The 57,671-nt window shown below is 34.2% G+C and carries 50 protein-coding genes and 1 pseudogene (2 of these 51 running past the window's edge); 23 read left to right on the top strand and 28 right to left on the bottom strand.

Features of this window, described 5'->3' with window-relative positions; genetic code table 11:
• The 3 genes from feoB to LNQ81_RS06475 form a co-directional block, all read right to left on the bottom strand.
• On the bottom strand, window positions 1-1,608 hold the 5' portion of the coding sequence (gene feoB / locus LNQ81_RS06485) for a ferrous iron transport protein B (RefSeq protein ID WP_229945338.1). It extends 501 nt beyond the left edge of the window; the window shows 1,608 of its 2,109 coding nt (coding positions 1-1,608); it begins with the start codon at window positions 1,606-1,608; its stop codon lies off the left edge, out of view.
• Between the two features lie 26 nt (window positions 1,609-1,634).
• Window positions 1,635-1,865, bottom strand: coding sequence for a FeoA family protein (locus LNQ81_RS06480; protein WP_229945337.1), 231 nt, complete (start codon window positions 1,863-1,865; stop codon window positions 1,635-1,637).
• 459 nt (window positions 1,866-2,324) lie between these two features.
• Entirely contained in the window at window positions 2,325-3,035 is a 711-nt protein-coding gene (locus tag LNQ81_RS06475; protein ID WP_229945336.1) for an SCO family protein, read from the bottom strand.
• 161 nt (window positions 3,036-3,196) lie between these two features.
• On the opposite strand from LNQ81_RS06475, the gene LNQ81_RS06470 reads away from it, so the two are divergent.
• Window positions 3,197-5,263: a M13 family metallopeptidase gene (locus tag LNQ81_RS06470; protein ID WP_229945335.1), complete on the top strand. Its 2,067-nt coding sequence runs from the start codon at window positions 3,197-3,199 to the stop codon at window positions 5,261-5,263.
• 74 nt (window positions 5,264-5,337) lie between these two features.
• Here LNQ81_RS06470 and LNQ81_RS06465 read toward each other — a convergent pair whose 3' ends face one another.
• Both LNQ81_RS06465 and LNQ81_RS06460 read right to left on the bottom strand, forming a co-directional pair.
• Window positions 5,338-6,921, bottom strand: a complete 1,584-nt coding sequence (locus LNQ81_RS06465) for a S41 family peptidase (protein ID WP_229945334.1) — start codon at window positions 6,919-6,921, stop codon at window positions 5,338-5,340.
• 12 nt (window positions 6,922-6,933) lie between these two features.
• Window positions 6,934-7,362 (bottom strand): deoxycytidylate deaminase, encoded by a 429-nt coding sequence (locus tag LNQ81_RS06460; protein ID WP_229945333.1) that lies wholly within the window; start codon window positions 7,360-7,362, stop codon window positions 6,934-6,936.
• 260 nt (window positions 7,363-7,622) lie between these two features.
• Here LNQ81_RS06460 and LNQ81_RS06455 point away from each other — a divergent pair, with 260 nt between their 5' ends.
• A complete protein-coding gene (locus LNQ81_RS06455; RefSeq protein WP_229945332.1) occupies window positions 7,623-8,051 on the top strand; it encodes a tellurite resistance TerB family protein in 429 nt (142 codons plus the stop codon).
• A 53-nt stretch (window positions 8,052-8,104) separates the two neighbouring features.
• On the opposite strand, the gene fbp is transcribed toward LNQ81_RS06455, so the two are convergent.
• The gene (fbp, locus tag LNQ81_RS06450) at window positions 8,105-9,109 is read right to left on the bottom strand and encodes a class 1 fructose-bisphosphatase (protein WP_229945331.1); all 1,005 of its coding nucleotides are present in this window, start codon (window positions 9,107-9,109) and stop codon (window positions 8,105-8,107) included.
• 96 nt (window positions 9,110-9,205) lie between these two features.
• Here fbp and LNQ81_RS06445 point away from each other — a divergent pair, with 96 nt between their 5' ends.
• Both LNQ81_RS06445 and LNQ81_RS06440 read left to right on the top strand, forming a co-directional pair.
• A complete protein-coding gene (locus LNQ81_RS06445) occupies window positions 9,206-9,679 on the top strand; it encodes a GNAT family N-acetyltransferase (RefSeq protein WP_229945330.1) in 474 nt (157 codons plus the stop codon).
• Window positions 9,680-10,933 carry an aspartate kinase gene (locus LNQ81_RS06440; RefSeq protein ID WP_229945329.1) on the top strand — a complete coding sequence of 418 codons (1,254 nt, stop codon included), beginning with the start codon at window positions 9,680-9,682 and terminating at the stop codon, window positions 10,931-10,933.
• Window positions 10,934-10,983: 50 nt separating this feature from the next.
• On the opposite strand, the gene LNQ81_RS06435 is transcribed toward LNQ81_RS06440, so the two are convergent.
• Together LNQ81_RS06435 and LNQ81_RS06430 are read right to left on the bottom strand one after the other, a co-directional pair.
• Complete coding sequence (locus LNQ81_RS06435; RefSeq protein ID WP_229945328.1) at window positions 10,984-11,184, bottom strand: hypothetical protein; 201 nt, start codon at window positions 11,182-11,184, stop codon at window positions 10,984-10,986.
• Window positions 11,185-11,308: 124 nt separating this feature from the next.
• Window positions 11,309-11,506 carry a hypothetical protein gene (locus LNQ81_RS06430; RefSeq protein ID WP_229945327.1) on the bottom strand — a complete coding sequence of 66 codons (198 nt, stop codon included), beginning with the start codon at window positions 11,504-11,506 and terminating at the stop codon, window positions 11,309-11,311.
• Window positions 11,507-11,603: 97 nt separating this feature from the next.
• Between LNQ81_RS06430 and LNQ81_RS06425 the strand changes: the two genes are divergently transcribed.
• From LNQ81_RS06425 to LNQ81_RS06410, 4 genes are all read left to right on the top strand, one after another.
• Window positions 11,604-12,077 (top strand): GNAT family N-acetyltransferase, encoded by a 474-nt coding sequence (locus LNQ81_RS06425; RefSeq protein WP_229945326.1) that lies wholly within the window; start codon window positions 11,604-11,606, stop codon window positions 12,075-12,077.
• Window positions 12,078-12,188: 111 nt separating this feature from the next.
• Window positions 12,189-12,407, top strand: coding sequence for a hypothetical protein (locus tag LNQ81_RS06420; protein WP_229945325.1), 219 nt, complete (start codon window positions 12,189-12,191; stop codon window positions 12,405-12,407).
• A 266-nt stretch (window positions 12,408-12,673) separates the two neighbouring features.
• Complete coding sequence (locus LNQ81_RS06415; protein ID WP_229945324.1) at window positions 12,674-13,234, top strand: 2'-5' RNA ligase family protein; 561 nt, start codon at window positions 12,674-12,676, stop codon at window positions 13,232-13,234.
• A gap of 63 nt (window positions 13,235-13,297) precedes the next feature.
• On the top strand, window positions 13,298-13,645 hold the full coding sequence (locus LNQ81_RS06410; protein ID WP_229945323.1) for a tRNA-binding protein: 348 nt from the start codon (window positions 13,298-13,300) through the stop codon (window positions 13,643-13,645).
• Between the two features lie 168 nt (window positions 13,646-13,813).
• On the opposite strand, the gene LNQ81_RS06405 is transcribed toward LNQ81_RS06410, so the two are convergent.
• On the bottom strand, window positions 13,814-15,478 hold the full coding sequence (locus LNQ81_RS06405; protein ID WP_229945322.1) for a hypothetical protein: 1,665 nt from the start codon (window positions 15,476-15,478) through the stop codon (window positions 13,814-13,816).
• Window positions 15,479-15,517: 39 nt separating this feature from the next.
• Window positions 15,518-16,621, bottom strand: a complete 1,104-nt coding sequence (locus LNQ81_RS06400) for a DUF2891 domain-containing protein (RefSeq protein ID WP_229945321.1) — start codon at window positions 16,619-16,621, stop codon at window positions 15,518-15,520.
• 136 nt (window positions 16,622-16,757) lie between these two features.
• Between LNQ81_RS06400 and LNQ81_RS06395 the strand changes: the two genes are divergently transcribed.
• From LNQ81_RS06395 to LNQ81_RS06355, 9 genes and pseudogenes are all read left to right on the top strand, one after another.
• Entirely contained in the window at window positions 16,758-17,693 is a 936-nt protein-coding gene (locus tag LNQ81_RS06395) for a DUF5074 domain-containing protein (protein ID WP_229945320.1), read from the top strand.
• 85 nt (window positions 17,694-17,778) lie between these two features.
• Entirely contained in the window at window positions 17,779-18,882 is a 1,104-nt protein-coding gene (locus LNQ81_RS06390) for an IS4 family transposase (RefSeq protein WP_229944201.1), read from the top strand.
• A 15-nt stretch (window positions 18,883-18,897) separates the two neighbouring features.
• Window positions 18,898-19,383: pseudogene (locus LNQ81_RS06385) on the top strand (DUF5074 domain-containing protein); the annotation flags it as partial.
• Window positions 19,384-19,529: 146 nt separating this feature from the next.
• On the top strand, window positions 19,530-20,096 hold the full coding sequence (locus LNQ81_RS06380; protein ID WP_229945318.1) for a hypothetical protein: 567 nt from the start codon (window positions 19,530-19,532) through the stop codon (window positions 20,094-20,096).
• 3 nt (window positions 20,097-20,099) lie between these two features.
• Complete coding sequence (locus LNQ81_RS06375; protein WP_229945317.1) at window positions 20,100-20,567, top strand: cytochrome d ubiquinol oxidase subunit II; 468 nt, start codon at window positions 20,100-20,102, stop codon at window positions 20,565-20,567.
• A 43-nt stretch (window positions 20,568-20,610) separates the two neighbouring features.
• Window positions 20,611-20,859, top strand: coding sequence for a hypothetical protein (locus LNQ81_RS06370; protein WP_229945316.1), 249 nt, complete (start codon window positions 20,611-20,613; stop codon window positions 20,857-20,859).
• A 1,617-nt stretch (window positions 20,860-22,476) separates the two neighbouring features.
• Window positions 22,477-24,537 carry a methionine--tRNA ligase gene (metG, locus tag LNQ81_RS06365; protein WP_229945315.1) on the top strand — a complete coding sequence of 687 codons (2,061 nt, stop codon included), beginning with the start codon at window positions 22,477-22,479 and terminating at the stop codon, window positions 24,535-24,537.
• A 119-nt stretch (window positions 24,538-24,656) separates the two neighbouring features.
• Complete coding sequence (locus LNQ81_RS06360) at window positions 24,657-25,355, top strand: hypothetical protein (RefSeq protein ID WP_229945314.1); 699 nt, start codon at window positions 24,657-24,659, stop codon at window positions 25,353-25,355.
• 204 nt (window positions 25,356-25,559) lie between these two features.
• Window positions 25,560-27,005 (top strand): hypothetical protein, encoded by a 1,446-nt coding sequence (locus tag LNQ81_RS06355; RefSeq protein WP_229945313.1) that lies wholly within the window; start codon window positions 25,560-25,562, stop codon window positions 27,003-27,005.
• 67 nt (window positions 27,006-27,072) lie between these two features.
• Here the strand turns inward: LNQ81_RS06355 and LNQ81_RS06350 are convergent, their stop codons facing one another.
• The 10 genes from LNQ81_RS06350 to uvrC all read right to left on the bottom strand — a co-directional run bounded on the left by LNQ81_RS06350 (window position 27,073) and on the right by uvrC (window position 42,958).
• On the bottom strand, window positions 27,073-28,023 hold the full coding sequence (locus LNQ81_RS06350; RefSeq protein WP_229945312.1) for an aldo/keto reductase: 951 nt from the start codon (window positions 28,021-28,023) through the stop codon (window positions 27,073-27,075).
• 92 nt (window positions 28,024-28,115) lie between these two features.
• On the bottom strand, window positions 28,116-30,917 hold the full coding sequence (locus LNQ81_RS06345; protein WP_229945311.1) for a TonB-dependent receptor: 2,802 nt from the start codon (window positions 30,915-30,917) through the stop codon (window positions 28,116-28,118).
• 104 nt (window positions 30,918-31,021) lie between these two features.
• Window positions 31,022-32,647: a glucose-6-phosphate isomerase gene (gene pgi / locus LNQ81_RS06340; RefSeq protein ID WP_229945310.1), complete on the bottom strand. Its 1,626-nt coding sequence runs from the start codon at window positions 32,645-32,647 to the stop codon at window positions 31,022-31,024.
• A 14-nt stretch (window positions 32,648-32,661) separates the two neighbouring features.
• On the bottom strand, window positions 32,662-33,903 hold the full coding sequence (locus tag LNQ81_RS06335; protein ID WP_229945309.1) for a M23 family metallopeptidase: 1,242 nt from the start codon (window positions 33,901-33,903) through the stop codon (window positions 32,662-32,664).
• Between the two features lie 36 nt (window positions 33,904-33,939).
• Entirely contained in the window at window positions 33,940-34,860 is a 921-nt protein-coding gene (locus tag LNQ81_RS06330) for a tryptophan 2,3-dioxygenase family protein (RefSeq protein ID WP_229945308.1), read from the bottom strand.
• A gap of 15 nt (window positions 34,861-34,875) precedes the next feature.
• Window positions 34,876-35,655: a DUF3108 domain-containing protein gene (locus LNQ81_RS06325; protein ID WP_229945307.1), complete on the bottom strand. Its 780-nt coding sequence runs from the start codon at window positions 35,653-35,655 to the stop codon at window positions 34,876-34,878.
• A gap of 258 nt (window positions 35,656-35,913) precedes the next feature.
• On the bottom strand, window positions 35,914-37,074 hold the full coding sequence (gene hppD, locus LNQ81_RS06320) for a 4-hydroxyphenylpyruvate dioxygenase (RefSeq protein ID WP_229945306.1): 1,161 nt from the start codon (window positions 37,072-37,074) through the stop codon (window positions 35,914-35,916).
• 32 nt (window positions 37,075-37,106) lie between these two features.
• On the bottom strand, window positions 37,107-38,273 hold the full coding sequence (locus tag LNQ81_RS06315) for a homogentisate 1,2-dioxygenase (protein ID WP_229945305.1): 1,167 nt from the start codon (window positions 38,271-38,273) through the stop codon (window positions 37,107-37,109).
• Window positions 38,274-38,907: 634 nt separating this feature from the next.
• Window positions 38,908-41,145 (bottom strand): patatin-like phospholipase family protein, encoded by a 2,238-nt coding sequence (locus LNQ81_RS06310; protein WP_229945304.1) that lies wholly within the window; start codon window positions 41,143-41,145, stop codon window positions 38,908-38,910.
• Window positions 41,146-41,161: 16 nt separating this feature from the next.
• A complete protein-coding gene (uvrC, locus tag LNQ81_RS06305) occupies window positions 41,162-42,958 on the bottom strand; it encodes an excinuclease ABC subunit UvrC (protein WP_229945303.1) in 1,797 nt (598 codons plus the stop codon).
• 389 nt (window positions 42,959-43,347) lie between these two features.
• Here uvrC and LNQ81_RS06300 point away from each other — a divergent pair, with 389 nt between their 5' ends.
• A complete protein-coding gene (locus tag LNQ81_RS06300) occupies window positions 43,348-43,566 on the top strand; it encodes an addiction module component CHP02574 family protein (protein WP_229945302.1) in 219 nt (72 codons plus the stop codon).
• A gap of 315 nt (window positions 43,567-43,881) precedes the next feature.
• Here the strand turns inward: LNQ81_RS06300 and LNQ81_RS06295 are convergent, their stop codons facing one another.
• The 4 genes from LNQ81_RS06295 to LNQ81_RS06280 all read right to left on the bottom strand — a co-directional run bounded on the left by LNQ81_RS06295 (window position 43,882) and on the right by LNQ81_RS06280 (window position 45,388).
• On the bottom strand, window positions 43,882-44,112 hold the full coding sequence (locus LNQ81_RS06295) for a hypothetical protein (protein WP_229945301.1): 231 nt from the start codon (window positions 44,110-44,112) through the stop codon (window positions 43,882-43,884).
• Window positions 44,113-44,211: 99 nt separating this feature from the next.
• A complete protein-coding gene (locus LNQ81_RS06290; RefSeq protein WP_229945300.1) occupies window positions 44,212-44,541 on the bottom strand; it encodes a hypothetical protein in 330 nt (109 codons plus the stop codon).
• Window positions 44,542-44,552: 11 nt separating this feature from the next.
• Complete coding sequence (locus LNQ81_RS06285) at window positions 44,553-44,885, bottom strand: hypothetical protein (protein ID WP_229945299.1); 333 nt, start codon at window positions 44,883-44,885, stop codon at window positions 44,553-44,555.
• A gap of 32 nt (window positions 44,886-44,917) precedes the next feature.
• On the bottom strand, window positions 44,918-45,388 hold the full coding sequence (locus tag LNQ81_RS06280) for a hypothetical protein (protein ID WP_229945298.1): 471 nt from the start codon (window positions 45,386-45,388) through the stop codon (window positions 44,918-44,920).
• Window positions 45,389-45,973: 585 nt separating this feature from the next.
• Here LNQ81_RS06280 and LNQ81_RS06275 point away from each other — a divergent pair.
• The 3 genes from LNQ81_RS06275 (at window position 45,974) to LNQ81_RS06265 (ending at window position 50,787) form a co-directional block, all read left to right on the top strand.
• Complete coding sequence (locus LNQ81_RS06275; protein ID WP_229945297.1) at window positions 45,974-46,924, top strand: succinylglutamate desuccinylase/aspartoacylase family protein; 951 nt, start codon at window positions 45,974-45,976, stop codon at window positions 46,922-46,924.
• The gene (locus LNQ81_RS06270; RefSeq protein WP_229945296.1) at window positions 46,921-47,484 is read left to right on the top strand and encodes a 5-formyltetrahydrofolate cyclo-ligase; all 564 of its coding nucleotides are present in this window, start codon (window positions 46,921-46,923) and stop codon (window positions 47,482-47,484) included. The genes LNQ81_RS06275 and LNQ81_RS06270 overlap by 4 nt, the downstream gene beginning before the upstream one ends.
• A 159-nt stretch (window positions 47,485-47,643) precedes the next feature.
• On the top strand, window positions 47,644-50,787 hold the full coding sequence (locus LNQ81_RS06265; protein WP_229945295.1) for a S41 family peptidase: 3,144 nt from the start codon (window positions 47,644-47,646) through the stop codon (window positions 50,785-50,787).
• Between the two features lie 176 nt (window positions 50,788-50,963).
• Here LNQ81_RS06265 and LNQ81_RS06260 read toward each other — a convergent pair whose 3' ends face one another.
• The 4 genes from LNQ81_RS06260 to recO all read right to left on the bottom strand — a co-directional run bounded on the left by LNQ81_RS06260 (window position 50,964) and on the right by recO (window position 56,256).
• A complete protein-coding gene (locus LNQ81_RS06260; RefSeq protein WP_229945294.1) occupies window positions 50,964-51,560 on the bottom strand; it encodes a lipoprotein signal peptidase in 597 nt (198 codons plus the stop codon).
• A gap of 86 nt (window positions 51,561-51,646) precedes the next feature.
• A complete protein-coding gene (locus LNQ81_RS06255) occupies window positions 51,647-52,033 on the bottom strand; it encodes a TraR/DksA family transcriptional regulator (RefSeq protein WP_229945293.1) in 387 nt (128 codons plus the stop codon).
• Window positions 52,034-52,041: 8 nt separating this feature from the next.
• The gene (gene ileS / locus LNQ81_RS06250; RefSeq protein WP_229945292.1) at window positions 52,042-55,443 is read right to left on the bottom strand and encodes an isoleucine--tRNA ligase; all 3,402 of its coding nucleotides are present in this window, start codon (window positions 55,441-55,443) and stop codon (window positions 52,042-52,044) included.
• Between the two features lie 96 nt (window positions 55,444-55,539).
• The gene (gene recO / locus LNQ81_RS06245) at window positions 55,540-56,256 is read right to left on the bottom strand and encodes a DNA repair protein RecO (protein ID WP_229945291.1); all 717 of its coding nucleotides are present in this window, start codon (window positions 56,254-56,256) and stop codon (window positions 55,540-55,542) included.
• Between the two features lie 239 nt (window positions 56,257-56,495).
• Here recO and LNQ81_RS06240 point away from each other — a divergent pair, with 239 nt between their 5' ends.
• Both LNQ81_RS06240 and LNQ81_RS06235 read left to right on the top strand, forming a co-directional pair.
• Window positions 56,496-57,242, top strand: coding sequence for a PdaC/SigV domain-containing protein (locus tag LNQ81_RS06240; RefSeq protein ID WP_229945290.1), 747 nt, complete (start codon window positions 56,496-56,498; stop codon window positions 57,240-57,242).
• 20 nt (window positions 57,243-57,262) lie between these two features.
• A protein-coding gene (locus LNQ81_RS06235) for an oligosaccharide flippase family protein (RefSeq protein ID WP_229945289.1) crosses the window boundary here: on the top strand, window positions 57,263-57,671 show its 5' portion. The gene runs 1,049 nt beyond the window's last position; only the first 409 of its 1,458 coding nucleotides appear in the window; its start codon is at window positions 57,263-57,265; its stop codon lies beyond the right edge, outside the window.

Below are 57,671 nucleotides of genomic sequence, written 5' to 3'. Positions count from 1 at the left end.
AAAGCGTTCTCCTGGTCCGTGAGCTCCTAAGAACCAAATAATGATAGACAATACGAAGATAATCTTACCCGCACCTACTACGAATGCCTTTGTCTTCTCATACATATTCATCACTACGTTCTTGATGATCGGCGTACGGTAGTTAGGCATCTCTATAACAAAGTAAGACTTGCGCTCACTCTTAATATACTTGCTCAATGCCCAAGATGACAATAGAGCAGCTAAAAATCCTACAAAGTAGAATAACGTCAATGTTAACCCTTGAATACTTAAGAATCCAAAGATACGCGTATCAGGAATTACTAAAGCAATAATGATAATGTATACTGGTATACGAGCAGAACACGTCGTGAATGGAGTTACAAGTATGGTAATTAATCTCTCTTTAGGATTCTCGATGTTACGAGCAGACATAATCGCAGGAATAGCACACGCATTACCAGAGATAAGAGGCACAACTGACTTACCACTTAATCCAAAAGGACGCATAAGCTTATCCATTAAAAAGACTACTCTACTCATATATCCTGTCTCTTCTAAAATAGAGATAAACATAAATAAGATAGCGATCTGTGGTATGAAAGGCATTACCCCTCCTATACCAGGTACGATACCATCTGCTATAAGATCTGTCAGTTTACCTGGCTCCATTGTAGCGTGTACCCACGTACTCAGATTAGCAAACTGCTCATCTATCCAATCCATCGGGATACTAGACCACTCAAATATTGCTTGGAATACCAATGTCATAATACCAAAGAAGATAAGATATCCCCATACTTTATGCGTAAGGATTCTATCTACTTTACTACGTACATCTGTTGCCTTATTTACATCTCTAGAATATGTTTCCTTTAATGTATCGTTGATAAACTGGTAACGTTTGATTGTTTTTTTGTGTTGAAGCTTTTTGATTTCACTTTCTTCTAAGTGAATTCCCTTTGCTTCTATTTCTTTCTTCCCAATATTGCCAATCTTGATATCCTGAGAATAAATCATCCACAGTTTAAAAACAGAAAGGTTAGAGAATGTCAAGGCAAGTTTACTAAAAAACTCAGTATTTACATCTGTAGCATTAAGACAAGGTTCTATTGAATGGTCTTTATAATTAAGTACAGCTTCCTTTAACTCTTGTATTCCAAGTTTCTTTTTAGCACTGATAAGAACAACTTTTGTCTTCAGTTTTTGTTCTAGTTCAGCTATCTTAATGCTAATACCTTTTTCCTCCATATTATCAGCCATATTCACAGCTAATATAGTTGGTACGCCAAGCTCTTTCACTTGAGTAAACAGCAGTAAGTTACGTTTAAGATTTTCTATATCAGCTACAACAATAGCTACATCTGGAAAGTCTTCGTTCGTAGGATCGAACAATAAATCTAGTACAATGCGCTCATCCTCCGAGCTCGCATTAATACTATATGTACCAGGCAAGTCGATGATCGTGGCATTCACATTATCATCCAATTTTGCTACACCAGATTTCTTATCAACAGTAATACCAGGATAATTACCTATCTTATGGTTTAAACCCGTTAAGGCATTAAATACAGAGGTTTTCCCTACGTTAGGATTCCCTATTAGGGCAACTTTTATATCTTTTTTCATTAACTACTTATAATATCTTAATCTAATTAGCCAACTAAGTCTACTTGTATCTCTCTAGCTAATTCTTTGCGAATAGATAAATGTGTATCATTAATACACAAATATATTGGATCTCCTAAAGGAGCTACCTCAAGAAGCTCTACGGCGTTACCAGGTAAACATCCCATTTCCAATAATTTTAAAGGAACTTTTTGCATATCAAAGTCTACAATAACACCTTTCTCATTTCTTTTCAATAAGTCTAAAGTTGTACTCACCTTATTTAGATTTAATTTATATTGCAAATTTAGTCAATAAAAAAGATTTAAGAAGTATTATTTAGATTAAATCTCATAATAAAAACTACTAATAAGCTTACTTACACCTTTTTCTACCTCAGTAAAAGTGTTGTTTCATACAATAATTACAACAATAAACAGAAATCATACAAATAACAAGAGACAACTAATACTATAAAAGAAAATAAACTCTCTTGTTAGTAGAAATTCGCAAAGACCAATTGACTTTTATATGATTCTTGCGAAACGTTGCCCATTCATAGCCTATTCATAGAACAATACCTGCTGAGAAGACTTCTTTCAGCAAGAACACTGCTAGCGCACTTTTATCAAACCTCAACAATCCTACACAGGAAAAACATAGACTATAACAAACTATCACAAAAAAACCACTTAACTACATAGCTAAGTGGCAGATCTATTTTATAAAGTACAAGGTTACTTTTTCTTACTCTGTTCATGTTTATAAAGCCATTGAATATCTTCCCATAGCTGTTGCATATTCTTAGTTTCCTCATCTGGTGTATCAAGATTAGTACCATCATAGAAACCCCTAATACGTCCACTACCATCTACTAAAACAAAGTTTTCGGTATGTACCATATCATACATTTCTTCTGGAGATCCTGTCTTAACTGCTAAATATGAATTACGAGCGATGTGATAGATATCACGCTTATTACCAGTCACTAGGTTCCATACCTTATCATCCACCCCTTTGCGAATAGCGTATTCTTTAAGTACAGGTACACTATCAATATCAGGCGTTACAGAATGTGATAATAACTTCACACCAGGCGTTTGTTTAATCTTCTCTTGTAGCCATACCATATTATCACTCATAATAGGACAAATAGTAGTACAAGTAGTAAAGAAGAAGTCCGCCACATAAATATGTCCATCGTAATCTTTATTCGCAATGGTATCACCATTCTGATTAAAGAACTTAAAAGCCTCTATTCTGTGCTTTTGTTTATTAGCTTCATGCTGTATTAAACTATCTACCATCTCAGGGTTTACCATAGCTGGCGTGTATACAGGCAATGATTTTCTATACTTAAGCGCATTGTAAAACATAAACATGATCCCAGCACATAAAAGGAAAAAGAAAATAAAAAAGTATTTATATTTCTTGAAAAAGTGTAACATTTCTATAAGAGTTTCGACAAACTTACAAAATACGTTTTAACCTAAAGGTTAAAGACATGATAAATACAAGATATCTTATTTATATGACGTAATTCTGCGATAATTAAAGATATTTTCTATTTTTGTTATAATATCAATCGAGACAAAATCAATTTTATACTATGAACAAAAGAGTTTTATTAACTTCTGCCTTTGCTGTAGTATCATTAGTGGCTTGTAAAGACGCTAAGAATACTGAAGACAAAGAAGATCAAGTAGCACACGGAATCAACCTAGAATACATGGACAAAAATGTAAAGCCTGGTGACGATTTCTTCCGTTATGTAAACGGTACTTGGTATGACAAAACTGATATTCCAGACGATAGAACACGTTGGGGAAGTTTTGACGAATTAAGAAAAAATACAGACAAAGATGCTATTGACATCTTAAAAGAAGCTGTAGCAGACACGAAACTTGACCCTAAGTCTGATCAAGCAAAAGCTGTAGCTATCTACCAAACGTATTTAGATGATGCTAAGAGAAATGAGTTAGGTGTTAATCCACTTAAACCTTACTTAGATAAAATCAATGCAATCAAAACTCCTGAAGATGCAACTAAATTAATCAATGAATTAGTAGCAGAAGGTGGTCTTGGTATTTATTCAATCTACGTATATGCTGACGCTAAAAACTCTCAAGCAAATGCAGTATACTTAAGTACAGGTTCTTTAGGACTACCTGACCGTGACTATTATGTATTAGATGATAAAGATACTAAAGAAAAACGCGATCAATATGTAGCTCACGTGGCACGCATGTTAGAATTAGCTGGGGAATCTAAAGATGAGGCTACTACTGATTCTAAACGTGTATTATCTATCGAAACTAAGATGGCTACACCACGCCTTACTAGAGTAGAGCGTAGAGATAGTCGTCTTACTTACAATCCTATGACAATCGCTGAGTTACAAAAAACGACTCCTGCAGTAGACTGGAATGCATACATTGCAGCAACAGGTCTTAAGAATGTAGATAAAGTTATCGTATCTCAACCAAAATATATGAAAGCTCTTAATGAAATCCTTTCTGCTAAGAATATAGAGGAGTTAAAAGCATATATGAAATGGACTTTAGTAAACAGTAATGCTAGCTACTTATCAACTGATATGGAGAAAGCGAACTGGGAATTCTATTCTAAAACTTTAGAGGGAGCAAAAGAGCAAAGACCAGTTGACGAAAGAGCACTTGCTGTAGTAAATGGTACTGTAGGTGAAGCTTTAGGTCAATTATATGTTGCTAAAAAATTCCCTAAAGAAGCAAAAGAAAAAGCACAAGCAATGATTAAAAACGTACTTACTGCATTCGGTGAGCGTATCAAAGCATTGCCATGGATGGCTGAAGAAACTAAAAAAGGAGCTTTAGAGAAATTAGCTACTACTACGGTTAAAATAGGGTACCCAGACAAATGGGAGGATTACTCTAAGATGACTATCAAATCACCTAAAGACGGTGGTAACCATTTTGAAAACATGAAGAATGCAGATAAATGGGGTATCGCTAAGAACATGGCTGACTTCGGTAAACCAGTAGATAAATCACGTTGGGGTATGGCTCCACAAACAGTTAATGCGTACTTCAACCCTATTTATAACGAAATCGTATTCCCTGCTGCTATCTTACAACCTCCATTCTATGACTATAAAGCTGATGAAGCTATCAACTATGGTGGTATCGGAGCTGTAATCGGACATGAGATTTCTCACAGTTTTGATGATTCAGGTGCACGTTATGATAAAAATGGTAACCTGAACAATTGGTGGACTGACGCAGACTTAACTAGTTTTACTAAACTAGGTGATGCTTTAGCTGCTCAATACAGTGCTTTAGAGCCATTACCAGGAGTATTCGTAGATGGTAAATTCACTTTAGGAGAGAACATCGGAGATTTAGGTGGTGTTAATGCTGCTTATGACGGATTAAAAATCTTCTTGAAAGAAAATAAAGATCCAGGTCTTATTGACGGATTCACACCAGAACAACGCTTCTTTATTTCATGGGGAACTATCTGGAGAACTAAAGCTCGTGATGAAGCTATCAAGAACCAAGTTAAAACAGATCCACATGCTCCAGGTCACTACAGAGCGTATGTACCTCTACAAAACGTAGATGCTTTCTATGAAGCATTTGGTATCAAAGAAGGTGATAAATTATATATCAAACCAGAAAACAGAGTTAAAATCTGGTAGTATATATCTTGTTATAAACTAAAAAGGGCTGTTTCTAAGTTTTGAAACAGCCCTTTCTTTTTTGATACTATGTTCTATTTTTTAGTCACTTTCTCATCTATCTTTTTAATCATAGGATCAAATGTAAGCATCCAGTGATAATAATCATCAGCAGTATACAATTGACTTAAAAACTCCCCTACTAAAAAGCGTTTGACTATTTGTTTTCGTTTATCTAATTTGAAGAAAAGCTTATTGCCTTCTAAGTGCTTGACATACGATTTAAATACTTTATCATCAGACATCACATAGTCTATCACTTGATCCTTACTCATCTTATCAAATGTATCTCTTGCCTTATCTATCTCTTGGAATACGAAATAACTAACGATACCAGATTTCATCAGTAACACTATTGTATCATCACCGTGTTTATTGCCAATAGAAACAAACCTATCAGGTACTATACCTCCTCCTCCATATACTACACGTCCTTTGAGCGTTTTATATTGTAAACTATCTGCAATCTTAATACTATCTGCTGCATATAATTCTCCATGTGTATAACGAGTTCTAAAATCGTTATTATATTCTTCTACTCCCATTTTATATGACTTCTGTATAGATCGCCCAGATGGAGTATAATAACGCGCTGTAGTCAATCGAATAGCTGACCCGTCTCCTAACATCAGTTCTCGCTGTACAAGTCCCTTACCAAAGCTCCTACGCCCTACTATTGTTCCTCTATCATTATCTTGAATAGCACCCGCGATAATTTCACTAGCAGAAGCAGAGTTTTCATTAATCAGAACATATAAAGGCTTGTCCGTATATAGACCTGTCCCTTTTGACTTGGTAACCTTTTCCATTCCTCCTTTATTTATGGTTTTTACGATTACCTGATTTTTCTCTAACAAGTCATCTAGCATGCTAATCGCCTGATCCATGTATCCACCACCATTATCTCTTAAGTCTAAGATAAGACTTGATATATCCTGCTTAAGCAAATCTTTAAGTGCAGTGTTAAACTCCTCATACGTAGTACTGGCAAAGCGATTAATTTTAATATATCCTCTTCCCTCCTCTAGCTTTAGAGCAACATCAACACTCTTAATCGGAATAGGTTGCCTGTTTACAGTTACCTTTAATTTCTTATTTATTGCCTTGCGATATATTTCTAACTGTACATTCGTATTTATATCACCTCTAAGATATTTTGATATACTATCAGAGGTTATATTCTTGCCAAATAATTTCCTACCATCCGCTCTAATAATACGATCTCCAGGTTTTATACCAGCTTTAAATGATGGTCCATTTACGATATCTTTAATGACCGCTATACTATCATTATAGTAATAATAGTTTATCCCAATCCCAACAAAACTACCTTGCATAGACTCTGTAACAGATTGCAATTCGTTCTTAGCAATATAAATAGAGTGTGGATCTAACTGTTCTAAAATAGTAGTTACTGTACGATCAACGATAGAATCAGTATCGACATTATCAACATATTCTTGTTCAATAAAGTCAATCAAACGATTTAGCTTCAGTTTATTGTGATTCGTATAAAATCCTGTCTTACCACGGTAAGAAGCAGATACAATAAAGCCTCCTAATAATATACCTAAGGATAGCGCAATCGACACTGTAAGAGGCCAGAAAAACTTCTTCATTTTTAATACAATTTAATCTAGATCAGGTAAGTATAGTACTTCTACACCAGCTTTTTCTAAAAAATCTACACCTTCAGTATCTCTATAATCTTCACAATACACGACTCTAGTTATACCAGCCTGGTGTATTAATTTACTACAGTCTCTACAGGGAGACATCGTTATATACAATGTAGCACCTTTACAACTCTGAGTAGAGCTAGCTACCTTAAGAATAGCATTAGCTTCAGCGTGCAAAACATACCAATACGTAGACTCATTCTCATCTTCACAACAGTTTTCAAAGCCAGTAGGAGTTCCATTATAGCCATCAGATATAATCATTCTATCTTTTACAATGATTGCTCCGACTTTTTTTCTTTTGCAATAAGATAATTGTCCCCATTCTCTAGCTATTCGCAAATAAGCCTTATCGTATTTTGTTATTTTAGAAGTATTCATAACTATTCAGTCTTTAGCAAGTATGTTACATTAACCTAACAAAAATACACATTCCTTTTATTTAATCAATCAACCTTATGAACTAACTACTTTAGTATTTATTATCATATACTCTTCAAATACAACTATACAAAACTATGTACATCACACCATAAATTATCATTAGCATAAAAAAAACATAAATTAAATATCAAACCCATAATTTATCATTATATTAGGTACAATAAACCAAACATAATTATTAACCAAAAAAAACAAAGATGTCATACTCAGAATTATTTGATTTAGGATTTAGAGAGAGAAACAAGGGACACTTTGCTTCCATAGTACGTGTGGCGTTAGCAAATGGACATTTTAGTCCTGAAGAAAAAGCTTTCTTAGACGAGTTAGCTATTCGCCTTGAGATATCGGACGAAGACTACACTAAAATATTAAAGAACCCAGAGAGTTATCCTGTTAATCCTCCTTACCTAGAAACTAATCGTATCGAAAGGCTATACGACTTAGCGAGAATGGTATATGTTAATCATGTCTTAGGGCCGAAACAAAAGGAAATACTAAAGAAGTTTACCGTTGCATTAGGTTTCACAGGCGATATAGATCACCTAGTAGACAAAGCACTATCGCTCTTAGTATTAAATGTAGATGAAGATACATTCATTCAAGAAATACACGATAGAAAGAAATAAAAAAAGGAGCTAAATCATCACTGATTAGCTCCTTTTCTTATAATAATGAAACACTATTTATTCATAAACTCTTCCGCTTTTTCTACCATGTTTTTACTACCACAGAAGAAAGGAACGCGTTGGTGTAATTCAGTTGGCTCAATTTCCATGATACGACCATACCCATCAGAAGCTTTTCCTCCAGCTTGTTCAACGATATACGCAATAGGATTACATTCGTATAACAATCTTAGCTTACCTTTAGGAGCTTTAGTACTCGTAGGATAAATGTAAATACCACCTTTAAGGATGTTTCTGTGAATATCAGACACTAAACTTCCGATATAACGAGAAGTATAAGGTCTATCATTCTCCTCAGCTTGACAGTATTTTAAATATTCCTTTACACCTTGAGGGAAGTGTACATAGTTACCTTCATTGATAGAGTAAATATGACCATCCTCATTAATTTTCATATTTGGATGAGACAAGAAGAAAGTACCAATAGCAGGGTTTAATGTAAATCCATGTACTCCGTTACCTGTAGTATATACTAACATTGTTGAAGAGCCATATACAATATATCCAGCCGCTACTTGGTTATCTCCTTTTTGTAAGAAATCCTCTTTTGTTACGGGAGTTCCTACAGGAGTCACACGTCTATAGATAGAGAAGATAGTACCTACAGATACATTCACATCTATATTAGACGAACCGTCTAGTGGATCCATCAACACCACATACTTATTATCGTTGCTACCATCTCTTCCATGGATAGAGATGAAATCATCTTCTTCTTCAGAAGCGATACCACAAACGATTTCTCTATTGATAAGTGTTTTAATGAATACTTCGTTTGCAAAAACATCAAGTTTCTGCTGTTGCTCACCTTGTACATTTTGTTTTCCAAAAGCACCTACGATGTCAACTAAACCTGCTTGGTTAACTTGGTGACTTACCACTTTTGCAGCAAGTCTAAGAGAATTAATTAATCTAGATAACTCACCAGAAGAATACTTAAAGTCTTCTTGTTTCTCGATGATAAATTCTCCTAAAGTTTGAGATCTTTCTGTTGTCATTTTTAAAAATGATTCTTTAGTTGTGTATTTTACAGTGCAAATATCGTTAATTTTGTTGTGTAACCGAAGACATTAACCATTAAATCAATAACTATAATGAATATTAGACCAGCGACAACTAATGACATGCCAGATGTATTGGCTTTAATACAAGAATTAGCTGCATTCGAGAAAGAACCAGATGCTGTAGAAGTAACAGTAGAAGACCTTGTCAAAGATGGTTTTGGAGAACATCCATTATTCAATGTTCTTGTTGCCGAACTAGATAATCAAATTATTGGAATGGCATTATTCTATAACAGATTTTCCACATGGAAAGGTAGAACCATTCATCTAGAAGATCTAATCGTTACAGAATCTGCACGTGGTACAGGAGCAGGTTATGCACTATATAATGAAATAATGAACATCGCAAAAGCAACAGGTGTTCGCAGAGTAGAATGGGTAGTTCTAAACTGGAATGAACCCGCTATCAACTTTTACAAGAAATCAGGAGCTACAGTATTAGAAGATTGGTATACTGTACAAATGGATCAAAACGGAATAGAACAATTTAGTCAAACTAAGTAAATGAGAGTATTCAAATTTGGAGGAGCCTCAGTAAGAGACGCAGAAAATGTAAAGAACGTATGTGACGTTTTAAGAAAAGTAGGATATGAAGATAGTCTAATCATCGCTTCGGCTATGGGAAAGACGACCAATGCATTAGAAGTAGTTGTACATAACTACTTTCAGAATAGATTTGACCTAGCTGAATCTGTTGATGTAGTAAAAGACTACCATTATAACATCGTTAGAGACTTGTTCCCTAATGAAGATCACGCCATCTACACATCACTTCAAGAATTATTTGAAGAGATTACTTACTTCCTTTTAAATAACAAATCTCCAAATTACAACTTTGTTTATGACCAGATAGTGAGCTATGGTGAGATTATCTCTACTACTATCCTACACTACTACCTGATCGAATCAGGTATAGAGAATAATTGGCTTGACTCGCGCAATCTTATCAAAACAGATACTGTCTATCGCGATGCTAATGTCAATTGGGATATAACAATCGAACTTATAAAAGCGAATATCTGCACAAAGCAATTATTCGTCGTGCAAGGATTCATCGGTTCTGACTCTAACGGATTCTCGACGACGTTAGGAAGAGAAGGGTCTGACTACTCAGCAGCTATCTTTGCCTATGCACTAGATGCAGAGAGTGTGACGATATGGAAAGATGTACCAGGTGTACTTAACGCTGATCCTAGATACTTTGAAGAGACTACCTTACTTCAACACATATCGTATGCTGAAGCGATAGAACTAGCCTTCTATGGAGCTTCAGTAATACACCCTAAAACACTACAACCATTACGCCAAAAGGAGATACCTCTATATGTAAAGTCATTCCTTAATCCACTATTAGAAGGAACAAATGTATCTAAGGGAGCACCATTGACTCCGCATGTACCTTGTTTTATTGTGAAGAAGAACCAACTGTTAATATCTCTTTCATCTAAAGATTTCTCTTTTATAATGGAACAGAATATAAGTGACATCTTTAAGCTATTCGGAGAATATAATATCAAAGTTAATGTAATCCAAAACTCTGCTATCAGCTTCTCTGTCTGTGTAGAAGACAAGTTTAATCACTTCGAAGATGTAAGACTTATCTTAAGCGATAAGTTTAAAGTAAGCTATAATGAGAACGTATCCTTATATACCATCAGACACTTTGATGATGACTCAGCACAGAAGGTACTAGAAGGCAAAACACTTATGCTTAAGCAAGTAAACAGAGAAACAATGCAAATAGTCACTAAAGAATAGTAATATAAAAATGGCGTCCTTATCAAGACGCCATTTTACTTTAAATATTATTAAAACTTCTTCTCATTCATTGTCATCATAGACACTAATAAAATATCTACAATTACAGCGAGCAAAACTCCCCCATAAAAAACAGGGTCTTTTAGGTAACTCGCATAATCACCAATATGAATTGGATTCCCTACAAAGTAGAATTTATAGAAACTATAAAATACTATCGAACTAATAAACAAATACGCTATATACTTCATATTTCAAGTCTTTAAATATTATCTGTACTAAAAGTACATCAACATGTAAAAAACAACCCAATGTATTTCAAACAAATGCAAACAAAGTATTACAACATTCAAAGAGACATAAAACACATATACCTTATAGTGCTAAATAGAACACTCCTCTCATCAATGCTATCCCAAAAAAAGTACTCCCTAGAAATATCATAACGTACTTCTGTCTACCTACTTGTTCTTGTTTTATATCGCGTATTATCTTGTATAAATACGTTCCCCCTACTCCTATTATAAGACTAGATATCACCCACACCAAATAAAATTTACTCTCGTAATCCATAATCAATACTTTATTTACGTTTAATAAAGATACTAATTACTACTGACTACGAAATGTAAAAAACACTACTTTTATAGCACAACCAGAAAGAATACTTATGCTAGACATCCTAAAAACCAACTCTGATAATATAGATTTTCTCAACCTCATCATAGAGCTAGATAAATATCTGCGTGTATTAGATGGTGATGATCATGAATTCTTTGCTCAGTATAATAAAGTAGATCATATTAACCACGTTATTGTCATCTATTCGCAAGGTGTCGCTGTAGGCTGTGGTGCAATTAAAGAATATGATAAAGACACGATAGAGATAAAACGTATGTTTACTACCCCTGAAGCTAGAGGAAAAGGTATTGCATCTATTGTACTAACCGAATTAGAACAGTGGGCTAAAGATCTAGGCTATACCAGATGTATCTTAGAAATGGGTAAGCTACAGACCCAAGCAGAAATATTATACCGCAAGAACAACTATACTGTTATCCCTAACTATGGTCAGTATGAAGGTGTGGAAAGTAGTTTGTGTTTTGAGAAGGTATTAGATAATTACAAATATTCTACTTACTAACAAGCCTTTAATCATTATATAAAAGTACTGAAATAAAAGTTTTCACCTCTTTCATTCGTCTATCCATATTATTATCCGTAACTTAATTTTTAATTTAAAACAACCAGCATTATGAAATACGTAAAAGAATTCAGAGCATACGATTTTGACAGTAACATCCTTGTTATTGACTTTAAAGACCACCAAATAGAGAATCCTATTGTACAAGTATCAGAGATAATCGACGAATTCGTTTATCAGGTTAAACCTTGTAAAATCTTTATTTCAAAAGCACACAATATTGATATATCTACTGATGTACCATTTAGAGGAAGAGTTATTATCCGATAACTAGACTTACCACAATATAATATAAAGGGTTATCAACAGTGCGTTGATAACCCTTTTATTGTCACCTTAAATCAGATAAATCAACTCTATAAACTAACCTATTTATACCATTATTCACTTTAACCCAGAATCAGCATTAGCCATACTATAGTATGCTGAAATCACTAATTCAGACCTATTTTGTATAATTACTTTTCGCTTATCTATCTATCACTGATTTTGGGTTAAACCCAAAATCCTTACTTTTGCCTTTTAAATAAGAACGAATGATTAATAGATATTCTCTTTGTTTTCAACCTGATGATGCGACTATAGAAATAGTGAGACAGATGAAGTTACAGCTAGCAGGCCATATCGGATGGTATAACAGTAAGAACTCTCTAGCACATATGACTATATCTAAGTTTCAGACAGATAGTATGGGTGTAAATAAGATAGCTCAGTTAGTCAGACAGCAATGTAGTACCTTCACACCTACGCAAGTACTGTTTAATGATTACGGCCAATATCCCAACGGCGCATTCTTCTTGGCAGTGGATAAAGAAGATCAGGTCATGCTAAAAGAATATGCTAAGAAAGTAATGAGTAAAGTATCCTTACCCGATGTTTATAAAAGTAACGAACCCCACATGTCTATCGCTCGTAAACTAGAACCAATCAAGCTTCAGCAAGCGCTAGTGTTCTTCGAAAAACCTGCTATTTCGTTTATGTGTGATAAAGTTGCTCTGCGCCAATTTAATCCTGAACGCAGACAATACGACATCATAGACATATTCCCTTTTTTAGGAATGCCTTCTAATGAAGCGGAGCAGTTGTCGTTGTTTTAAAACCTTATAAAAAGAATAAATACATTTATTTCCCTATTTTTGGAATTAATCAGAAACAACAAGATGGAGAATAACAACAATACATTGACTTGGGATGAGTTCTCAAAAGTAGAGATGAGAGTAGGTACTATCATTGAAGCGGAGGTATTCGCTGAAGTGAGAAACCCTGCTTATAAATTAGTACTTGACTTCGGAGAAGAAATAGGTAAACGCAAATCATCTGCGCAAATCACCAAACTATATACACCCGAAGAATTAATCGGTAAGCAAGTAGTGGCTGTAGTAAATTTTCCTCCTAAACAGATAGCAACCCTGATGAGCGAATGCCTAGTAATGGGAGCTGTAGAAGGTAAAGAGGTAACGCTTATGACAATGGATAAACCGACCAAAAATGGTCTTAGAATAGGGTAATTAATGGTTTACAGTGGGCAGTTTACAGTTAACGGTATTTGCCTACGGCATGAGGGATATAACGGACGGTCTGTAAAGACGTCAATACATTGCGTCTAACACAATCCTTATTAATTAAAACAATTTGCGGTTTACAGTCTGTAGACTGTAAACCGATTACTGTTAACCTTATTTTCTTTTCCCTAATTTCTTAAGGAATTCATTCTCTGCTTGATTAAACGCATACATAGCTGAGTGTGTAGAGGTAAATGTATCTGTAAGCTTAGAGCGAAATGCACTATACAGCGACTTACCATCTGCTTTAAAGAAGTCAACTAATGCTGTATACTCTCCAGTATCAATATTATGTAAGATACGCGACTGATAGTTACCAGGCTTATCTTTACGACCTAGTTCACGATATTTCTGCCCTTCATACATATAGACATTAAAGAAATACTCACTCACATAATCAGCATCTATTCGTTGCGAAGCTAAACCATTACTGTCTATCAACTCAATAAACAATCTGTTAAATCGCTCTGCTACTGTCATATCAAAATCTGCATAAACAGTAAAGACAGATTCTTTAATCAGTGTTTTTCCCTCTCGCATTGCCTCAATTATATCATCATCATTAGGAAAATTCTCCCCCCAGATTAACTCTTCTGCAATTTCTTCTATAAAAACATCTCTTGTACGATGAGTACTAGGATAAACGTTCATCATAAAAAAAGGCAATCCGTCCTCTCCTGTAACCTGGTCAAGGCCATAAACAGAGTTGTCAGAAATAATACTTGTAATTTGAATCTTATTAATATAACATGGCATATCAGCTGCTACAATGCATCGCACATCAAGAGTTCCCTTAACATGAAGTTCACCATGATTATACTTTGCATAGACTACTTCTCCATATACATTACCTCCTATATAATGGACATTACCACAGAAGTAAGCATTCTTCACTATTAAATCCCCTAATACAACAAGCATAGGAGAGAAATCTAATTCTTGACAAAATAACGAATCTGAAACTTTCAGATTACCCATAAAGATATAACCTTGTATATCGATATCGTAATCTTCTATAAGACCTAATACCTCTAGTTCATCTATCTCGACGTCGTTATCTATCACTAAGAAAAAAGAACTCTCTTCTCCCAAATCATAAACTAAATTATCTAATGTAAAAAGCTCATTGTCTTTATCATTAACCCCTTTTAACCCTTTTAGTATCTCAAGACCTTTCCGAATACTAACTACTCTACAGAGTATTCCATTGTAGAATATTATATCTATAGGTGGTTCTTGATTGATTATATCAGGATGGAAGAATTGCGCTTGTTCCACCATAGCACTAATCTTATCGTCAAATTCGAAAAAATGATTGACTGATAATAATAGATCACATGTATAACCAAACCACTGTTTAGCAGTCTCTATACTTTGTTCATCTTTAGGTGTTAATAGAGATAGTTTGTCTGAATAAGTATTGTGTGCTTGATAAAAAATCAAAACATCACTAACCTCTAACCCTAATCTACGAATGAAATAATGATACATCTCTGCGTCCTTCTCTCCTTCTTCATTTATATAATCACGAGAGATAACTAATCTCGTGTTAAATTCATCTTCCTGAAAATAAATTGCCCACTCACCTCTCTTGAATTCATCATCATCGTTTATGCTATAAGCTTCGATAAAATCAGAAACGAGTTGTTCATCCCTAAGTATTAACCATTTATTATAATACAGACTTTGAACAATAGGCAAGCTGAATATTCTCCTAACAGCATCTAGTGATAAGTCTCTATCTTTATCTTCAATGCAAAACATTTCTCTTAATTTCATACTTTTCTACTGTTTAACTGCCCTATATACTTCTTAAAACTATTGGTGTAATAAAGTGTATAACGCAAAAGTTCCTAACCAATGACTTCCCATATAATCATCTCCTGTAATATTGCCAAACGAATTCTCAAAGTGCTTCACTGACAATTGATTCAGATTAGGTGCTAACTCAGGTATTGCCTTACTTATTTCTTTTAAGCATGTCGCTCTACTAAAGTTAAGACCATCTAGATGCACCAAATGCCCATCCGAACGATCAGATACCTTAGCAATCTCTAATGTAAAACTCTTGTCAAATATCTGAGGCAAGAATGACTTCGTCCACGTGCGGAATGTATCTTGATTCATCACCTTACTCATTAGGCGTGCTTCTTCTAAACATGGTGATAAGAAGTCATGTCCGCTTGGTTCAAAGGCGATATTACATCCTTTATCTTCTCCATATAAACGCTTAGCATTAGTCACTATTAATTCTTCAAATGGCGCATTTCCCATCTGACGTGCATAATCTAATGATAGTGATAATCCGAATGCCGTATTATCATGTGTACCTGTACGGATAGGGTATACTAGCTTTGGTAAATATTCTACATAACGCTCTTGCATGATTTTAGCCAATGGCTCTATCGTCTTTGCCCATCGTTGTGCATCAGCATCTTCCCATTTAGACAGTGTTCCGTGTAATTGGAACAACCAAGCCCATCCATAAGTACGTTCAAAAGTCTTGTTATTCGGATCGTGGAAGAACGCTAGTTCAACTGCTACATTCTCCTCTGTAATCAGATTATTCAGCCTAGCACGTATCTGCCCATCTGTATCTAACTCCGGAAACTTTTGTAATAAAGTAACAATAGACCAAAATCCGTGTACAGAAGAGTGCCAATCAAAACATCCGTAGAAAATAGGTCTAAGCTGTTTCGGTGTTTTTAGATCTTCATCTTTCCCTATTACTTGTCCTAATTTATTAGGATATTCAATCTCTATACAGTGTAGCGGAAGCTCTATAATCTTCTTCGCCTCAGCTATAGTAAGTGTTAATGATGTTGGTTCTTCCGTATTTATTGATTCATTCGAAGGCTGCTGTTTCTCTGTACATGAGAACATCAAAACACTTGCGAATAGAAGGCTTCCTATTTTTTTCATAATCCGTTTATCTCTTTATTCCTCTAAAATAGTAAAATACTCCTACTTAAAAAGTGTATTTATAAAAAAGAAAAGCAAAAGTTCTTTGTTCCTATAGCTGAAGGCTTATTTTTGTAAAAGCAAAAAACAAACTATAATGAAAAAAGGAATTTTAGCACGCTCACTTGTGCTTTCACTACTTGCTTTTACAGTAGCATGTAGCTCTGAAGATGATAACCGAAATGAAGACGGCTTTAGAATTACCCCACCTTCTGCAGCAACGCCATTAATCCAACCAACAGGCTTCTACATTGCCAATGAAGATTGGTTTGGACATGATAAAGGAAGCGTAAACTTCTTAGATTACGGACTAAATAGAAAATACAGAATATACACTGAGGCGAATAGCGGTAAGGAACTAGGTGTGACTACTACTATGGGGGTAGCTTATGGTGAGAACTATTATATAATCTCTAAACAAGGAAATAGATTTGTCGTAACAGACAAGAACTTTAAGGAAGTTAAATCTTTTGAAAATATTCAAGGAGACGGTAGAGCATTTGTAGGAGTGTCAGATTCTAAAGGATATATTTCTACAGGCTCTGGAATCACTGTATACCACATTAACACAAAAGCTATAGGAGGAAAAATAGATGGTATTAGCAAACAAACTGGTAATATGGTTTATGCCAATGGTAAAGTGTATGCTGTAATTCAAGGGGAAGGATTAGCTATTATTAGCACCGATACAGATATAGTAATAGACAAACTAACAGGTGGATATACTCAAGTCACTTTAGATCAAGAGGGTATAGTCTGGGCAGGTAAAGGAAATGAAATAGTACGTATCAATCCTAAAGACAAAAACGATACAAAGACTTATCCTATCGCTAATGCACCTATCAATGGAACTTGGGGTGCTTGGAATCCTGGATCATTATCATCAAGTGTGAAAGAGAATGCACTATATTGGACAAAAGGAGCTAACGTAGTAAAGTTTAATACACAGACAGGAGAACTTAACGAAGAGTTTTACACATTAGGAGAAGACGGATTTAATAAGAAACTACTTAGTACCCGACAAAAATGTTAAATATCTGATTTACAACAAAATAGGCGAGACATATATTTGTAAAAAAGGCTGATATTCAGTATCTTAAAGGAAAAATTCTCACGTAATGCCTTTAGAAACGAACAACAGCCTAGATTACAAAAGTACAGAACTTTTAACGATATTAAAAGGAGGTTTTAAGGATAAACTCAATTTAGCTAGGATCAGTTTTATTTCCTTATTTATCGTGGCTCTATGCAAAGTAAAGTCAGTCAATTTTACAAATATATCTATAGCATTTGACAACTCAGTTAAAGCAGAAAGTAACTGTAGGCGTATTCAACGTTTTGTTTATGATGCTAAGTTAACATCTGAACTTGTAGCTAAGTTCATCTTTGCTATTCTTCCTAAACAAGATAAATATACCCTTGTTATAGATCGTACAAACTGGAAGTTTGGAAATCAAAACATCAACATACTGATGCTTGGTGTTTGTTACAAAAATGTTGCTTTCCCTTTAATATTTAAGATGTTAGATAAAAAAGGAAACTCAAATACCAATGAGAGAAAAGAACTCATTAATGATTTTATAGAATGGTTTGGAAAAGATTGTATAGAGTGCTTATTAGCTGACAGAGAGTTTATTGGAGAACGTTGGATAGAATATTTGAATAACGAAAGAATTAGGTATTATATACGTATTCGAAACAATTTTAAAGTTTATCTACCTCATAAGCAAGAAGATAAATATGCATATCATCTGTTTTACAATTTAAAAGTTGGAGAGTTTAGAGCTTATGAAAAAATTGTGTATCTACATGGACAACTATGTTATCTGTCAGCCACAAAGATAATGACAGATGGCAAAACTGATTATTGTATAATTGTAAGTTTTAATAAACCCGAAAATGCTTCTGAAAAATATAAAGAAAGATGGCAAATAGAAACATTATTTAGAGCAATGAAGTCAAGTGGTTTTAATATTGAAGACACGCATTTAAAGTGTATTAAAAAACTTGAACAGCTCATTATGCTAGTAATGCTTGCACTTGTTTGGTGCTATAAAATTGGAGATTATATCGATACATACATTAAACCTATATCCTTCAAAAAACATAGTAATAGAAGTATTAGTGTAGTAAAATTAGGCCTTGATTACTTGGCTAGACTATTTCATTCTAAAGTTAATCAACTAAATATCAATGTATTTTGTTTTTTGTCGTGTACTTAGAAGAAACTAGCATTCTATGGCGCAGGACTTAGAGTAGATCCTGTAACTGATGACTTAGTATTATTAGTCAAAAGATCTGGATGGGGTGATAATGGAAGTTATAACTGGACTAGAATAATCTCTAACCAAGGAGTTCTAAAAGGTCAAGCATTTATGGAAGGTGGTAATAGCAATGATCAGAATGGACATTACTGGTTCCCTTCTGTTCCTTTCTTCCAAGATAATAATGCACCTGAAATCTTAGTAAACCAAATCGTACTTAAGCCAAATAAAGAATTTAGAGTTGCGCTTAAAGATATAGTGATAGATCAAGATAGCCCTTATGCATTAATCGAAAAGTCTGTAAAGAACTTAGAGAATATGTTCGGATACGCTACAATAGAAGGGGATGAATTAGTCATCAAAACCAATGAGAATACAGGAAAAACGTCTATGAGTATGACAGTAATCTCTAATGGTAAACGCCTACAGAAAGACATCGAAATTTGGGTTAGAAACTAATAATCCAACAAAAACAGATAAAATAAAGGTCGCTATATAGCGGCCTTTATTTTTACAGATAACCCATTTGAAAACAGCGAATAACGCAATTGAAAATAGTTAATAACGTAATCTCTTTTTTTGTACTTTTGACTAAAATTTACGCTATGAAAACAAGAACTTTACTAACTACATTATCACTATTCTTAGTGCTATTACTTAGCAGTTGTAACAACAAGGATATCTCAGCTTCTAAAGCGTATGATACGATAGAAGTTTACCTTTCTGATAAACCAGAATACGAGACAACAACAATAAACTTAGGAAAGAAGAAGCTTAGAAAGAAGAAAGACAGTCTGCAAATAGAGCAATATAAAGCACTAGAGAAGGACGGATACATTGAGTTCGCAGAAGAAACTTCTAAAAAGAAATGGTTATCTAAAGACTCTATTTGGAATGTGACTCTTAAACTTACGGAGAAAGCTCACCCTTTCGTGATTGACCAAAAGAATGATAAGGTAACAGTAAAAACGATACTATATACGTTAGGCGATAGTAGTAATCTACAACTAAACAACAGAAGTAAAAAATCTGCTACTGCATCAGTATTGCTTAACAAAGAGTATACTCCATTCATCTCTCTTGCAAAAGACAAAAACCCCAATACAAAGTTCATCACTAAGAAGTATAAACTTCGCTTTACTGAAGAAACAGGTTGGACGATTAACCAATAAACAATGGGAAAGAACATCACTATACTAGCACTAATACAAGTTATTCTAGCTATAATTTCTTCTCTATTGATAGCCAATATGTCTACATTAGGAAGAATAGGAATAACCTTAGTCAAAAGAGAATATCTTATTTTTAAGACACCTTGGAAGACTGCATTAGCGATATTCGCTGTACAAATGACCGTGATACTAGTACTTGCTTTATTTAAGAAATTTACTTCAAGTAAGACAAGTCATACTATATCATTTGTATTCTTAGTCATCGGATTAATCGGAGCATACTATACATATATTGACTTCACGACTACCTCACATAAGCACATGAAGTTTTATTTCCACTTAGGTTTCTATCTATTTTGGTTCAATTGGATCTTTAGTTGTATCTACTTCTTTTGCCTTAAAGGACACAAGAAGGCAACATCTATCTCATCTGACGACATCAATCAACCGATGCAACCTAATCTAGAATAAGCTCACTCCAAACAACAACAATAAAACTCACAATACATATAAAATGACTAAACACGTTATACTAATCGCTACTATAGCCCTACTAACTGTAGGATGTAAAGAAAACAAAGACACTACTCCAACAGAAACAACGCCTGTAGAATCAACATCTAAAAGCACATCAGAAGATCAAGGGCCTACTGCTATCCCTATGCACGGTACAGGTGAGAACAGCTCATCTTCTAGCAATGGGAGTTTCAAAATGGATGATGATATGAAAAAAAATATCCAACAACAAAAAGGACAAGAGTAGAAACTCAAAACATACAACATAAGCCATTAGTCAAACTATGATTAATGGCTTTTTTATATACAGTTTAAAAAGAAAACATCTTAGATGTTTTATGAGCGCGTAAAGTGTTACGCCCCTACCGTTATGTGCCAACAGTACGTCTATATCCTTACAATAGTCACAATACTTACACTGTCGAAACACTATACTCGCCGTCACGGCAATCCGTGACGTGTTTCTCCACACATTAATCCTCTATTTTTTATCCTTCCATCCTCTTTTGCTCTAAAAATTAGAATTCTGTAGCTCCAAATACATCCCTTTTTTTTGCTCTACCCTATCCACAGACGATATAGCATATTCAATACTACTTTTTTTAATGTTTTTTTAAAATGAAACTAATTATAAATATATAATATTCAGCATCTTAATAAAAAAACACATACAACGCCTAACCTCTAATACCACCTTTAACCCCAACAAATTCGGAATATGTTATCGAATTCTAGGACAGTTCTAGGACTATTCTAGGACTATTCTAGGAGAATAATAGGCTAATAGAATTTCTGCCTAATAATACTCCTGTTATACTTCTTCTACTCTTCTTAAACTGGATAACTTCATCCTCTCTACTTTCTCACAGTATAAGACGAAATCTGTCTAAAAACGAAAGGTTTTTTAGCGCTTTTAGTTTCTAATTAATTCGCATTCAGCCATCAAGGCAGAGTGACTAAGGGCTGAACAGCCTATAACTATTTTTCATTACTTATGTACTTGGTATGCTGATTTTTATATATTAGAAAACAGGAATGGTACGGGTGAATAGCCATTCGCCCCAGCAAAAAACCAAAATCACGAAAAAACAAAAAAACTTAAGTTATGGCAGAAATCAAACAGCCTAAAGACTCTAAACCTACCGTACAAAGTTACCAAACTAATGAAGGAGTATTTGAGGGAGTACGCTCAATCTTAGAGGTTCCTGATATCAGTGATAATTAATTACGAATTTCAAATTAGGAGTTAGGAATGTGTACCTACGACATTAGGTGATATGTATAAAGCATTGTTTGGCGTCATCTAGGTGTAGGGGCGTATAACTATACGCCCGCATAAAACATCAAATGATGTTTTCTTGTTACGATAATAGATTGTGGTTACTGTATCAAGTTACGCGTGAGATGCTTCATTCTTCAGCATGACAAGGATTATGGTTACAATATTCCCCCATGCTATGTCCTCCTGACAGAGTATATGAGAAGGATCCTGTTATATTAGGTAATATAGATGATAGTTAATGTGTCGAGTTACGCGTGAGATGCTTCATTCTTCAGCAGGACATGGATTGTGGTTATGTTATATGCTGATGAGACATGATATACGTTATACATTTCACACAAAACTTGTCATCCTGACGCAAGGAAGAATCACATTATAATAGGCAATATAGATGATAGTTACTGTGTCGAGTTACGTGTGAGATGTTTCATTCTTCAACAGTACATGGATTCAGGATAATTGATGTGCTGATTGGGTACTTCGACAGACTATATACTAGGTGAAAAATAAATAACAGTATTCCATTAGTATTGTTTATTTTTGCATATTACAAATTAGTTTGAGATTAACAGTAATTGATATATGATACAAGAACCTAAAAGATATACTATTACAGCAGCCTTACCGTACACGAATGGACCTATCCATATCGGGCACTTAGCTGGTGTATATGTACCTGCTGATATTTATGCAAGATTCTTGCGTTTGCAAGGAAAAGACGTAGCTTTTATATGTGGAAGTGATGAGCATGGAGTAGCTATTTCTATGAAAGCTAAAAAAGAGGGAATTAGTCCTCAACAAGTAATTGATAAATACAATGGTATTATCAAGCAGTCTTTTATGGATTTCGGTATTTCATTAGATAATTACTCACGTACTTCATCATCTATTCACCACCAGACAGCATCTGAGTTCTTTAAGAAGTTATATGCTGAAGGGAAGTTTATCGAAGAAGTAACAGAACAATTATATGATGCGAAAGCAGATCAGTTCTTAGCTGACCGTTTCGTGACTGGTACTTGTCCTAAATGTGGTAACGAAGAAGCGTATGGTGACCAATGTGAGAAATGTGGTACATCATTAAACGCTACGGATTTAATCAATCCTAAGTCAACTATCACAGGGACTAAACCTATATTAAAGTCTACTAAACACTGGTTCTTACCATTAGATCAATATGATACTTTCTTACGTGAGTGGATTTTAGAAGGTCATAAAAATGACTGGAAACCTAACGTATATGGTCAAGTAAAATCTTGGTTAGATGACGGACTTAAACCACGTGCTGTAACTCGTGACTTGGATTGGGGTATCCCAGTACCAGTAGAGGGTGCAGAAGGTAAAGTACTTTATGTTTGGTTTGACGCTCCTATCGGATACATCTCTTCTACTAAAGAATGGGCTGCAAGAGAAGGGAAAGATTGGGAACCATATTGGAAATCTGATGATACTAAATTAGTACACTTCATCGGTAAGGATAACATCGTGTTCCACTGTGTGATTTTCCCTGCGATGTTAAAAGCGGAAGGTAGTTATATCCTACCTGATAACGTACCTGCAAATGAGTTCTTAAACTTAGAAGGAAACAAACTTTCTACGTCTAAAAACTGGGCAGTATGGTTACATGAGTACTTAGAAGATTTCCCAGGTAAACAAGATGTATTGCGTTATGCCTTGACTTCTAATGCTCCAGAAACAAAAGACAATGATTTCACTTGGAAAGACTTCCAAGCTAGAAATAACAATGAGTTAGTAGCTATCTTCGGTAACTTTATCAACCGTGTGGTAGTATTAACTAACAAATACTATGAAGGAGTAATCCCTCAGCCAAATGAATTCTCAGAGGTTGATATCGCTACATTGACAGAATTAAGAGCATATCCAATTGTGATCGAAAATTCAGTAGATCGTTACAGATTTAGAGAGGCATTAGCAGAAATGATGAATGTAGCTCGTTTAGGGAACAAATACTTAGCAGACGAAGAGCCTTGGAAGCTAATCAAAGAGAATCCAGAAAGAGTAAAAACGCAGATGTATGTAGCGCTTCAAATCGCGGCTGCGTTAAGCACACTTGCTGAGCCATTCTTGCCTTTCACAGCTGATAAATTAAAGTCTATTCTTAAGATAGAGACTACTATTACTTGGGGTACTATCTCTCAAGATAAAGTATTACTACCTGCTGGACACACTATCGGACAAGCTGAATTATTATTCGCTAAGATAGAAGACGAGGAAGTACAAAAACAATTAGATAAATTAGAAGCTTCTAAAAAAGAGAACGCTGCTGCTGCAAGAGTAGTAGAGCCTCAAAAAGAGACTTCGACTTACGACGATTTTGCTAAACTTGACTTACGTGTTGGTACTATCGTAGAAGCTGAGAAAATGCCTAAGGCAAATAAGCTTTTAGTATTAAAAGTGGATACTGGTATGGATGTTCGTACAATCGTATCTGGTATCGCAGAACACTTTAAACCAGAAGATATCATCGGTAAAAGAGTAACTGTATTAGCTAACCTTGCTCCACGTGCCTTAAGAGGTGTTGAAAGTGAAGGAATGATCCTGATGACAGAAGACCAAAATGGTAAATTAGTATTCGTTAATCCTGACGAAGAAAATGTAAAAAACGGAGCTACGATTAACTAATCACAGCTTACAGCATAATAGAAAAGACCACTGATTCCATTCAGTGGTCTTTTTTTTTGATCATTAATTATTAAAAAGAGTATCTTTAAGTGTTAAAAAAATAATTATATCATTACGAAATGAATAAGAAAATAACACAATACTTTCCGACTTTAATACTAATAATAATTATAATTGTTGCTTTTTTCCCATATAAGCAATCCTCAGAGGATAGAGTCAACAAGTCTGATAATGCAGATTATACTTTGAGACAATTCACCACTGCTATGATTACTTATGACAAAGTACCTGCTATGATTATGGATATAGAACCAGGAAGCATTTACTACAGTAATCAGCCCTATACGATTAGACTGAGTTCTGAAGAAGGAACACTATATTATTATACTAATGACAACGACTATAACTTCTATCAAGTAGGCAAAATAATCAATGTTTATGTTGATTTAGACACTGGTGCTACTTATATTCTTGACATTGATACAGAACTAAGGTTAGTAATACAACTATGTGTGTTTTTTCTTGGAATATATATAGTTATAAAGCTTTTAACTAACTTTAAAACTACATCTATAACTATTCTCAACAAATTTTACATTGGAATATTTAAACCGTTGTTCTATACCTTCGCAATAATACTTCTTTTAGACTTAAACATAGAAGGATACAATGCAACTGATATACTTACACCCAATTCCCTACTAGTAAATATTATTCATTTCTTCTCATTAATAGCATTACTAATCTACCTATATGTTATGTATAAAGTTTACCTTTTTTATAAGAAACCTAAGCACGCTAATAGTCAACAAAATTAGTCAATTAAGGAAAGAATACAGCTCTGACTAAAAAGCTAGCTTAATGTATCACCTTCAATCTACTATCAAATCATTCCTTCAATTTAAAATAAAAGACGTTATCTATTTAGGGGCTACCCTTTTTATTACATCTCTTTTTGAATAAACACCATAACTAAACTAAAATTAAGGTCTAACTTTATGCCTACCTTAAAAACACAAAATATGAAATTTATAAATGTAGCATTACTACTCATCGTAAGTGGTGTATCCAACTTATTAGCACAAACACCTAGTGCAAAAATAAATACATTTATCACCAATATTGAAGATACGTATCAGTTTGAAGAAAAAGACAATAACTTCTTTTTCGTGATGACTAATTCTCATATAGAGGCACATAAGACAGATGCTTCATTTAATGTAGTAAGTACTATAGCAGAAGACTTCGATGCTAAAAAAAAGCTACTCGTGGGACATACTACAGATACTAACCTTAATCCAACGCTGTATTGGTTAGAGAGAAATGGAAAAGAGTTGACTTCAATGTCATATGATTTCAACTCAAAAACAAAGCCAATAATCAACAATATCGTGTTCGATCTTAAAGATGAAAATATCGTTACAAGTTTGGGCGTTGACGGTATGTTTTATGTCATCACAAGTTTAAAAAACACAAACTCTATTAGAATAATAGAGTACAACTCTCTATTAGAACAACTTAGTGACTCACAAATAGATTTAGACAGAAACAAATTCTATGATAATGAGGATAACTTAACTACACTACATCAAGCACTTCAAGGTCTTGAATCAACTAAAGGACCTCTTAATATTCTAAAAATAAGAGAAGAGCTTCCTAGTGCAATAACGACTGCCAGTGCTAAAAGAAAAGTATACATCCGCAATAAAGCAGTGTACATTACCTTAGATAATTCTGACAGAAGAACAGTTTTGCTGTTTATTGACTTGAAAAGTAAACAAGCAAGTAGTAGTATATTTAATCAAAATACTGAAAATAAAGACTACTTGAGTATTAAATCTAATTCGTTCTTACTAGAAGATAAAATTGCCCAAATATGCTATACGAAAGATTTTATAAATATTAATATCAACTATCTGAGTGGTGATCTAATACAAAAGTTTAGAATTGATAAAGCACAAGATATTAGTTTCTTAAATGGAGAGATTTATCAAGCTGTTGACAATAATCTTAATAGAGCTAAAACCATTACAAAAACAAGTCAGTTTCTCAACAGGAGTTACCGTTCTAGTATGAATGGTTTATCTTTATTTCCTAATGCTAATGGTTACACCGTGTGTTACGGTGGAGCAACAATCCTGAACAAAAACCAACCTGTATATGGTCAATATGGATTGATAGGAGCATTAGTCGGAACAGCTATTGAAATGGCCATAACGTCAATAGGTGGAGATAACCTAAACGCTTACGGAGGTACACAGACCATCCTGGCATATAGCGCATTAGACAAGGAGTTAAAACATAATCCGACGGCTGCAGTAGCAACAAATAAAGTCGATGAAATACGCAATTACATCGCTGATAACAAGATAAAAACTAACTATTCAATGATCTTTAGAAAAGGAGATCATTACTACTTAGGTCTACAACGTAAGAAAAGTACAACATTCGAGCTTATACAATTCTAAAAATTGAAAAAGGCAGACTTCATATTGAGTCTGCCTTTTTCAATTTTTAGAATAAAATTTCTATTTCCTAGTATACACTTGCCTTATCAAGTAGAGCCACTTCTTCTACAGACAACTTAATCTCCATAGAACGGACTAAGCTTTTTAATTGAGTGCTAGATGTAGCACTCACAATAGGTGTGCTAATAGTTGGTTTGTGTAATTGCCAAGTTATCGCTACTTCTGCTATTGTTGCATTATGCTGTTTTGCTATTGCATCACATTGATTAAGAATAGTGATACCACGTTCGTTTATATATCCCTTCACCATATCTTTACGAGAACTTCCCTCTATATCTTCTAAACTTCTATACTTACCACTTAAGAAACCACTAGCTAATGCAAAATAACTCATTACAGCAAGGTTTTCTTTCTCAACTAGGGGCAAGTACTCCTGTTCATACTTAACACGATCATATAGGTTATAAAGAGGTTGTATAGCGATATACTCAGCCCATCCCTTTTCTTTCGCAAGAGCATTACTACTGCTAATGCGATCTGCTTCTAAGTTAGATGCTCCTAAATAACGTACTTTACCAGCCTTTACTAAATCATTAAAAGACTCCATAGTTTCTTCTTGATTAGTCTCTAGGTCATCATGATGAGAAAAATAAACATCAATATAATCTGTATTCAATCGTCTCAAAGAAGCGTCTACACCTTGAACAATCTGTTCTTTAGATAAGCCACGACTAACTTCATTCATACTCCCTCCTACTTTAGTAGATAGCACAATATCATGACGTTTCTTATGCTCTTTAAACCACTTACCTATAATTGCCTCTGATTCACCTCCAACATTACCAGGAGCCCAATAAGAATAGTTGTTGGCAGTATCTATAAATGTCAGACCATTGTCATAAAGTTCGTCTAACATCTTAAAAGAATCTTTCTCATCTAATGTCCATCCAAATACATTACCGCCAAAAGACAGTTGTGGAACGTACAAGTCTGATTTACCAAATTTATTAATGCGCATAACTTATCTTTTTATTATAACCCTAAAATTACACAATAAAAAAAGGAGACCGTAGACGATCTCCTTTTTTGTGATATATTTTTGTATAACTGTTAGAAGTTATAACGTAAAGTAGCATTCCAAGTTCTTCCAACACCAAAATATACTTCATTTCTAGTGTCTAAACCTTTCCAAGTTGTACTAGTTTCTGTAGCATGAATATTAGTTCTTGATGCAGTAACATAAGTAGTATCAAATACGTTATTAACATTCACACGCATAGATACAGAATTTTTCTTACCTTTTCCAACTTCCATTTTGTAAGATAATCCAGCATCAAACAAGTTAAATGATGGTAATTTTACAGCTCCTGCATTTCCTTCTTTAGAAAAGTCTTGAGGGTTTATTAAACCATAATACTTATCATTAAAACGGTAGTTACCATCTATTTTTAATCCTGGTACAATTTCATAAGCAGCCCCTAAATTAATTATAAATTGAGGAGCATCTCCTACTTTAACACCATCTAAATATAATTTACTTGTCATAAATCCACTACTTGGATTATTAGGATCCACTAAGATAGGGTTGTTATCTTGTAAGTTTTGATAATCTGCAGTAACGTTACCTTTATATTTCCAATCTCCCCAAGATAAAGACCCAGTGATATCTAAGCGACTAACTGGATTAGCAATAAAATCAAATTCAAAACCTTGGTGTAACTGTTCAACTCCATATAAATTAGCATAAGCATCGACTATGTTATTCTTATCCTTATAAACATCATTAGCAGTAGTTCTGATAATTCTATCTTTCCACGATGTTCTATAAACATTCACATTAGCTTTAAATCCAGTTAAACGAAGACCATAACCTAATTCAAAACCTAAGATCTTTTCGTTTTGTAAATTAGGATTCATATCATTACTATTATTGATATAAACACCATTATTCATGAATGGTTGACGTGAGAAATATCCAGCATTACCAAAAACATTGTGGTTTTCATTAATGTTATAGTTAAGCCCCCCTTTAATACTACCACCAACTAAACTTTTATAACCAGATTTATACTTATCCTGTCCAGCTTCAGTACGTCTATCATATTTCATATAATCTACACGTTGAAACCATTGATTAGAGATAGATCCTTGTGCAAAAACTGTTAAGTTATCTTTAGAGTACTCTACTTGTCCAAAACCACCTAACCATTTTACATCACCATCATTATTATAACCAACCTTTTCTCTATCATTCCAATTAACCCATGGATTTAATGAAGATTTAGCATTATACGTTTCAGAAACGACATGTCTTCTACTTGCTTCAGTTTGAGCATTACCATAGTTAAAATCATTAGTATCAGCATAACCATTAGCTCCATAAAGATTAACTAAGTTTTGGAAATGGTAACCTTTATACAAACGAGCATCTAGACCTATATCAAATGTCCAATTCTCATTTACTTTAGCATTTAAGTTCATAACTGTACCATACCAATCATGAGAGTTAATACTTGCTCTTTGAGCAAAACCATTACTTCTATCAGTAATATATTGTCCTTGATAATCTCCTGTACCTTGAGGTTTTAAAGCTCCCCAACCTGCTACATTTTGTCCAGTGTTATAGCGTTCAATATCATCATATCTTACGTGTCCTTGAGCATCTCTAAGATTACTATCACGGTCACCAAATTTACCAATCTTACCAAGTGTTCCAGTACCTCCACCACGGCCCCAAGAACCATAAACTACTGTTGAGAACTTAAACATTTCGTTTATATTGAAATCCCAGTTTAAAGACATTACTGGTTTGTTGTAGAAATTAGATCTCCAGTTGTATCCCTCTCCTTGATATTGACCATAATCAACATTCCACTTTCTATTAATCTCACCATTATTGTACTTATACATATCATCAATAGTAGTCATTGTAGAACGTTGTCTGTGATCTTGACTAGCTCCAGTAAAAGTAAACTGTAAGTTGTGACGGCTATCTTTAGAACGGTATCCTAAACCTAAGAAATAGCTTACTGCTTCGAAATCAGTTCCTTCAACATAACCATTCCCTCTATTATAACTCATTAAAACAGAAGCAGAGAAACCATTCTCCAAAACTCCAGTATTATAAGATGCTAAGCCTTTAAAGTAATTGTCATTACCCACACTTGCCATAACAGAACCTCCTTCTCTTGCATCAGCTGTACGTGTTAATACATTGATTGTTCCTCCTACAGAAGAAATAGCAATTTTAGAAGATCCTAATCCACGTTGAACTTGCATAGCAGACGTAACATCTGATAAACCAGCCCAGTTAGACCAATAAACAGCTCCACCTTCCATATCATTAACAGGCATACCGTTAATTAATACAGCGATGTTTCTTTGATCAAAACCACGGATATTAATAGTTGAATCTCCAAATCCACCTCCTGCTTTTGAAGCATAAACAGATGGCGTTGTGTTTAAAATTTCAGGAAATTCTTGAGAACCAAGTTTTTCTTGAATTTCAGCTGCCTTGATTGTAGAAACGGCTACTGGAGTTTTACGATCTTTAGCTACGTCAGCCACACCCATAATAACGATGTCATCTAACATGCTCTCGTCTGCAGCAAGTACTACAGTACCAAGATCAGCTTTCTTGTCAGCGCCAACTGTGAAAGCTACAGTTTTAGTTTGATATCCGATAAAAGAGATAACTACTTCTCCTTTATCCCCAGAAACACTCAATTCGAACTTACCATCTGTATCAGATGATGTACCATTCTGAGTTCCTTTCAATATCACAGTTGCACCAGGTAATCCCGATTGGAATTCTCCATCTACAACAATACCAGTGATTTTGTTCTGTGAAAATGCGGATACTGAGGTAAATATCATTACCATCATTAGCATCCAGTTCTTCAAGTTTTTCATTTTGTAAGTGTAAGTGATAAAATTATTTTCGCGACAAATGTACAAAAACATATATTCGCAATGTTACCAAAACATTAAAATTAACGTTTAACCACTATTTAGACTTATTCTACTATTCTGTTTTTCACAAAATAACGCAACAAAAACTCAGTAGAACTATCATGTTCGCAAATATTTTTTGTTTTAATTTCGTTTTGTATATTCTTTGCCAAAATCTTTCCGTACTCTACACCGAACTGATCGAAGCTAAAAATATTCCAAATTACACCTTGTACAAATGTTTTATGTTCATATAATGCGATCAATTCCCCTAGAGATTTAGGTGTCAACTTCTGAATTAATAACGTATTAGAAGGTTTATTTCCACAAAACTCTCTAAAATTACTTAAAAAAGGACCTCCATCACTATCATATTGTTCTCCTACCTTTCCCTTTAATAAAGCCTCACTTTGCCCAAAAAAGTTAGACATTAAAATATCGTGATTAGTACTTTCTTTAAAATGAGGATTAACAAAACCAATAAAGTCTATTGGTATCACTTTGGTACCCTGATGAAATAACTGAAAAAAAGCATGTTGTGCTGAAACACCTACTTCTCCCCATATTAATGTACCTGTCTGATAATTAACAGGATCGCCATTTCTATCTTTATTCTTACCGTTACTTTCCATAATCATCTGTTGTAGATGAGCAGGAAGCTTACCAAGTAATTGACTATACGGAACAACAGCTTCAGTCTCATAGCAATAAAAGTTATTATACCAGACACTCAACAAAGCTAATACTACAGGTATATTATTACTAAAATCTGCCTCAATAAAATGACGATCCATTGAATATGCACCTTCTAAAAGCATTTCAAAATTATCATAACCAACTGCCAAAGCAATAGAAATACCTACAGCGCTCCATAAAGAAAAACGTCCTCCTACAAAATCCCACATTGGATAAATATTTTCACGCTTTAAGCCAAAACTCATAGCTTCTTCTATTGCAGCAGATACCCCAACATAATGATTACTCAAATCAACAGCACCTAAACTATCCTCTAACCAATACTTAACCTTCTTAGCATTTTCGATAGTTTCTTGAGTAGTAAAAGTTTTAGATACAATTAAAACTAAAGTAGTTTCAGGGTTTAACTTTTTCAATACAGATTGTAAATAATCATCATCAACATTTGAGATATAATGCATCCCTAAATCATTGCGATAATTTGCTAAAGCATGAACAACCATCTTAGGTCCTAAGTCCGAACCTCCGATGCCTATATTTATAACATCTGTAAATCTCTTACCCGAAAAAGACACATACTGTCCTTTTAAAACATTGGATGTAAAATCCTTAATACGTTCTCGAGTATTTACTATATCAGACATTACGAATTCACCTTCTACTTCTAAACTAGATGTAGAAGAAAGGTCTCTTAATGCTGTATGCAATACTGCTCTCTTTTCCGTAGCGTTGATGACTTCACCTTTAAACATTGCCTGAATAGCCTCCTTAAGCTTTAATTCATTAGCAAGTTCGAACAACAGATTCATCGTTTCATCTGTCACTTTATTCTTAGAATAATCTAATAAAAAATCATTCCATTGAATATGCATTTTTTCTGCTCTATCCGAATCTTCAGCAAAAAGATCTTGCATTTGCACAAACTCCATTTGTGCAAAATGTGCTCTAAGCTTTTTCCAAGCCAAAGTACCAGAAGGATTTATACTATCTAACATTGCATCTCCGTTCTTTATTCTCCTAGAAATTTTTCGTTTAACACTTTATCTAACTCAGCTTTTAGTGGATTAATATAGGCTTTAAAACCTGGTAAATCTCTCTTCTCCATTGGCACTGAATTTGGAAGATTCTGGCTTAATGGGTCAACCTGCACTCCATTTTTCCAAAATCTATAACAAACATGCGGCCCTGTTGCTAACCCAGTACTTCCAACTAAACCTATCGTCTGTCCTTGATCAACTCTTTGTCCCACTTTTACAAGTATTTTGGACATATGCAAATATTGCGTAGAATATGAACCACTGTGTTTTACTTTAACAAAGTTACCATTTCCTGCGGTATATCCAGCTCTTTCTACAACTCCAGATGCTGTTGTCATAATTGGTGTCCCAGATGGAGCAGCATAATCTGTTCCATTGTGAGATTTCCATCTTTTCTGAACAGGATGAAATCTATTTTTAGAATATTTAGAAGTAATTCTAAAGAATTTTAAAGGTGCTTTCAAAAACATTGCCTTCATAGGTCTTCCTTCTTCATCAAAGTATTCTACTGATTTACTCCCATCTCTTTTATATGGAAATGAATATAAATCCTTTCCTCTATATCTAAAATAAGCTGCTTCTATTTTTGAAATACCAAGATAAACTGTATCATTTATATATTTCTCTTCAATTGTGAAAGCAAATCTATCTTCAGGTTTTAACTTAAAGAAGTCAATAGACCAAGCAAAAATCTGAGACATTTTTGTTGCTAAAGATTGATCCACTCCCTCTTTTGCAAGACTAGCAGATAACGAACCTTCTATTTCTGAAGCAACAGTTCTTCTTTTAATAGTTACGGGATAAGTAATTGTATAAGCTCGAACAGAATCACGTAAATCAATTACTTGATATCCTGTTACATTTGGATGGTATATAAATGCAGCTAACTTCTCTTGATCTTTCCTATGTTTAACTAGAGCATAAGGTTGTCCTACTCTAATATTTCTAACATTAAAAGTATCTTTTACTTGTGTTACAATATTAAGTACTTCTGTAGAACCAATATTATTCTCTCCAAAAATCTTACCTAAATTATCTCCACTGCGAATGGTGTCTTCTACCAAAACATAATCCTTTAGTTGAAAACCATATAGTTCTCCAACTATTTCTTCGGCATGTTCAACTTTTGGTTGCTCTTCAATTGTAACCTCTTCTGTCTTTTTACATGAAAAAAGTGCAGAAGCGATTAATATACTATATATAAAATGCTTCAAAACTCTAAAATATCTTTTATTTACAACTTCCTCTCCTTATTTTCCCCAATTAGCTTTCTCTTCCTCACTCCATAAATCAGGGAAGAAAATGCGCTTCTGATACTGTGGCAACATATACTTCTTCCAATCACTTCCCCCTGTAGCTTCTTTAGTTTCCCCCTTATTACTTTCTAAATACTTCAGTGCCGCTTCATAATGCCCCATTACCCATGTAACATTCACCGTTTTATCAAAATGCCTCATCGTATTAATCAATTCAATATCTGATCTAGACTCTAAGGGTAACTTTACAAATTTCTGCCATAAATTTGTTTTTTCATAATCTTTCATGGCTTTAACAAATATTTCACAATACTTATCTTCAAACTCTCTAAGTAAATATGATTTCTCTCCTGTCACGTAATCCTTACCAGCTGCCTGCCAATACATATATTCTAACGCTTCCTTTTCAGAAATATTTTGTGGTAAATCGCCAACAAAACGCTTGTCAATCAAATTAATCCAATCTGTGCAACCAAATTCAATCAGTCTATATTGACTACTTTGAAATCCACTTGCAGGAGCTAAGGTATTTCTAAACTTAAGATACTGCTCTACATCCATACCCTCTTTCATAATAGTAAAAGAAGATGTTAACATGTCAAAATAACGACTTATCCTATTCAAGCGATCTTTAAAGAACTCAACTGTAAGCAGATTATCAGTACAAGAACTAACTTGATCTAATTCCCACAATATCATTTTAAAAAGCAATTCGTTTACTTGATGATACATGATAAATACCATTTCATCAGGCAATACTGTTCTTTGTGTTTGAAGACTAAGTAAGGCATCAGTCTGAATATAATCCCAATATGTAATAGGCTTTGCATACAGCATACCTTCTATTTGTGTTTCAGCCTTAATTCCTAATTCATTAAAGCGTTCTACCACATCAGAGAACTTTTGATTTATCATAATTTTGGTGGTCTGTTATTTTTCGAATTTCAACTTCGTTACTAAATTTTTATAGTCAGATAAATCTGCTTTTAAAGATCCTACTGCAAGACTAGCTTTGATGCGAACTGGTACTTTATTCACGTCAGAACTTACCCAAACAGTCAAGCTCTCTTTCTCCTTAAACACTCTTCCTGCCATCACATAAGGACGAAACTTTAAAGTTTTCAATTTACCAAAATTTGTCTTTAAAACTTCCTCTCCAAGAAATTTTAATTTAAATTTAAATATCTCACCATCAAAAAACATGTCAATCTCAATAGATTCGCCTATTTTAAGATCATTTAAGCCAGGGTATTTACGCAGATAATAGAACGCTGATACAATATCTTGTACATTGCGCGTGATACCATATTCTTTCTCTGTCTTTTTCTCATAGTCTTTCACTGTAGACTTCATTGTCTTATAGTTAAACCATCCTTCCTGATCTTTTGTATACCCCCCTTCATCTATTTTACGTATAAAACGATGTGGGACTACACTATTTTTTTCAAAATAACTTTCGTAATTATCATAGACTTTAAAAAACACTTTGGTAACGCCCGTTGTATAACCAATACCCTTGGCATGATATACAGGAATGCCGTTATGAACTGTATCAGTCAAGCGCAATGTCGCAATACCAGCATTTACTGGACCATAACTAATTCTAAACTTAAGGAATTCTCCTTTGTCAAAGGCTTTCACAGAAGATTGTGAATATACAAAACTAGTGCACAAAACAAACACTAGATATATTAGAAGATTCTTTTTCATATTAGTCGTATTTTAATCAAAAATACTAAACAAAAAAACCCAGCCAAAGAAATGACTGAGTTTTTATGCTATTAACCAACCAAAAAACTATAAATTATGAAAAATTTATTACACTCAAATAAAGCTTATGACGACTTTATTTTTGCGAGTGCAAATGTATGTTTTTTTTTCGGTTAATACCACATCTATTAGTTTTTAACCTATATTTAACTTATAGAACCAACAGAAGCATTATTTTAGTATTTAATTAACTGAATTCTAAAGTGTTCCTCTTTTTTCTTGCTCTCTCTCGATTGATTCAAAAAGCGCTTTAAAGTTCCCCGCACCAAAACCTCGAGCTCCCATACGCTGAATAATTTCAAAAAACAACGTAGGACGATCTTCCACAGGCTTAGTAAATATCTGTAATAGATACCCCTCTTCATCCGCATCTATCATAATACCTAATTTCTGAAGTTCATTAATATCCTCTTTCATCATATCCATGTGTACACCTAGACGTGTAGGGATCATATCATAATAAGCTTGGGGAGGTGCAGATAAAAACTCAACACCTCTATTCTTCATTGCTGCCACAGTTTTAATAATATCATCTGTTGCTACAGCTATATGTTGTATACCTGATCCATTATAAAAATCCAGATATTCCTCTACTTGTGATCTTTTTGCTCCTTCAGCTGGTTCATTGATTGGAAACTTAATTCTACCATTTCCATTAGACATTACTTTACTCATTAAAGCTGAATATTCTGTATTAATTTGCTTGTCATCAAAAGACAAGAAATTAACGAATCCCATCACATCCTCATACCACTTTACCCAAGTGTTCATCTCATTCCACCCCACATTACCTACCATATGGTCAACGTATTTCAAACCTACTGATGAAGGATTATAATCACTTTCCCACTTCTTAAAACTTGGCAAGAATGTTCCCGTGTAATTTTTGCGTTCTACAAACATATGCACAGTCTCCCCATAAGTGTAAATCCCTGCACGAACTACCTCGCCAAACTCATCTTTTTCAACTACAGGCTCCATATATGATTTCGCTCCACGACTAGTAGTTTCTTCATAAGCTTTACGTGCATCTTCTACCCATAACGCCACCACTTTTACACCATCTCCATGTTTTACGATATGGTTATTCAAATCTGACTCTGCAGTAAGTGGAGTGGTTAATACAATTCTTATTTTATCTTGTACCAGTACATAAGAGGCACGATCTCTAACACCTGTTTCTAATCCTGCATAAGCTAAAGATTGAAACCCAAATGCCGTTTTATAAAAATGTGCTGCTTGTTTTGCATTTCCTACTATGAACTCTACATAATCGGTTCCTAATAAAGGCAAGAAATCCTGTGCTCCTTCAAATATTTTTTCCAGTCCAAACTCTACAGACTTTACTTCTTTACTCATAATTTATAGTTTTTAGGTTGTTGTTTGTTTTTTTACTTCTCTGGTTCTAACCAAGATTGATAATATTTCTCATCTGCTATTTTCATCGCCTCTTCTGTCACCATTAAGGGTTTGAATGTATCCACCATAACAGCTAATTCTTGTGTTTCAGTCTTTCCAATTGATCTTTCTGCTGCACCTGGATGAGGGCCATGAGGAATACCTGCTGGATGTAGTGATATATGTCCTGCCTCAATGTCATTACGACTCATAAAGTCTCCGTCTACATAATACAATACCTCATCACTATCTATATTACTATGATTATAAGGCGCAGGTATCGAATCTGGATGATAATCATATAGTCTAGGCACAAATGAACAAATAACGAAAGCATCTGTTTCGAAAGTCTGATGTACAGGAGGCGGTTGGTGAATACGCCCTGTAATTGGTTCGAAATCGTGAATAGAAAATGCATACGGATAGTTGTAACCATCATATCCCACTACATCAAAAGGGTGTGTAGCATAGACCATATCGAATATCTCATCTTGCTTTCTAACTTTAATCAAGAAATCCCCTTCTTCATTATGTGTTTCTAAAACTGCTGGACGGCGAATATCACGCTCACAAAATGGAGAATGTTCTAATAACTGACCAAACCAGTTTCGATATCGTTTTGGAGTATAAATAGGCCTTCTAGACTCAACGATAAACAATCTGTTATCTTCAGTATCAAAGTCTATTTGATAGATAATCCCACGAGGAATCAACAAATAATCTCCATACTTAAAAGTCAAATTACCTAGCATTGTCCTAAGTGTTCCTGTACCTTTATGAATAAACAGTAACTCGTCAGAATCTGTGTTTTTATAAAAATATTCCTTCATTGACTTTTTAGGAGCAGCTAACACAATAGTACAATCACTATTTGTTAAAACGGCTTTTCGACTATCTAAATAATCATCTTCTGGATTAACTTGAAATCCACGTAAACGGTATGATTGAATATTATTGGCTTTTGCTATTTTAGGAGCAACACTATATTGTCCTAAAATTTTCTTTACTTGAGTTGGTCGATGTTCGTGATACATATTAGTTGACATACCGTCAAAACCAATAGTTCCAAACAATTGCTCATAATACAAGTCCCCATTTTCCTTTCGAAATATGGTATGACGCTTAGGGGGAATTTTCCCTAAATGGTGATACAAAGGCATAATTACTTATATTTTTTGGTTGGTAATAAGAATCTTAGAATAAACTATATAGATCAAAGTGCATATCTCAATAAGCATTAAAAATATCCCTTAGATAGATTTAATAAACTCATAGAATGCTCATATATAGAAATAGCTAATTATCAAGAAAGATAGTAGACTATTAATAAATCGATACGAATGAAACTAACTGTTGTAACCAGCTATTGATTAACTTAAAGTAGTATAATAAAGAACTCACTCACTCAGGCTTGCGCTTGATGAGGAACTTTAAATAAGCTAATAATCCGTTCCATTGTGTTTTCATAACAACACAAATATCGAAATAAAAATGAATTATACAAGTTTTAGTCTAAATTTATTTTACATATCCATAATAAAATTAAAGAAAATGAATGATATCCTTAAACCCAGAATCAGCGATAGACAAATAAACGAAAAGTAATTATACAAAATAGATCTGAATTAGTGATAAAAGCATACTATAGTATGGTTGTAGAGCTAATGAAAGAACTATAAAGTAGAATTGCTTTGTAGTATTTGGCTAATGCGGATCCTGAGTTAAACCCAGAATCTAAAAAAGGCTTACCAAGTTTCCTTAGCAAGCCTCTTCTTTATTCTACCTCTATATTTCTTAAAACCAGAATCCTACAGAGAATATAGCGTATGTACTTCCTGTATCAGGAGAATATGTATATTTAAACTCTATAGGGCCTATCATACTCTGCATACCATAACCTACTGCATACCCAGAATACTTTGTTTTCGTAAACCATTCGGAACTTGCAAATATCTTATCTCCTGCATTAGCATAATTAGCCGTTAAATTTATATGATGTTTTTTAAAAATCTCATAATCAAAAGTTATACTCCCAGTTATAAATGAATTTCCACCTATCCCCATCAAATCATAACCAAAAAAAGAAACTATATTATCTCTATCTGCAAAACCATAACCTCCTAGATAATAACCAAATCCAAGACTTGGCAAACCTCCTATCACAGTCCCTAATCTAGATTTCAAATCGACTGCGAGTTTATCTGTGATACGAGTAGCATAACCTACTTGTCCTGTTATCGTCGAAAAGTTCTCAAAATCATAAGAACCATTTTTCAAACTATTACTTGAGTAAAAAAAGTTTTTATATTCTCCTTTAAATAAAAATCCTCTTCTCGGAAAATATTTATTATCATAAGTATCCACAGTTACATTTGCAAAACCTCCTAAGTAATGATTTCTATCAAATCTTGCAGAAGGAACATTCAATGTTTTACTTCGAATATCTAAGAAACGATGTTCTATACCTATATTCAACAAATATTTCTGCTTATAAAAAGATTGAAAATAAAGCTTGTTCTCTAAATCAGCATAGTCTACTCCAAACTTAGATGGTGCGTTTTCTATGACATTACTATCTCCTACAGCATCCACAAGCATCTGATAAGGCAAATCTCTGTTAAATTGATTATAGCGCGAAGACACACCTACACTCCAGTAAAAACCATTATCTATAAAGTAATTAAAGTTATAGCGAACATTGTCTCCTAAAGCTAAATCTAGAGATGCCACATCACTTTTAGTAAATAAGTTTTTTTGTGTAACATTCACTAAAGCGGCTGCCTTATACAAAGCATCGTAATGCACTCCTAACTTTAAATATCGATTAACAGGATTTTCTACTAAAGTTATATCTAACTCATCTTTATTCCCATCTGCCATAAAACGGTACGTCATACTACTAAAGTTCTCTGTACCATTAAGCTGAGTTATACCTTCTGACATTTGATCGAAAGAAATCTTTGTATTGGGTTTAAAACCTAGTTTACCATGTACATATCGACGTGTAAATCTATTTAAGCCATGGATATCTATACTCGATACATGAATAGAATCAGACTGCTTAGGTACATAATGCTCCTTTGCTACATCCTTGTTCCCTCCTAACAATTTTAAATCAACTATCACCTTATTCGCTGCATCTACTCCCCTAGAAATAATAGGCTCACCTTCGTCAAAAGAAACTACTGTATAGCCTACAATATCAGGTTTAATATAAACATCTGTTTTAGGCAATTTTTCTTTCATTTGCCTAATCGTAGAATAATTTGATATCTGAAGTAGTAAATCAGGGGCACCTTGTATCTCCTTAATTGTCTTTAAGTCATCTTGTACATCTACTCCTATGACTATATCAGCTCCCATTTCACGCAATTGATCAATAGGATAATTATTCACTACACCACCATCTATCAGATACTTCCCATCTATCTCTACAGGAGCGAATAACGATGGAAAAGCCCCACTCGCTAATATAACTTGAGGTAAATAACCATTCTTAAGTACCACTCCTTCTCCAGTCTCAAGGTCAGTTGCTATACATAAAAAAGGAATCTTTAACTTGCTAAAATCATCTATATGACGGACATGGGCTAATAATCTATTCATCAAGTTATAGTTGTACATTCCTCTAGATAACGCCTTTGGAAATCCTATCTTAAAGTTATCAAATGGCAATGAAAGTGCATATATCTCATCATTCTTCTTCTCATAAAACGATTTTGAGATTCGTGGTATATAATCCTTAATTAATGCAGATACATCTATACTATTAAAAATTGAGTCCAACTCTGAAGCAGTATACCCAGAAGCATACAGACCACCAACGATCGCCCCCATACTCGTACCTGCTATATAGTCTACCTTGACTCCTTCTTCTTCTAGTACTTTTAGCACCCCGATATGAGCTAATCCTTTAGCACCACCTCCACTAAGTACTAAACCTACCTTAGGTCTTTCTTTCTCTCCTTCCGCCCCATAACTATTGGTTACTAAACAGATAGAAAATAATGAAAGTATTAATAATCTATACATAGCTTTTATTTTTCATCTAATTTACTTGAAAAAAATCAAATACTAGCTTCCCTTTTGACTTTCCTATTACTTTTTCTAAATCCTCTTGGCTAGCCTCCTTGATTCTCTTAGTCGACTTAAAGTGATTCATCAGCGTAGTCTTAGTCTTTTCGCCTACTCCCGTAATATTATCAAGTTCACTTGTTATTGCATTCTTACTTCTCTGGTTTCTGTGAAAGGTCAAACCAAACCTATGTGCCTCATCTCTAAGGTTAATAATCACCTTCATCGTCTCTGATCGCTTATCTAGATAAAGAGGAATACTATCTCCTGGATAAAATATTTCTTCTAATCGTTCTGCTAAACTGATAATAGAAACTTTCCCTCTTATCCCTAACTGATCTAGACATTTTAAGGCTACACCTAACTGTCCTTTTCCTCCATCAATCACGATTAAGTCTGGTAAAGGCAACCCCTCTTCTAACACTCGCTTATAACGTCGATGCACGATCTCTTCCATAGAGTCATAATCATTAGGTCCCTCGACAGTCTTCACGTTAAAGTGTCGATAATCTTTTTTACTTGGCTTACCATCTTTAAACACTACACACGCCGCTACAGGGTTAGTTCCTTGTATATTTGAGTTATCAAAACATTCGATATGGCGAGGCTCCACATGCATACGCAAATCTTTTTTCATCTGTGTCATGATACGATTCACATGACGCTCTGGATCTACTATTTTGATTTGTTTTAACTGATCTATTCTATAATACTTTGCATTGCGTTCAGATAAGTCAAGCAACTTCTTCTTATCTCCTAACTTAGGTACAGTCACATGTATCCCCTCTTGAACCTCAACTTCAAATGGAGTAATAATCTCTTTAGAGTTTAAGTGAAAACGCTCTCTTAGTTCTGTAATCGCCAATTCTAATAACTCTTCATCCGTCTCATCTAGTTTCTTCTTCAACTCCATCGTATGCGAACGGATTATAGCTCCATAAGAAACCTGCAAGAAATTCACATAAGCCACTCCTTCATCAGAGATAATAGAGAACACATCCACATTGCTAATCTTAGAGCTAACGATAGTGGACTTAGACTGATAATTCTCTAGTAAGTCTATCTTATCCTTAACTTTCTGCGCCTCCTCAAATTCCATATTAGATGCCAATTCCATCATATAATCCTTAAACTCTTTAAGACTATCTTTAAAATTCCCCTTCAGAATATCTCGAATCGCTCTAATCTTATTATCATATTGCACATCACTCTCTCGCTCCTCGCAAGGACCTCCACAGTTGCCAATATGATATTCTAAACACACTTTATACTTTCCACTTCTTATATTACTTGTAGTCAAATCAAGACTACAGGTACGCAAAGGGTATAACTCCTTAATCAAATCGATCAACGTATGTACTGTCTTGATACTTGTATAAGGACCGAAGTATTCAGATCCATCTTTCACCATACGTCGGGTAGTAAACACTCTCGGAAAGGGTTCTTTCTTAATACATATCCACGGATAACTCTTATCGTCTTTTAACAAGACATTATAGCGAGGTTGTAGTTGCTTAATCAGATTATTCTCTAACAGTAATGCATCTGTTTCAGTAGGAACTACAATATGTTTAATCGTCACAATCTTCTTCACCAAGACATTCGTCTTCGCGTTATCGTGAATCTTATTAAAGTATGAACTTACTCTTTTCTTTAGGTTCTTTGCCTTCCCTACATAGAGGATTTTATCATCCTTATCATAGTATTGATATACTCCAGGCTGATCCGGTAATGTCTGTATCTGTAACGCTAAAGAAGGTGAAATTTGCATAATTATATATTGTATTTACAAAAATACAAAAACTATTCGCCCTACTAAAAAAACTGTTTAGTTTATACAAGACGCTGCGCTCAATTAAGAATTAGGAATTAAGAATCAGTACCTACGGTATAAAGTGATATAGAATGTGTATTCTCACATAGCATCACACAAGGCATTCCACCAAATACATAAGGTACAGACGCAATTAGACCAACACGCCTCCTGTCTCATTCACTAAAAACATCTACAAGATGTTTTCTTAACGTTCTGTCCAGTGTCACATAATGCGCCACACCACAATCTGAAAACTATAAATTATTACAAAACAAACGATTAACTAAAAAACTTAGACTATATATTCATACCTTTGTACATCATTCCCTTAAAACCAAACACACATGATAGCTCAATTAATCCAAGACGATGAAGGTAAAACTACAGGAGTTTTTATCACAATAGAAGATTGGGAACAAATCAAAAAAACTTACCCAGATATTGAGACTTTTGATTATGAGTTACCACAATGGCAAAAAGACATCTTAGATGAACGAATCAAGGACTTAGACAAACCTGAGATGCTACGCCCTATCAGTGATATTTTTGACTTTATTGATTAAGAATGACCTATACAGTCCTGTACCATATAAATGCTAAGAGTGATATTACTACTGCAAAACTGTGGTATAAAGATAAATCACACAGTTTAGAGAAGCGATTTCTAAAATCTGTTCAAAAAACAATTAAGCAAATCTCTTCCAATCCTTACTCTTTTGAAACAAGATATTGAGATACTCACATAACGTTTACACCAACATTCCCATACGGCATCCACTACCAAGTTAACGATAGTACAAAGACAATAATCATCTTAGCTGTCCTCCACACCTCACTAGCTTCTCACTACTAGTACTTCATATAGCACACCTTTAAACCTATTCTAAACAATAAACAACTGGTGGACTATTAAACCCTTCATTATAAATATACAGTCTGCTACATAGAGGACACTTTACTACTATAGTCATCTTATTATAAAGAATTTCAGCATCTATTAAACCACTATAATTATCATATTCTTCATCATAAATCATTAAATACTGATCACGACTAGGCACTCCACTAAGGTTTATTACTTCACTACATTCACACTTAAGCTTAGGCATATATTATCATTTTAAAACCTTATTATTCCTCTTTTAAATGTTCTAAATTAATCACAATAGTATACTATTTAAAGCTCTTACCTTTATAAATACATTCTATTAACAGAAACTAATTCTATCATCTATACCAATACCTTCCTTATCCATAACATATACATATATCCCAATTTCATCACCTACAATATTCAACAAACTAAGTTCTGCTTCAATAGTATATTCTACATAATCTGTAGCATACCAAAACACTCTGATTTCTTTCTCCTTTAAATGGATATCAGAAAAACCTATTCCTAAATCTTCTTTTAATTCTTCTTCAAGAGAGCTATTATCTGGCAAGCTGATCAGCCATTTAAAACCAGCTATAGCTTGACTATAATACTGATGTGCATCCTCTTTACTCTGTAGAAAAAACGGTACTCCCTTCTTCATACTTAATTACTTTACTTATAAATATGGTATTCATCAAAACCAACTTTTTGATAATTTTCATCCATATCTTCTACATAATTAAACTCACCTAACTCAACATTCATCGCTCCTAATAAGATAATCTTAACCTCTATATCATAACTCATATAATCATACCCTAACCATATAAATGTAATTCTTGAATTCCTGAAGCTCAAATCTTTTAAATAGACGGAATCTATACTCTTTGCTAGCATATCTATATTATCTCCATCACTGCACCATGTATCAATTTTCTTCTGTGCTCTCCTATACAAAATACCCATTTCATCTGTGCTCCTAAAGTATAAACTATCCTCTCTCATTATTAATATTGATTAACTTAAACACATTTTCGTTATTTATATAGACTCCCATATCTTCCTTCACTATCAAAATACAACTCGTTAGTATCAGTTACATCACCATTATCCATACAACAAGAATAAGTACTAAAACTATATATCAACATCACCCTATCACACCATAACTTAAGTCCATCTAATTTATCACGAGTTGTTATACCTACTAAATCCTCAATATCAAAATACAGTAATATCTCCACATTATCTCCTTGTTTAGTAAAATCAATATACAAATCGGGTACAACATAATTTTCTAAAGTCAGAACACTCATTCCTAAAGAAAAGAACACATAACTTCCTTGACCTAACTCATCCAAACGAAAGTTTTCTCTAGCAATCTCCTTCTCATTATACTGTACATAATCACACATCTTACCATTAAGATGCAGGTATGACAACAAATTGTAAATACAATCATTATAAACCCCGATGAACACAACATCTATTAATACTTTGAACTTCATACTTGTTTTACTTTCATCTACTTAAGTTTTTACTTACCTCACATCTGTTAAACCTTATCATTGACTTCATTCTTAGACTGAACCCAACAACATAGTAATCATAACATTACTACAGTAAAGTTAACGACTTATACTTATCAAACAATCCGTTTTCCTAATTATTTCAACATACTGAAATAATTATAACAATTACATAATCAATATTTTACATCACTAAAGCGATACCAACACAAAAACGCTAATTCTAAAGTTAAACATTTCAATAGCGCAAGAATAAAGACTATCAAACACTTTCATAATGCTCAAACTCTATTTATATAACATACTCCATCAGATAACCACTAGTTCACAGAGTCATATTTTACACCTCCCTTCTACTGATCCCTATATGTTAGGCAAATGATAGGCAGGTGATAGGCTTATTAATAGCACTTTTTAGCCGAGCACATGCCCATCAATAGCCGATCACAAGCCGACCACCCATAAAAAAGCACTAAAAACACCACTAGTAACGATTTGTCTCTTACGATTAAAACACGAATGCGAAACTTTTAATATCTTCACAGTTCCAAAATTGTTAGAAAGATGACTATACTAGATGAAACAATACATCCTGGTGAAACCAAGACTTTAAATTTAGAAATCGCGCGGTTACACACCGCTACTAAACTAAAAATACCTGTGATCGTCTCTAGGGCAAAACTAGACGGCCCTACAGTATTACTGTCTGCTGGACTACATGGAGATGAACTAAATGGTGTAGATATCGTACGTCAGATTGTGCATAAAGGAATGAATGTTCCTAAACGTGGTACTATTATTTGCATCCCTGTTATCAACATATTTGGATTCATTAACCAGACAAGAGAATTTCCTGACGGCCGTGATATGAATCGCGTCTTCCCAGGTAGTAAGACAGGTTCATTAGCAGGTAGATTCGCCCATTATCTAGTTACTTATATCTTACCTCATGTAGACTATGCTATAGACTTTCATGCAGGAGGTGCCAGTAGATTTAATGCTCCACAGATACGTATCACTCCAGAAAATGCAGAGTTAGAAGAATTAGCGACTATATTTAATCCTCCATTTCTATTATACTCTGCGCAGATATCAGGATCATTTAGAAATGCCTGTGCCAAAAAAGGGATTAAGATGCTATTATTCGAAGGAGGAAAATCACTAGATATCAACCCTGACGTTTCGGATATGGGAGTAGAAGGAACTAAGCGATTCTTGCGTTCATTTGATATGCTTAGAGATCAATTTAAAATTGACATTCCTAAAGAAGAAATGACAGTAATCACCAACTCTATTTGGGTACGAGCTAGACGCTCTGGGCTATTACACGACCAAGTAAAGATAGGTGCTTATGTCGAAAAAGGTGCTATACTAGCTGAAATATCTGATCCTTACGGACAAGAAAACACACTAATGAGAGCACCAAATGCGGGTTATGTAATCAATGTGAATGACGCACCCATCGTCTATCAAGGAGATGCTGTGTTCCACATCTCAAAAACACTAAAAAAATGAATAAAGACGAATTAAGAATTAAATATAAAAACCTTCGCGATAACTTAGACTTAGATAGAATAGATGATTTAAGTTTAGAAATAGCAAATCAAGCACTACATTTACCTATCTGGGATAAGGTTAACTATCACCTGTTTCTAAGTATTCGAAATAAAAAAGAAATAGATACAGAATACCTACTTCAGATATTAGCAGGTAAGGATAAAAATACTATCTTATCTAAATCTGACTTTAAGGAGGGAACATTATCACATTATCTCTTGACTGATAACACTACAATTAAAGTCAATAACTATGGTATACCAGAACCTGTAGATGGCATCCAAGTAAGCGAAAAACAACTTGATGTAATCTTCATTCCTCTATTAGCTTATGACAAACAAGGAAATAGAATAGGCTATGGCAAGGGATTCTATGATCGATTCTTAGCAGAATGCAAGCCCGATGTGATCAAAGTGGGATTGAGTTTCTTCCCACCAGAAGACCACATTAGTGATGTAAGAGATGGAGATATTCCTCTTGACTATTGCATCACTCCGACAGAAGTATATCGATTTTAACACATATAAAACGAGGCAATATTTAGGTATTATCTCGTTTTTTTTATAGGTCAATTTAAAGACATATACCTTGCTGTTATGCTTCTGTCAACAGTTAAAACTAAATTAGTATTAGTGAGTTAGGGAAAATATTTTTATGTTTATTAAAAATATTAACCAATGATCAAAAACACTATCACCTTACTTACACTTTCTCTTGTAAGTTTAGCATGGGCACAGCAATCACCTAAATTTGCTTCTACCCCATCACTAAGCCCAGATGGAAAGACAACTTACTTTAGCTATAATGGCGATATATGGCAAGCTCCAACAGCTGGTGGAGAAGCGCTAAGAGTAACTGCCTTAGAGGGTAACGAGACTAACCCTCGCGTATCTCCTGATGGAAAATGGCTAGCATTCTCTTCTGACCAATACGGCAACAGAGATGTATTCTTAATGCCTCTAACAGGAGGACAAATCACACAACTTACTTACCACCAAGCATCAGAAGATGTAGAGAGTTGGAGTTGGGATAGTAAGACGATTTACTTCACATCTAATGCTAATAACAACTTTGGTTCTTACACCATAGGTATTAATGGTGGTACTCCTAAACCACTGTTTACAAACTATTTTAATAATACAAATGGATTAGTCGTTACGCCATCTGGTGAATACCTATTCACTAGCTCTATGGAGAGTGCTAGTCAGACTACGCGTAAGCGTTATAAAGGAGAGAACAATCCAGATATACTAAGCTATAACCCTACGACTAAGGCATTCAAATCTTATACAGATTATGAAGGAAAGGACTTTAATCCTACCGTAGATAAGAACGGGAAGATATACTTCATCTCAGACGAGAACAATGGTAACTATAACTTATACACCTTCGAGAATGGGAAAAAAGTAGCGTTAACTAACTTCGATACTTCTATCAAGAAGCCTTATGTATCAGCAGATGGTAGCAAAGTTGTTTTTGAGAAAGATTACATGATTTATGTTCTTGACACAGCTACTAAGTCTATAACACCTCTAGCTACTTCTGTAAACACGAATAAAGCAATCGAGAAAGAGCAGTCTTATGCTGTAGAAGACAATATGGAATACTTTGATGTGTCTCCTGATGCGAAGAAGATTGCATTCGTTAGCCGTGGGATATTATTCGTCTCTGACATCGAAGGAAAATTCATACAAGCAGTATCGGATGGTAAAGAACGTGTAATGGAAGTAAAATGGTTGAAAGACAACAAGACGTTACTATACAGTCAGACTTATAAAGGGTACCAAAATTGGTTTAAAAGATCTGCTGATGGCAAGGGAACAGTTACTCAATTAACTTCTGATAATCGCAACAACAGAGACATTACTTTAAATAAAGAAATGACTAAAGCGGTATACCTAAGTGGTAGAGATGAAGTGAGATTATTAGACCTGACTGCCTATACTTCTAAAGTAATAGTGAAAGATGAGATATGGGCATTCCAAAACTCTACACCTTCTTTCTCTCCTAATGGAGAATATGTGTTATTCACTGCTAAACGCAATTTTGAAGAAGACATCTTTGTACACCATATCGCAAAGAATGAGACAATCAACCTAACGAATACAGGTGTTGCAGAGTCTAGCCCGTATTGGTCTCCTAATGGTAAGTATATTTACTTTATGAGTGATAGACTTAATCCTTCTTATCCTCTAGGGATGCAGAATCCTAGTATCTACCGATTCTCTGTAGACTGGCAGACAGATGCATTTAAGTCTGATCAGTTTGACAAACTATTCGTAGAAAAGAAAGAAGAGGATGCAAAAGATACTAAGAAAAAGGACAAAAAGAAAAAACAAGACGATACTCCAAAAGTGAAGTCGATTAAGATAAACACAGAGGGACTACTTGATCGTATAGAGCAGGTAAGCGACCGTTTTGGTAGCCAATATAATCCTATCGTATTCGCTGATGATAAGAAAGAGGTAGTATTCTATAACACAAATCAAGAAAACGGAAAGGGCAATTTATACAAAACGGTTTACGAAGACTTCGAAGACAATAAAAGTGAAAAGGTGTTCGAAAAACGCGCTAATCAGTTACTTCAACGTGATAAAAAGATATATGCGCTAATCAGTGGTAATATCTATAGCTTTGAATTAAGTAAAGGAAAGCCTGAGCAGCTTAAAATCAAGCACAGCTTTACTAAAAACTTAGCTGATGAGTTTAACCAAATGTATTATGAGACATGGGCTGGTGTAGAGGAGAATTTCTATGATGAAACTTTTCACGGAATTGATTGGGATAAAATGAAAGAGCAATTCGCTCAATATCTACCTGATGTTAATAGTAGAAATGACCTTCGCGTCTTACTGAACGATATGCTAGGAGAACTAGGTTCTTCTCACTTAGGGTTTAATTCGTCTGGAAATGAAGAAAAAACGAAACTGAACTATAGATCTTACGAAACAGGTATAGTATTTAATACTGATACTCCGTATCAAGTAGATCACATCGTACGTAAATCTCCAGCTTATGCGTCTGATATAGATATTATACCTGGTGATATTTTAACCAAAGTAAATGGTCAAAAAGTAGATGATAAAGTGAATAGAGACACTTACTTCACATTTGCGAATAGTCAAGAGGAAATCACACTGACATTTAACCGAGGTGGTAAGGAAATCACTCGAAAGTTACATCCAATTTCATTCACATCAATGAAGACACTATTATATGACGAATGGATATACACTAATAAAGAACGTGTAAATAAGCTAAGTAATAATCGAATCGCTTATGCCTATATGAAGAATATGAGTACTACAGAGTTAGATCAATTCTTACTGGCAATGGTAGAGCAGGAAGCTAATAAGGAAGGGGTGATTTTAGATTTGCGTTATAACACTGGCGGTAATGTGCATGATAAAGTATTAAATTTCTTAGCACAAAGACCTTATCTTCAATGGAAATACAGAGAGGGACAACTTACTGTACAGAGTAATTTCACTCCTAGTGGTAAGCCAATAGTATTACTTATCAATGAATCGTCTCTGAGTGATGCAGAGATGACTGCAGCAGGATTTAAAGCTTTAAAACTAGGAAAAATCATTGGGCAAGAAACCTATAGATGGATTATATTTACTTCTGCTAAAAGTCTAGTAGATAATTCTAGCTACAGATTACCTTCTTGGGGTACTTACACATTAGATGGTCAGAACCTAGAGAAAACAGGTGTAGCACCTGATATTTATATTAAAAACACATTTATGGATAGATTAAATAACAATGATCCTCAACTTGAGAGAGCTGTTCAAGAAATCCTAAAAGATATCAAGTAAAATAGTAAAGGCTTCCTACGGGAAGCCTTTTTTGTATCTATATATACATTTAATCACGTTCTTCATCAGCACAACATAGTGCTGAGTCGAAAACAGACTGGTTTAAACAATTATCTTTTTCAAACCACACAATTGATATACTCAAAAAAAAAGCTCCCTAAAAGGAAGCTATATATTTAGTTTTTAAAAACTTTCTTATTAAAAATAATTAGGATACCTACACCAACAGAGATTGCCACATCGGCTAAGTTAAATATCGCATTAAAAAAGGTAAAATACTTACCTCCCCATATTGGCAACCATTCAGGTAAATACCCTTTCCATATAGGAAAATAAAACATATCTACTACCTTACCATGAAACCAACTACCATAAGGCTGATCTGAGAACATCGTTGCTATCTGTCCTGGTGTACTCTCATTAAAGATAACTCCATAAAAGATAGAATCAATTATATTACCTAATGCTCCTGCCATAATTAAAGCTATTGCAACAATTAAATAGTTAGATGCTCTTTTCTTAAAAGAGTCATTCAACCACCAACCAATACCGAATACAGCCACTATTCTAAATAATGTCAAGGCAAGTTTCCCATAATTACCAGGTAGTTCTACACCCCATGCCATACCCTCATTCTCTATAAAATGAATACGGAACCAATCAAAGAAGATAATCTCATCATTCAATAAAAAGTTAGTTTTAATATATATCTTCAATACCTGATCCAGTACTAATACAACCAGAACAAGTAGGTATGCTTTCTTTAACGACATTTTCCTTTAATTTCAAGGAACAAATGTAGTTATTTTATCACATAAAAAAAACGCTCTTATAGGAGCGTTTTCAATTTTATTAAAGATTAACGTTGCAAATTCTTTGCTTCGATACTCATAGTCGCATGTGGAACTAACTTCAATCTCTCTTTATCGATTAGTTTACCTGTTACTTTACATATTCCATACGTTTTATTTTCAATGCGTACTAATGCATTTCTTAAGTCACGAATAAACTTCTCTTGACGTATTGCTAATTGAGCATTCGCTTCTTTAGACATTGTCTCGCTTCCTTCCTCGAATGCTTTGAATGTAGGTGATGTATCATCAGTTCCATTGTTCAAATCATTCATATAGGCGCTTTTAATCAATTCTAAATCCGCTTGAGCTTTCTCAATCTTAGCTGTTATTAACACCTTAAATTCAGCTAAATCCGCATCAGAATAACGTACAATCTCACCTACTTCTTTCATAATTTTAATTATTTTAAAATTAACACTCGTGTTTTTAGCTCATCAAACTCTACATCTACACCCTCGCTTAAATCATTCACGAATTCTAATGTATGTGTTAGGGTCTCAGACTTAATATAGTCTTCATTCGCCAAAACAGCCTCTTTTATTTCTTTTTCCTCTAGTATTTTTACTATAATCTTATCTGTAACTTCGAATCCTGAGTCTTTTCTAATATTCTGAATTCTATTTACTAATTCACGTGAGATACCTTCTTTTCTCAACTCAGGGCTTATCGTAATATCAAGAGCGACTGTAAGCCCTCCTTCATTAGCAACTAACCAGCCTTCGATATCTTGTGATGTTATCTCAACGTCTGCAACTGTTAAAGTAACACTTTTTTCTGTTAAATTAAGTGTTATTCCTCCATTTCTTTCGATTTCTGCGATTTCTTCCTGACCAAAACCTTGTATCTTATTCGCAATCAGCCCCATGTCTTTTCCAAATCGTGGACCTAATGTTTTAAAGTTAGGTTTGATCTGCTTCACTAATACTCCAGAAGCATCGTCTAGCAATTCTATTTCCTTCACATTCACCTCAGCCTTGATTAGATCCGCTATAGCTAAAATTTCATTCTTTTGGTTATCATCTAATACAGGAATCATAACTCTCTGTAGTGGTTGACGAACCTTGATCATTTCTTTCTTACGAAGTGATAACACTAATGAAGAAATAATTTGAGCTTTTTGCATTCTACTTTCTAATGCTTTATCAACGAACTCTTCCTTAAATTCTGGGAAGTCAGCCAAATGTACAGATTCAAAACTTTCTCCATGTGTAGCTAAAGTTAAGTCTCTGTAAAGTTTATCCATAAAGAACGGTGCTATAGGAGCTCCTAACTTCGCTACTGTTAACAAACATGTATACAATGTTTGGTATGCAGCGATTTTGTCTTGAGCATATTCACCTTTCCAGAATCTTCTTCTACATAAACGCACATACCAGTTACTTAAGTTCTCTGTTACGAAATCCGTTATTGCACGAGCAGCTTTAGTAGGTTCGTATTCTGCATAGAATTCATCTACGCGTTGAACTAATGTATTTAACTCTGATAAGATCCATCTGTCAATCTCAGGTCTATCCGCTAATGGAATATCCTTCTCTTCATATTTAAATCCATCAATATTAGCATACAACGCAAAGAAGTTATAAGTATTATATAAAGTTCCGAAGAATTTTCTTCTCACCTCTGTAATACCATCTAAATCAAACTTCAAGTTATCCCATGGGTTAGCATTCGAAATCATATACCAACGTGTAGCATCTGGTCCATGTTCAGCTAATGTTTCAAAAGGATCTACTGTGTTTCCTAAACTCTTAGACATCTTTAATCCGTTCTTATCTAATACTAATCCATTAGATACAACGTTTTTATATGCTTTAGTATCAAATACCATAGAAGCAATAGCGTGTAAAGTATAGAACCATCCTCGTGTCTGATCTACTCCCTCAGCGATAAAGTCAGCAGGATAAGATTTATTATTATCTATTAATTCTTTATTCTCAAATGGGTAGTGCCATTGTGCATAAGGCATGGCTCCAGAATCAAACCAAACATCTATTAGGTCAGATTCACGACGCATTGGTTTTCCAGAAGCAGATACTAATACGATATTATCAACTACATTTTTATGTAAGTCCACTTTATCATAGTTTTCTTCTGACATATCTCCTACTGCAAACCCTTCAAAAGGATTAGCTGTCTGGATACCAGCAGCCATAGACTTCTTAATTTCATTCATTAATTCCTCAACAGAACCAACTACTAATTCTTCTGTCTTATCCTCAGATCTCCAGATAGGTAATGGAATACCCCAGAAACGAGAACGAGATAAATTCCAGTCATTTGCATTCTTAATCCAGTTACCAAAACGACCTTCCCCAGTTGCTTTAGGTTTCCAGTTCACCTCTTCATTTAATTCGAACATGCGCTCTTTTACCTCAGTGATCTTAATAAACCAAGAATCTAATGGGTAGTATAATACAGGTTTGTTCGTTCTCCAACAATGTGGGTAACTGTGAACATACTTCTCTACTTTGAATGCTTTGTTCTCTTCTTTTAGACGGATAGCTATTTCTACGTCTACAGAACGCTCAGGAGCTTGTCCATCGTCATAGTATTCATTCTTTACATACTTTCCTGCTAAGTCTCCCATTTTCTTTACGAAACGTCCTTGTAAATCTACTAATGGAACTGGGTTCTCATCAGCATCAAGGATAAGCATAGGTGGCACTTCTGGTGTAGCTTCTTTAGCTACCTTAGCATCATCTGCACCAAAAGTAGGCGCTGTATGTACGATACCAGTACCATCTTCTGTAGTAACGAAATCACCCAAGATTACTCTGAATGCATTCTCTGGGTTTTGATATGGCAATGTATATGGTAACAATTGTTCATACTTAGCTCCCACTAAGTCAGCACCTTTAAATTCCTTAACAACTAAATAAGGAATCTTTTTATCACCTTCTTTATATGCGTTTAATTCTTCTTCTGTTTCTACAGTAGCAAACTTACCAGCAAACTGTTTAGCTACTAGCGGTTTACCTAATACTACATTAATCGCCTCTCCTGTATATTGGTTAAACGACTTCACTAATACATAGTCAATCTTAGGACCTACAGTCAACGCTGTATTTGACGGTAATGTCCATGGAGTAGTTGTCCAAGCCAAGAAATGAATAGCACCAAATCCTTTTAAGAACTCAGGTAATGTCTCATCAATAGCTTTAAACTGTGCTACGATAGTCGTATCTGTGATATCTTTATATGCTCCTGGTTGGTTAATCTCATGTGATGATAGACCTGTACCTGCTTTAGGCGAATATGGTTGGATTGTATATCCTTTGTATAACAAGTCTTTATCATAGATTTGTTTTAACAACCACCATACTGATTCCATATACTTTGACTTGTAAGTCACATAAGGATCGTTCATATCTACCCAATACCCCATCTTCTCAGTAAGGTCATTCCATAGGTCAGTATAACGCATTACAGTACGCTTACAAGCTTGGTTGTATTCTTCTACTGTAATTTTAGTTCCAATATCTTCTTTAGTAATTCCAAGTTCCTTCTCAGTACCTAATTCAACAGGTAATCCATGTGTATCCCATCCCGCTTTACGCTTTACTTGGTATCCTTTTTGAGTTTTATAACGACAAAAAATATCCTTAATAGCACGAGCCATCACGTGGTGAATTCCAGGTTTTCCATTAGCTGAAGGTGGTCCTTCGAAAAACACGAAAGGTTTATTATCCTCTCTAGTACTAATACTTTTTTCGAATATTGATTGTTCTTTCCAAAACTCTAGCATCTCTGATGCTACCCCTGACAAGTCAAGATTCTTATATTCTGTAAATTTAGTGCTCATCGTTATTATTATAATATTTTTTAATCAATTTCGCGAATTTAAACAAATTACTTTAATATCCCCCTAATTAATTGGTAGGAAAAACATTAAAAATAGTCAATTAGAGAAAACTTCCTTCAAAACTTCCAAAGAATTCGGTTTTTTAAAGTCATTTAGATGTCGTTCATAATAACTAATCAACATCGCTAACAGTCTCTTTCTATCTCTATTATTAAACACTTTTTGGTCACTAGAGAAACCTAATTCCAATAATTTCCTAAACAAAACAGTAGGCTCTTCATCAAAACAACTTGGGGTAAAATGATTACTAAAAACCCCCTCTTCCCAGTTAAAATAAAGCTTATTACTAGTGTCTAAAGCGGGGTAAAAACCAAAGTATTTCATCAATTCTGTCATTAAAATAAGATGAAAATTAGCTACCTCATCATGTGTGTCAAACCACAGTAATGCAATCTCTAGAAATGTAAAAAAATCTTTGTCTGCAACTGGCTCTCTAAATGCGGAATGAAGTACCTCTCCCACAAAAATAGCTATACAATTCTTATTATAATTATAGTAAATATCTTGGTAAATATGAGCTACCTTGACTTCTTTAAAGTATTCTAATCCTCCTTTATTCTTATGAACAAAATCAATATCCAAGATAGTCAATGGCTGGAAGTACGCTATCTTCTGAGCAGATTTGCCCTTGGCAAAAGCATTGCGAACAAAGAAGCTAACCATCCCAACATCCTCAGTAAAACACTTTACAATCAAGCTTTTCTCTTGGTATTTTAAAGCACTAAGTACAATCGCTTTTGTCTTTATCTGCATTTATCCTTTCTTTTTAAGAGCTTAAAAATAATCATCTTAGTCTAAATCTTTGCAAAAGTACTAAAATAAAGCATACACATCGGTTCAAAAAACTCCTAAACAACATCTAAACAAGACATATAACACACTATAAAACAGCATAAATACATCTAAAATCAGAAGCGATCGAAATCTTACAATATGAGATTATAATCACTACAATTTTCATAGCTTTGCACTTATCTATGAAAAGAAAAAAGATGAAAAAAATCTTGTTAATCCTATTCCTTTCAATCGCTATTACAAGCTGCAAGAAGGATAAAAATTTCTCTTTTGAGGAGAAAGTATACCAAAAAATATTGTTGGAAACTTGTATAGACGAAGACTGTACTGAAATCAAAATCACTACAGCTGAAATCACAAATCCCCTAGAAGATATAAGCAACAAGATTAATACGAACAATTTAATTATCATAAATGATATTCTCTCTTTTGAAGACGAGAAGAAACCAGCTTCTAACTATGATAATATAGTTGCTTCATTCACCAATGCCTACACAGATATGGTTAAAAAGTTTCCTAAGGCAACCATTCCGTGGCAAGCTACTGCAAATAGTATTGTGACATTCTACGGTGATAACCTATTGAGTTTTTCTCTAGACTATTATATTTTTACAGGAGGAGCTAACGGATTTAAAGGAGAGAAAACAATTCATTATAACCCTATAACTGGGGATCAATATACTAATCAACAATTATTCAAAAACTATAAGGGTTTTGAAGAACTAGTAATTACAAAACTTAAGAAGAATCAAGTGGAAGTTAACAGAAGTACTTTTGAGTTGCCTGAAAACATATTTGTATACGACGATGGCCTTGTACTAAACTTTAATACCGCAGACTTAAATGCACTATCTAGTAAACTAATAACACTTACATTTACAAAAGAAGAAATAAACCCCTACTTAAGCTTTGATTTAATACCTAAAGCAAACACAAATAAATAATACCCCTTAAACAACAAGTTGTGAGCATTTACAAGAAAATATTTAAACAAACTGCTATTTATGGATTAGCAGCTGTATTCCCTAAAGTTATTGGATTCTTTCTAGTTCCATTTCACACAGACCTCATGCAGAATAACGACTATGGACAATATAGTGTTATTTTTTCTATCATGATGTTTCTCAATGTGATTCTTTCTTTTGGGATGGAGACTGCTTTCTTTAGATTTTATAATAAACAAGATGACAAAAAAGAAGTTATTAATAACAGTTTATTATTTCTTGGATGCACAACATTACTATTTGCTATAATTAGTGTATTGACCTTAGATTTTTGGGCTTCTATCCTTAGTGTATCAAATGAACTATTATACTATGTACTATTTATTCTAGTACTAGACGCTTTAGTCATAGTTCCCTTTGCTAAGCTAA

Origin of the sequence: Myroides oncorhynchi (genome assembly GCF_020905415.1) — a bacterium.
Classification (GTDB): domain Bacteria; phylum Bacteroidota; class Bacteroidia; order Flavobacteriales; family Flavobacteriaceae; genus Flavobacterium; species Flavobacterium oncorhynchi_A.
This window is presented reverse-complemented; position numbering and strand designations above follow the sequence as displayed.

What these genes read in the sequence shown, in the direction of transcription:
- LNQ81_RS06475 (WP_229945336.1), bottom strand. Translation starts at nt 3,035, where the DNA reads ATGTTACACTTTTTCAAGAAATATAAATACTTTTTTATTTTCTTTTTC.
- LNQ81_RS06470 (WP_229945335.1), top strand. Translation starts at nt 3,197, where the DNA reads ATGAACAAAAGAGTTTTATTAACTTCTGCCTTTGCTGTAGTATCATTA.
- LNQ81_RS06465 (WP_229945334.1), bottom strand. Translation starts at nt 6,921, where the DNA reads ATGAAGAAGTTTTTCTGGCCTCTTACAGTGTCGATTGCGCTATCCTTA.
- LNQ81_RS06460 (WP_229945333.1), bottom strand. Translation starts at nt 7,362, where the DNA reads ATGAATACTTCTAAAATAACAAAATACGATAAGGCTTATTTGCGAATA.
- LNQ81_RS06455 (WP_229945332.1), top strand. Translation starts at nt 7,623, where the DNA reads ATGTCATACTCAGAATTATTTGATTTAGGATTTAGAGAGAGAAACAAG.
- fbp (WP_229945331.1), bottom strand. Translation starts at nt 9,109, where the DNA reads ATGACAACAGAAAGATCTCAAACTTTAGGAGAATTTATCATCGAGAAA.
- LNQ81_RS06445 (WP_229945330.1), top strand. Translation starts at nt 9,206, where the DNA reads ATGAATATTAGACCAGCGACAACTAATGACATGCCAGATGTATTGGCT.
- LNQ81_RS06440 (WP_229945329.1), top strand. Translation starts at nt 9,680, where the DNA reads ATGAGAGTATTCAAATTTGGAGGAGCCTCAGTAAGAGACGCAGAAAAT.
- LNQ81_RS06435 (WP_229945328.1), bottom strand. Translation starts at nt 11,184, where the DNA reads ATGAAGTATATAGCGTATTTGTTTATTAGTTCGATAGTATTTTATAGT.
- LNQ81_RS06430 (WP_229945327.1), bottom strand. Translation starts at nt 11,506, where the DNA reads ATGGATTACGAGAGTAAATTTTATTTGGTGTGGGTGATATCTAGTCTT.
- LNQ81_RS06425 (WP_229945326.1), top strand. Translation starts at nt 11,604, where the DNA reads ATGCTAGACATCCTAAAAACCAACTCTGATAATATAGATTTTCTCAAC.
- LNQ81_RS06420 (WP_229945325.1), top strand. Translation starts at nt 12,189, where the DNA reads ATGAAATACGTAAAAGAATTCAGAGCATACGATTTTGACAGTAACATC.
- LNQ81_RS06415 (WP_229945324.1), top strand. Translation starts at nt 12,674, where the DNA reads ATGATTAATAGATATTCTCTTTGTTTTCAACCTGATGATGCGACTATA.
- LNQ81_RS06410 (WP_229945323.1), top strand. Translation starts at nt 13,298, where the DNA reads ATGGAGAATAACAACAATACATTGACTTGGGATGAGTTCTCAAAAGTA.
- LNQ81_RS06405 (WP_229945322.1), bottom strand. Translation starts at nt 15,478, where the DNA reads ATGAAATTAAGAGAAATGTTTTGCATTGAAGATAAAGATAGAGACTTA.
- LNQ81_RS06400 (WP_229945321.1), bottom strand. Translation starts at nt 16,621, where the DNA reads ATGAAAAAAATAGGAAGCCTTCTATTCGCAAGTGTTTTGATGTTCTCA.
- LNQ81_RS06395 (WP_229945320.1), top strand. Translation starts at nt 16,758, where the DNA reads ATGAAAAAAGGAATTTTAGCACGCTCACTTGTGCTTTCACTACTTGCT.
- LNQ81_RS06390 (WP_229944201.1), top strand. Translation starts at nt 17,779, where the DNA reads ATGCCTTTAGAAACGAACAACAGCCTAGATTACAAAAGTACAGAACTT.
- LNQ81_RS06380 (WP_229945318.1), top strand. Translation starts at nt 19,530, where the DNA reads ATGAAAACAAGAACTTTACTAACTACATTATCACTATTCTTAGTGCTA.
- LNQ81_RS06375 (WP_229945317.1), top strand. Translation starts at nt 20,100, where the DNA reads ATGGGAAAGAACATCACTATACTAGCACTAATACAAGTTATTCTAGCT.
- LNQ81_RS06370 (WP_229945316.1), top strand. Translation starts at nt 20,611, where the DNA reads ATGACTAAACACGTTATACTAATCGCTACTATAGCCCTACTAACTGTA.
- metG (WP_229945315.1), top strand. Translation starts at nt 22,477, where the DNA reads ATGATACAAGAACCTAAAAGATATACTATTACAGCAGCCTTACCGTAC.
- LNQ81_RS06360 (WP_229945314.1), top strand. Translation starts at nt 24,657, where the DNA reads ATGAATAAGAAAATAACACAATACTTTCCGACTTTAATACTAATAATA.
- LNQ81_RS06355 (WP_229945313.1), top strand. Translation starts at nt 25,560, where the DNA reads ATGAAATTTATAAATGTAGCATTACTACTCATCGTAAGTGGTGTATCC.
- LNQ81_RS06350 (WP_229945312.1), bottom strand. Translation starts at nt 28,023, where the DNA reads ATGCGCATTAATAAATTTGGTAAATCAGACTTGTACGTTCCACAACTG.
- LNQ81_RS06345 (WP_229945311.1), bottom strand. Translation starts at nt 30,917, where the DNA reads ATGAAAAACTTGAAGAACTGGATGCTAATGATGGTAATGATATTTACC.
- pgi (WP_229945310.1), bottom strand. Translation starts at nt 32,647, where the DNA reads ATGTTAGATAGTATAAATCCTTCTGGTACTTTGGCTTGGAAAAAGCTT.
- LNQ81_RS06330 (WP_229945308.1), bottom strand. Translation starts at nt 34,860, where the DNA reads ATGATAAATCAAAAGTTCTCTGATGTGGTAGAACGCTTTAATGAATTA.
- LNQ81_RS06325 (WP_229945307.1), bottom strand. Translation starts at nt 35,655, where the DNA reads ATGAAAAAGAATCTTCTAATATATCTAGTGTTTGTTTTGTGCACTAGT.
- hppD (WP_229945306.1), bottom strand. Translation starts at nt 37,074, where the DNA reads ATGAGTAAAGAAGTAAAGTCTGTAGAGTTTGGACTGGAAAAAATATTT.
- LNQ81_RS06315 (WP_229945305.1), bottom strand. Translation starts at nt 38,273, where the DNA reads ATGCCTTTGTATCACCATTTAGGGAAAATTCCCCCTAAGCGTCATACC.
- LNQ81_RS06310 (WP_229945304.1), bottom strand. Translation starts at nt 41,145, where the DNA reads ATGTATAGATTATTAATACTTTCATTATTTTCTATCTGTTTAGTAACC.
- uvrC (WP_229945303.1), bottom strand. Translation starts at nt 42,958, where the DNA reads ATGCAAATTTCACCTTCTTTAGCGTTACAGATACAGACATTACCGGAT.
- LNQ81_RS06300 (WP_229945302.1), top strand. Translation starts at nt 43,348, where the DNA reads ATGATAGCTCAATTAATCCAAGACGATGAAGGTAAAACTACAGGAGTT.
- LNQ81_RS06295 (WP_229945301.1), bottom strand. Translation starts at nt 44,112, where the DNA reads ATGCCTAAGCTTAAGTGTGAATGTAGTGAAGTAATAAACCTTAGTGGA.
- LNQ81_RS06290 (WP_229945300.1), bottom strand. Translation starts at nt 44,541, where the DNA reads ATGAAGAAGGGAGTACCGTTTTTTCTACAGAGTAAAGAGGATGCACAT.
- LNQ81_RS06285 (WP_229945299.1), bottom strand. Translation starts at nt 44,885, where the DNA reads ATGAGAGAGGATAGTTTATACTTTAGGAGCACAGATGAAATGGGTATT.
- LNQ81_RS06280 (WP_229945298.1), bottom strand. Translation starts at nt 45,388, where the DNA reads ATGAAGTTCAAAGTATTAATAGATGTTGTGTTCATCGGGGTTTATAAT.
- LNQ81_RS06275 (WP_229945297.1), top strand. Translation starts at nt 45,974, where the DNA reads ATGACTATACTAGATGAAACAATACATCCTGGTGAAACCAAGACTTTA.
- LNQ81_RS06270 (WP_229945296.1), top strand. Translation starts at nt 46,921, where the DNA reads ATGAATAAAGACGAATTAAGAATTAAATATAAAAACCTTCGCGATAAC.
- LNQ81_RS06265 (WP_229945295.1), top strand. Translation starts at nt 47,644, where the DNA reads ATGATCAAAAACACTATCACCTTACTTACACTTTCTCTTGTAAGTTTA.
- LNQ81_RS06260 (WP_229945294.1), bottom strand. Translation starts at nt 51,560, where the DNA reads ATGTCGTTAAAGAAAGCATACCTACTTGTTCTGGTTGTATTAGTACTG.
- LNQ81_RS06255 (WP_229945293.1), bottom strand. Translation starts at nt 52,033, where the DNA reads ATGAAAGAAGTAGGTGAGATTGTACGTTATTCTGATGCGGATTTAGCT.
- ileS (WP_229945292.1), bottom strand. Translation starts at nt 55,443, where the DNA reads ATGAGCACTAAATTTACAGAATATAAGAATCTTGACTTGTCAGGGGTA.
- recO (WP_229945291.1), bottom strand. Translation starts at nt 56,256, where the DNA reads ATGCAGATAAAGACAAAAGCGATTGTACTTAGTGCTTTAAAATACCAA.
- LNQ81_RS06240 (WP_229945290.1), top strand. Translation starts at nt 56,496, where the DNA reads ATGAAAAAAATCTTGTTAATCCTATTCCTTTCAATCGCTATTACAAGC.